The organism is Campylobacter sp. RM16189 (genome assembly GCF_012978815.1).
Lineage (GTDB): Bacteria > Campylobacterota > Campylobacteria > Campylobacterales > Campylobacteraceae > Campylobacter_A.
Genome location: NZ_LIWR01000004.1, coordinates 115,343 through 172,209 on the forward strand (window position 1 = coordinate 115,343; position 56,867 = coordinate 172,209).

Consider the following 56,867-nt stretch of genomic DNA (forward strand, 5'->3'; position numbering starts at 1 on the left):
AAGGCTGCTAAAATGCTAAGCATAAACGTTGCTAGGAGCAAATACCTGCTTTTCATCAATATGGGCGTGATGAGCGCACTTGCAAGCATTATCTTGAGTCTTGAGTTTATCAACTGGTGGCCTACGCAAGGAGACGGATACATGCTGCTTGTATTTGCGGCGATCTTTATCGGCGGTACGGGCGTAAGCGGAGGAGGCGGAAGCGTATATGGAACGCTCATAGGCAGCATAATCATCGGCATAATGGAAAGCGGCATCGTAGCCATGGGCTTTGACGCATTTTACACGCGAGTGATTTACGGAGCTATCATAATCGTATCTGTCGTGATATACGCTAAATTTGATAAAAATTCCAAAGTGCGCAGCCTCTAATCAAACTTTGCGCGCCAAGGATAAATTCTAAGCAAACTCCCTATCTATAACGATAAAAATTTTATATCCGGGAAACTGCGCCGAAACGACACTTTCCATTTTGGCTCTAAGCTCGTCTAAATTTCGCTCTTTAAAGCTAACTACGACATCAAATCTAACCGTTTTTTTATCCGTATTTATAAAAAATGCGTGTAAATTCAGTATGCTTTTAAATTCGCTTAATAGGTTTTTTACGCACTCTTTAGTGTCGTTTTGTCCTAAATTTACGCTATAAATTCCAAACACAAGATATATGCGATATCTGCGGTAAATTTCTATCTGAAGCTCGTTTAAGCGCTGGGAAATTTCTGAAATTTTCATATGTTCGTCAACTTCTACGTTTATCGAGCCTACATATCGTTCAACGCCGTAGTTATGAAGTATCAGATCATACGCATCAAGCACTATCTCACACTCCTTAACCGCCTTATAAATTTCATCGCTTACTTCTTTTTCCACTCGCCCGCCGATAATCCTATCAAAGGTTTCTTTAATCAAAATCACGCCGTTATAAATGATAAAAAGCGAAGCCAAGGCTCCTGCATAGCCGTCAACTTGGATGTTTGCAAAGTATGAAAGACCTGCGCTAACAAGTATCACGCAAGAGATGATAGCATCTCCCAAAGCCTCCTGTCCGACTGCTTTTAAGGCTATGGATTTGGTTAAATTTCCCATCTTTTTATAGTAAAATGCTATGGCAAATTTTACAAATATAGCGATAAAAAGTATGGTTAAAAGAGCCGGAGTAAATGTCGTAGTAACAGGCTCTATGATGTTTTCTATCGAGGTTTTTAAAAACTCAAAACCAAGCATTAAAACTATGATAGAGACTATAAGCCCTCCGATATACTCAACCCTTCCGTATCCGTACGGGTGGCTCTCGTCAGGCAACTTTTGAGCAAGCTTTGATCCAAAAATCGTTATCAAGCTTGAAAATGCGTCGCTTAGGTTATTTACCGCATCAGAGATGATGGCTACGGAATTTGAAGCAAGGGCTATAAAAATTTTAATGCTTGCCAAAATCACATTCGTAACTATACCTATAAAAGCGGTTTTTATTATCTTTTTTTCACGTTCGCCGTCTTTAAAATCCATCATTTTGAACTCTCATTTTTAAATTTTAACGGCATTTTAGCACATTTAAAACAAATCAAAACTTGACAACAAAACTAAATTTATATAAAATACGAGCCAAATTAAAGCTTCTTTTGAAACTTAAATCAATCTACAAAAACACCCATACTTTATAAAGAGGATATATGGAAAATAACGCAAATCAAAATGGCGTAACCCAGCCAAATTCAGAGAATACAAAAACTTCCAGAAAACATCAAAACACACGAACTCACATCCCTGTTGACGGACATAAAATCGAAGAACTTCGCACACTAAGCCTAGAAGAACTTGTACAGATAGCAAACGGCGTAGGTGTCGAAAACCCACGCGAATTTCGCAGACAAGATTTGATATTTGAAATTTTAAAAACACAGACCAAGCAAGGCGGCTTCATTCTATTTACGGGAATTTTGGAGATCACAAACGAGGGTTATGGATTTTTACGCTCGGTCGATGCAAATTTAAGCGACAGCTCTAACGACGCTTACGTTTCAAACTCTCAAATTCGCAAATTTGCCCTTCGTGTGGGCGACATCGTAACCGGTCAAGTTAGAGAGCCAAAAGATCAAGAAAAGTACTACGCTCTGCTTAAAATCGAAGCCGTTAACTACATGCCTTTAGCAGAAGCTAAAGAAAGACCTCTGTTTGACAACTTAACTCCGCTGTTTCCTACGCAAAAACTTCATCTTGAGTATGATGCGATGAAACTTACAGGCCGCGTGCTTGATCTCTTTACTCCTATCGGAAAGGGACAGCGCGGACTTATCGTTGCGCCTCCAAGAAGCGGTAAAACAGAGCTTATGAAAGAGCTTGCTCACGGTATTGCAAGAAACCATCCTGAAGCGCACCTCATGGTGCTTTTGGTTGATGAGCGCCCTGAAGAGGTTACCGATATGCAGCGCTGCGTGAAAGGAGAGGTGTTTAGCTCGACTTTTGATCTTCCTGCACTTAATCACGTGCGAGTTGCCGAGCTTGTTATCGAAAAGGCAAAGCGTCTTGTTGAAATGGGCAAGGACGTCATCATCTTGCTTGATAGTATAACTCGTCTTGCGCGCGCTTACAACACCGTAACTCCGCCAAGCGGTAAGGTGCTAACGGGCGGCGTTGATGCAAATGCACTTCATAAGCCAAAACGCTTTTTCGGAGCAGCTAGAAATATCGAAGACGGTGGAAGCTTGACTATCGTCGCAACAGCGCTTATCGACACGGGCTCAAGGATGGACGAGGTTATATTTGAGGAGTTTAAAGGCACGGGAAATAGCGAAATCGTGCTTGATCGCAACATCTCAGACCGCAGAATTTATCCGGCTATCAACATCCTAAAATCAGGCACGAGAAAAGAAGAGCTTCTTCAAAAACCTGACGAGCTTCAAAAAATTTGGGCTATACGCTCTGCGATCGCTTCTATGGATGATGTGGAAGCGCTTAAATTCCTATATGCAAAGATGCTTAAAACAAAAGACAACAACGAGCTTTTATCGATACTAAATGATTAAAATTTGAGCCTTAAAAGCTCAAATTTTAGCTTTCTTTTTCACTAACCCAAACTTAAAATTTCAGGTTCGCCAAAAAGCCTATTTGCCTCTTTTAATATGGCTTGGTTTTTAGCATTTTGTAGCTCTTCGGGCGATTTTGACTCACTTTTTTCAGACTTGATAACAGCAGTTTCGCCTATCTTAACCTTTACTTCTGGGATTTCGCTTGGTTTAGCTACTTCCTTGCTTTGCTCCTCTATCTTTTCAAGTTCCATATCAAGCAAAGCCATATCATCAACCACTATGCCCGAATCGGTCTGAAATTTAAGCGAATAAGCGGTCGCAAAATCCTCGGTATTATCTCTTTTATCCCCAACATAAGGCTTGAAATTTGACTGAGCTTCTTGGCTAGGCTGGGCTAAGTTTGAGTTTTGCTCTATTTCAGGCTTGATCGTAGTTGTGTCACTATCATTTAAATTTGCTTCGTTTTTATCGTCAGATTGAGACTGAACTTCTTTTGGAGCTATCTTGATCTTTGCGTCCGAGCCAAAATTCGCACGCAAAATTTCCATTATGACCTTTGAGCTGGAGCGTAATTTTTCTTGATTTGCTCCACTTGCGTTTGAAGAAAGGCTAAGGCAGTTATCCTTAAACTCCAAAAATTCTATACACTCCTTAAAGCACTCCCCAAGCGTATAATCCCTATCGTAAATTTTATCCAAAAATAGCTCATACGGGCTTTTTACTACTACTTTAGCAGGTGTATTTACTTGGGCTTTTTGAGGCTGCTTAGCAGTAGGCGCGGTTAAATTTAAGCCCTGCTCTTTTATCTCAAAATTTCCTATCATGTCGTCAATCGGCTTTAAATTTATCGCTTCCATCATCATAAAAAGCATGATACTAAGCACGAAGCCATTATCGCTACTTACGCTTAGCATGCCTTTGGCTTCGGATAAAATTCTAAAAAATCTCTCGTATAAAAGTAGCGAATACTTACTGCTTCCTCCAAGGAAATTCTCCTTTAAATTTGCGATCAGCTCATCGATTATCATCTCGCCGTCATAGCTTTCAAGCTCGCCTACAAGCCTGCTCATCGCGGCTCTATCGCCACTCATCACAACTTGCATGATCTCTTCGATACGCGCAGGATCTAATAGTCCAAGCATATCGGCAACCACGCTTTGAGTGATCTTTGCATGCGAATACACAATGGCTTGATCAAGCAAAGTAAGCGTATCACGAAGCGAACCCGAGCCGCTGCGAGCGAGAATTTCGACGGCCTCACTCTCATACTCCACGCCCTCTTTGCTTAGGATGTATTCAAGGTGTTTGATGATGTTTTGTTTTGAAATTTGCTTAAATCTAAAATGCTGAGTGCGCGAAAGCACCGTAGCAGGAAGCTTTAGCGGATCGGTTGTTGCAAGGATAAATTTCACATAACTAGGAGGCTCTTCAAGCGTCTTTAAGAGCGCGTTAAACGCTTCTTTTGTAAGCATATGAACCTCATCGATGATAAAAATTTTAAATCTGGCAGAGGCAGGAGCATATTTGGTCTGCTCGATAAGCTCTCTGATGTCATCTATCTTTCTGTGGCTTGCCGCGTCCATCTCGATGATATCGATGTGGCGAGACTCGTTAGCCATGATGCAATGAGAGCACTTTTCACACGGCTTTGAAGTAGGTCCGTTCTCGCAAACTAGCGCCTTTGAAAAAATTCTAGCGCTTGAAGTCTTACCGCTTCCACGAAGACCCGAAAACAGATACGCATGAGTTAGGCGATTTTCGCTAAGTGCGTGAGTTAGGCTTTTACTTACCGATTCTTGTCCGATAAGTTCGTCGAAATTTCGGGGGCGATATCTAAGTGCGAGTGCTTGCAACACAAATTTTCCTTATTTTTAAATTTCTAGATTGTAGCCGTTTTTGCATAAATTTTTAATATAGTGAAATTTTTGGATATAATCGCGAAAATTCAAAAAACAAGGGAAATAAATGAAAAAAGTATTGCTTGTATCGATGATATTTTTAGCTGGATTTTTACTAAGCGGCTGTGAGAGAAACGACTACCAACATCCGCTTCACAGATCTACAAAAAATAAATAATTAGTTTAAATTTACACTATTTTAACTAGCAAATTTACTCTTCGGCAAAGCTGTTTTTAGCCTTGCCGAATCAAATTTCAACTTACAAATCCCCAAACAGAGCCTTAAGATCTTTCATGCTCTCTTCTTTTTCTTCACTTGTTTTTGCGCCGCCAAGCTCGACTAATTCGATCTCAAAGCCGCTGAGCATGCTTGCAAGACGTATGTTTATACCGCTTTTGCCTATAGCTTTGCTCTTTTGCTCACTTGCGATAGTTACGACAGCCTTTTTCTCATCAACGATCTTAACGGCACTTATGATGGCTGGCGACATCGCGCGGGTAATAAGGATAGTCGGCTCGCTTGAAAACTCTATCGCATCGATATTTTCTCCGTTTAGCTCTTTTGTTACGGCATTTATACGCACGCCTTTAGTGCCGACCGTTGCGCCCACAGGATCTACATTTGGAGTTGTTGAGATAAGTGCGACTTTAGCTCTTTCGCCAGGAATTCTGGCACTTGCGGCGATCAATACAAGTCCATCTTTGATCTCTGGAACTTCGGCTTTTAAAAGAGCCTCTAAAAATTTTGGAGATGTCCTGCTAAGCTCAACTCTAATGCCTTGAGATTTATCTATATACACGCTTTTAATAACCGCTTTTACGACGTTTCCGACTCTAAATTTCTCACCTTTTATACGGTTTTTACGTGGCATAACGGCACGAATTTCATCTATCTCTATGAATGTATTTTCTTCACTATCTACGCGAGTAACGGTTCCAAATACCATTTGCCCTATCATGTCTTGATATTTTTGGAAAATTTTCTCTTCCATTAGGCGCTGTATGTGGTATTCAAGCTCTTTATGAAGCGTTTGAGCGGCGGTTCTTCCGAGATTATCGGTGCTTAGCTCATAAGTAAGCTCATCTCCTACTTCAACCCCACTATCTATCTTTTTAGCCTCATCCAAGCTTAAAAAATGCTCGTTATCCTCTTGCAAACGCTCATCGTCATTAGCCACTATCGTGATTTTTTGATACAAACGAAGCGAGCGACTTGCGCTGTCTATAACGACATCGTATTCGTAATTTTCGCCATAAACGCGCTTAGCTGTATTTACAAGAGCCCTTATAACACGCTCTTTTACGTCCTCTATCTCTAAACCTTTTTCGTTTGCTATTGACTCTATGATATCTGCTATCTTTTCCACTATATCTCCAAATAATAAATTTCACGGGATTTTATCTGCGTAGATTCGTATTATATAAAATATATACTTTTAATAAGTTTAATAGCCATTTTATGATATTTTTGATATATTAATAGATTACGAAACAGAACTTTAAGGATAAAAGATGGAGCTAAAACTAGCCAGAAACGAGATTGACGCGAAACCAAAGACAATTTCGCTCGATAAGATCGAAGCCGCAGTTTCCAAAGATGGACAGAAAATTTTTTATTTCGATAAAGACAATAGCCACAAGCAGCTAATCGCCCTAATAGAGCATTTTGAAGAAAAAGGGCTAAGCGTATATCACAGAACGGTCAAATACGGACTTGACGAGAACGACTATATGTATGAGGTTCATATTCTTTGAGTAACGCAACGCAAAAAAAGCTCTTCATACAGACATTAGGTTGTGCTATGAATGTGCGCGACAGTGAGCATATCATCGCAGAGCTTAAGCAAAAAGAGGACTATGAGCTAACAGATAAGATGGAGGATGCCGATCTCATCCTTATCAACACCTGCTCGGTTCGCGAAAAGCCTGTTCATAAGCTATTTAGCGAAGTTGGGAGCTTTGAAAAAGCCAAAAAAAGCGGAGCTAAAATCGGAGTGTGCGGTTGCACGGCAAGTCATCTTGGGAGTGAAATTTTTAAACGCGCCCCTTATGTGGATTTCGTTTTAGGTGCAAGAAACGTAAGTAAAATTTCACAGGCCGTAAACACTCCGAAATTTATAAGCACCGACATAAATCACGACGAGAGCGAATACGCCTTTGGAGAATTTAGAAGCTCGCCATATAAATCACATATCAACATCTCCATAGGTTGCGATAAGAAATGCACCTATTGTATCGTGCCGCATACCAGAGGCGACGAGATCTCAATACCTGCAAATTTGATCTTAAACGAAGTTAAAAAAGCAGCAGACGGTGGTGCTAAAGAGATATTTTTACTAGGACAAAACGTAAATAACTACGGCAAGCGCTTTTCAGCCTCGCATGAGAAAATGGATTTTAGTGACCTGCTGGTTAAGATTAGCGAAGTAAATGGAGTTGATAGAATTCGCTTTACTAGCCCTCATCCGCTTCATATGGATGATAAATTTTTAGAAGTTTTTGTAAATAATCCCAAAATTTGCAAATCAATACACATGCCGCTTCAAAGCGGCAATACAAAAGTTCTTCGCGAAATGAAGCGAGGATATACCAAAGAGTGGTTTTTAGACCGCGCACTTAAACTTCGCTCGATGTGTCCTGATGTAAGCATAAGCACCGATATCATCGTGGCTTTCCCCGGTGAAACGGACGCTGAATTTGAAGATACGATGGATGTGCTTGAGCGTGTTAGATTTGAGCAAATTTTTAGCTTTAAGTATTCCCCTCGCCCTCTTACAAAAGCGGCAGAGTTTACAAATCAAATTCCAGATAATATCGCTTCGGCTCGTTTAACAAGGCTTCAAAGCAGGCACAATGAAATTTTAGACGCGATAACAGCCTCTCAAAAAGATAAAATTTTAGAGGTTTATTTTGAAGAACTAAGAGCAAACGGCGCAGTTGCCGGAAGAAGCTTTAATAATTTCTTAGTTCAAGTAGATGGCAGCGAAGAGCTACTTGGCAAAACACTAAAAGTAAAAATCACAAATCCAAAAAGAATGGTTCTTTATGGCGAGTTGGTGGGCTAAATTTAAAAGAGCGCTCTTTATAAATTTCACCACTTACGCCATATATTTTCTTATTTGGCTCATCTTTTTAACCTGCAAAAAGACCTACTCAAAGACAAATTTAGAAGCTCCCGCTCATGTCGTGCTCTTTTGGCATGGGCGCATAGCTATGATGAGCTTTGCTTACCTGCACTGGTGGGATAAATTTAAAAGATACGGCAAAGTGATAATAAGCGATCACAAAGACGGCGAGATCATCGCAAGAGTGATTAAATTTTTTGGTATCGGAACTATCAGAGGAAGCAGCTCAAAAGGCGGCGCAAAAGCTCTTATAAACGCCTTTAAAGAGATAAAAGCCGGCAATGATGTGATAATCACTCCTGACGGCCCAAGAGGTCCGCGCCATAGCGTAGCGGACGGAGCTGTCATAATCGCTCAAAAGCAAAATGTAAACATCCAAATTCTAAACTACGAAGCAAGTAAATTTTGGCAGTTTAAAAGCTGGGATAAGATGATATTGCCAAAGCCGTTTTCAGCTATAAATTTTACTCTTTCGCAGCCTTTTAGCGTAGCAAATTTAAGCCTTGATGAGGCTAAAAATTTGATAAAAAAGAAGATGGGTGCTAGCGATGAATAATAAATTTTTCATAGTCCTTTTAGCTACCGCTATCATCGTTGGATCTTGGGTGTTTTTTGCGACAAACAGCTCATACCAAGAGGCTTTGCAGTCTAAATTTTATTATGAAATCGGAAACTACAAAAAAGCGCATGAACTAGCTCAAAAAGCCTACGAAAAAGACATCTACAACAAGATGGCAAACACGGTGATGAAGCAGAGCCAAATCGCTCTAAAATACACAAAATACATAGAAGAAGCAAATGAATATCTGGAGCAAATTTTAAAGATAAGCAAGTCTAGCGAGGTTAGCAAAGTAGATACGAACCGCATACGCATAATGTGCGAGATAGTTATCGAAGGATACGATAAATTAAAGCCTTCAACGCTAACGCCAAAAGATATCCAAGAGGAAGCAAGAAATATGCGAGACAAATTTGTAAAGCTTAAAGAGGAGCTTTTTAAGGACGAAATATGAGATACTTGGTTTTAGTTGCTTTTTGCATTAGTATGCTTATTGGCGGAGATAAGATTGATTGCTCCAAGAAATACTACTGCTCGCACTTTAAGGATTGTGATGAAGCGATGAAGTATTTAAAAAAATGCAAAAGCGACAAGAATGGCGGCAACCAAAGGACGGACGGGGATAATGATGGTATTCCTTGCGAGAGTCAACATTGTAGCCACGTCATATTAAGATAACATCGATTTAATTGCAATTAATGCCAATTTTAGGTAAGATAAAACACCATAAATTTTAGGAGAATTATGTCGTTTTCTATTCGCCGTTTTTTTAGCATTTTATATCTTAGCGTTGTTGTAGAAGCTAAGCAGTGTCTATTTTACGGTATAGTGACAAGAAATGGCAAAACGATAAAGACTATAAAAACAGAATTTGATAATGAAGATCCAGATATCTTAAATGAAAAAATCATAGACTTTATAAAGCGTCAACAAAAAGAGTACAAATGGGTCTATATAGCCGTATTTTTCGACTATATGGGACAAGGCGCCATTGCTTGCAAAAACGAAGATGAATTTAAATTATTTAGCATAGATCCAAAAAATATAAGCTTTACTAAAATTTCTGATGAGTGGTTTGTGTATGCCGATCTAATGGATATTGCGCAGATGAAAGTAAAATTTAAGCCAATCGGTATTGATTTTTTATACTCTCCGATAGCTCTTATGCACAAAGCCATTATTGATAAAAAAGAAAATAAAAAAAATACCCTTTATATATACAGTCACAAAGACTCGTTTGCACTTTGTATAGCAAACAAAGGCAAATTTAAATTTGCATCCTTTACAAAAACCGGTGAAAATATCGGAGTCTCGTCAGATGATGATTTGGATTTTAACCAAGAAAAAATAGACGATATAGATGATTTTATCGCTGAAATTGATTCCGATGTAGAGAGTTTAGACGGAATTGATAATCTTGATAACATGCTAAAATCAGGCTCAACTACAGATGATTTTGCTGATCTTGATTACGATATAAATATGCCGGTATCAAAAGACGTGGCGACTTCCGTATCGATATTTGGACGCGATATGAGTATGTATCAATATATTGTAAACACTCTTAAAGATTTTTATCTAAATCCGATGTATGACGGCGATTTTATTGAGCAAATAGTAATTTTTGATAACATAAAAACAAGCGCTACCTTTCTACACTATTTAGAAACCGAACTAATGGTAGAAACAGCGGCCTATCCTGTCAACACGCTTAAAATGATGACTGAGCTTATGATGAGCGAGGCTAAAGATGACTTATAGATATAGCCTTATAAATCCTGCTAAAAAGCCGTTTTTAACTCTATTTAGTAAAATTTGGTTTATTTTCATAGGTAGTGTTTTTGTCCTTTTATTGGCTCTGAATCTATTTTTAGTCTTTAAAAATCACTCACTACAAAACAATATAGAGAACCTAAAAACAAATTACAATACAATCTCAAAAGATATCAAAAATATTGATGAAATCACGGCAAAACTACAAGAGCAACGCGAATGGACATATGAAATTTTTGCTTCAAATACGATATTAAAACAGAGTCTAAACAATCTTTTTGATCTGGTGCCAGACAGCATAACATTAAACGAAGTAATAATGCATAAAAACTCTCTTGTAATAAAGGGCGTAACGCCAAGCAAAGATACTTACAATATGCTGCTTTTAGCCCCTTTAAAATCGATATTTAATACCTCAAATACGACTTTTTATCAGCTTCAAAACGGATGGCTAAATTTTATCAGCACAAACAAGATTGACAATTCGGAAGGCTACAATGAGTAAAGATACAAGTTTAGAAGAGATTGATATAGTCAAACTTTTAATCTATGTTTTAATATTTATCGTTGTATGCCTTGTAATGATATTTGCGTTCATTGTGCCAAATATCAAAGACTACCGAGAGGTTCAATACCAAAACCGCATCCAAGCGGCCAGCGTAACAAAGATAAATCAAATTTACAATAGCAAAAATTCAACGCTAAATGATATCAAAGAGAAAGATAGGCTTATATTTAAGGCATTTGATACAAAATTTAGCGAAGATAACTTCACAAAATTTGCAAAAAATTATTTTAATGAGGTAAAACTCAGCCAAATAAACAATGATTCAAACAAAGACCTATTTTTCAGATATGAACTAAACGTAACTAGCAATATTTTAACTCCGACCAAGTTTTACAACTTTATTGACGCTCTTACAAAATACGATAATATTATAAAAATTGATTTTCCTATACAGATGCGTGAAAATAGCGGCAAGATACACACTACTTTTAATATCAAAGTTTACGGACTTAAGTAGTTTTTATACAAATTCTCTCAAATTTTCTATTTCAAAACCAATTTGATGTAGATAAGGACGATTTATTTTAGGCACCCTAAATACTCTGCAAGCCTCTTTAAATTTTTTATCCATAGCAGCTTTTACAAACGGAGTTATAAAAATAAATTTTGGAAAATATCCTACAGCAACTTTTGCACTAATAGCGCAATCCGTTTTATTTAATAAGCATCTTTGACACTCTCTTCGTTGAGCCTCGCTCATTACTACGCCTAAAAGCTTACATGCCCTATCAATTCCCCTAATGGCGTTTTTATCATTTTTAACCAGATATAATCTATCCTTTGGATTTAAAATTTCAGGCTTTAGGCTATCCATATCATTTTCTAAAAACTCAAAACTTTTAGCTACACCACTTTTAAATAGATCTAAAAAAGGTTCACTAAATTTAGCCCTTATCAAATTTCTTTTAAACCTCATCTCTTCGTTGCTATGATCTAAAAAATATTTTAATTTACGCTCATTTAAAAAGTTTAAAAGCTCTGTTTTTCTTATATTCAAAAGAGGTCTTACAATATTAAATTTCTCTCTTTTTTCAAATTCTCTCATTCCAAGAAGTTCGTTTAGACCGGCACCTTTGCCAAGTTGCATCAAAAACCATTCGAATTTATCATCAAGCTGATGAGCCAAAATTAAATTTGCATAGCCAAATTCAGAGCAAATTTTAGTAAAAAAATCATATCTTGCCTCTCTTGCCCTGCACTCAAAATTTGAGCTTTCAAGGCTCACGCTAAGTTCAAAAATTCTTTTATTAAACTTACTAGCTAGCCCTCTTGCGCTTGCGATCTCCTCTTTGCTCTGCCCTCTTGTATTATAATTAACTATTGCTATGTCAAAGTCTATTTCTCGCTCGTTTAAGATATAAAAAAGAGCCGTAGAATCTACTCCGTGCGAAAACGCAAGCAGATTTTTACCTTTCTTTAAAATATCTGTCAAAGCCTCGTTTATCATCACCCTATCACTCTTCCAAGCACCTTATCTTTGATTACTTGTGTTATCTCGCAATCGTAAATTTTACCGGTTTCAAGAGTTTCAAACTCACTCTCGTTTATCAAAATTTCTCCGTCAATATCCTTATCCCAAAGAAGTTTTTTAGCCCCGTAAAACATCTCTCCTTCGCTACTAACTCCTTCTATAACAACCTCGAATTTTTTTCCAAGCTCATTAGCAAAGCTATCGTTTACAATTTTTTTAGTTATCTTTTCCATTTTTGAAAGGCGTTTTTCTATAGTCTTTGTAGGAAGTTGATCCATCTCGTATGATAAGGTATCCTCCTCTCTTGAGTAAGCAAAAGCTGAAATACGGTCAAATTTAAACTCGCTTAAAAACTCGCAAAGCTCGTTAAATTCTTCCTCGCCTTCGCCCGGATGTCCTACAATGACACCTGTTCTAAGAAAGGAATCTTTGGCCTCTCGCATCATGGTTAAAAGCTCTTTAATACGCTTAGCTCCGCTTCCTCTACGCATTATTTTAAGCATTTTGTCGCTAATATGTTGTATAGGCATATCAAAGTAGTTTTGAAAAACTTTAGAATCTATTATGCGCCTAATTAGCTCATTTGAGGTCGTGCTAGGATATAGATATAAGATCCTTGCACTCCTTACGCCTTCAATCTTCTCAACCGCATCAACAAGCTCTATAAGTCCATCGCTTTTAGCATGATCTCTCATAAAGGAGCTTGAATCCTGAGATAAAAAGCTGAAATCAAAATATCCTTTTTTGACAAGCTTTTTAACCTCATCTACTATGTTTTCAATCGAGCGCGACTTTAGTTTGCCCTTAAATGTAGGAATTGCACAAAAGCTGCATTTTTGATTACAGCCTTCTGAAATTTTAATATAGGCATGATAGTTTGATCCGGTTATGACCCTCTCTTCATCTGCTTGCAGATAGGTACCCGGACTAAATAAATTTTGCTTTTTCAGTATGATTTCATCGATCTTATCATAGTCTCCAACGCCTGTAAACAGATCCACCTCCGGAAGCTCTTTCATAAGCTCATCTTTATACCTTTGCATCAAACAGCCCGTAACTACTAGCAAAGAGTCCTTCTTTCGTGCGTCATGAACCTCAAGGATAGAGCGTATGCTCTCTTGCTTAGCAGAGTCTATAAATCCACAGGTATTTATAATTATCACATCGGCAACAGTTGCGTCATCGGTGATTTCATAATTTTGAAGACGCCCAAGCATGATTTCAGAATCGACTAAATTTTTATTACAGCCAAGTGAAATTAGATGAAGTTTGCTCATTTTATACCCATAAATTATCAATTAAACGCGCTTTACCCACGTAGGCTGCAACTAAAATTATGCTATTTTTTGGTTCAATCTTTGAAATTTCATTGAAATTTCTATCCACAATGGCCACATAATCAACTTTTAAAGGCTTTAAAATCTCAAACATCTCATCTTTAATCTTGCTCGCGCTAAATTCATTTTGTTTTATCAAATTTGAAGCTTTCATGATAGCCTTAGAAAGTCTTAAGGCTTCAAGCTTTTCGGATTCATTTAAATAAGAATTTCTTGAAGATAGAGCCAGTCCATCCTTTTCTCTTACTATTTCGCAAGGAATTATCTCTAAATTTAAAAACATAGTTTTAACCATATTTTGCACAATAGTTAGTTGCTGGGCATCTTTTTTACCAAAATAAGCTCGTTTTGCCTTAGTTAGATTAAACAACTTCATTAAAACTCTAAGCACACCGTCAAAATGCCCCGGGCGAGTTTTGCCCTCTAAAATAGAAGCCAAATTTTTAGGTGCGGCTATACACGGTTCACTCTCAAAGTATATCTCATCCGTGCTTGGTATAAAAATGGCCGCCACGCCGCAGCTCTTACAAATTTCAATATCTCTAACTTCGTTTTTAGGATACTTGTCCAAATCCTCGTTTGGTAAAAATTGAGTAGGATTAACAAAGGTTGAGACTATAGCTATATCATTTTCGCTTGCGCATCTTTTTATCAAGCTTACATGCCCATCATGCAAAGCACCCATAGTAGGCACGAAGCCTATCTCTCGACTAACACTATCTATAAAATTTTTAAGCTCGCTAGCTGTTCTAATTATCTGCATTTTGATTTCTCTTTTTTTATATTAAAGTCGCAAATTATATCAATTTTATCTTTACTCAAACCTGACTTTGTTCAATTATGCTATAATCATAATAGAAATAATGAATTTGGAGATAAATTTGGATAACTACGAGTACACCGAACTTTTAAAGAGCCTTGATACAAAGGTAAATAATATCGCGCTTATAATAAAACCTGACGAGATAGAAAGAAGATTAAACGAAATAAGCGAACTTGAAAACGATCCTAGCTTCTGGCAAAACATAGCATTAGCCGGACAAATCGGAAAAGAAAAAACAAAAATAACAAATATTTTAAATAAATTTAAAGATGCCAGAAACGCACTGAATGATACAAAAGATCTTTACGATCTTGCAAATTCAGAAAACGACCTTGATACATTAAATTCACTATATGAAGATGCAAGTAGTCTAGAAGATAAGATAGTAAATTTAGAAATTTCAATGCTGCTTAGCGGCGAAGACGATAATAAAAACGCTATCGTTACCATCCATCCTGGCGCAGGAGGAACTGAGAGTAACGACTGGGCGAGCATGCTTTATAGGATGTATTTGAGATTTTGCGAGAGAGAGGGCTTTAAGGTTGAGACGCTTGACTTTCAAGAGGGCGATGAGGCAGGGCTTAAAGATGTAAGCTTCATCGTAAAAGGCGAAAACGCATACGGATATCTAAAGGCGGAAAACGGCATACACCGTCTAGTTCGTACAAGTCCATTTGATAGCGCAGGTCGTAGGCATACAAGCTTTTCAAGCGTAATGGTAAGCCCTGAGCTTGACGATGATATCGAGATAGAGATCGACGAAAAAGACATAAAGATAGATACATATAGAGCAAGCGGTGCGGGCGGTCAGCACGTAAATAAGACTGAAAGTGCTATAAGGATCACGCACTATCCTACAGGTATAGTCGTGCAGTGTCAAAACGATAGAAGCCAGCATAAAAACAGGGCAACGGCGATGAAGATGCTAAAATCAAGGCTTTACGAGCTTGAGCTTATGAAACAGCAAGAAGCAAGTGCAAACATCGAAAAAAGCGAGATAGGCTGGGGGCATCAGATACGCTCTTACGTGCTTTTTCCATACCAGCAAGTCAAAGATAACCGCTCAAATTTAGCTTATTCACAAACAGATGCGATACTAGACGGTGATATAAAAAAGCTAATTGAAGGCGTTTTAATAAGTCAAAAAAGTATAATATAATAAAATCAGAAAGGAATAAAATGGATTTAGTTGCACTTTTAAATCAGTTAAATTACGAGGCAAACGAGGTAACTCTGGCTCAAATAAAGAGGGTTTTAAATAACTCAAACGGAGTTGAGCCTGAAAGTATTATAACTTTAAACGATCACCTAAAACCGCATAGATGCTTTGTCGCCATGAGCGGAAGCGAAGACTATTTTAAGATAAAAAACATAGCGACCGCCGAAGGTATAAAGGCGGAAGTGGAACAAATAATACAAAACTGGGCCAATAAACATAAATTTTCTCTTAGAAAGGTCAACGATACGACCCACTACATCCTTGGTAAAGTACTTTAAATTTATAAGATAGAGTAGGAGTGAGTATGAGAAATTTATTATTTTTTTTAGTAGCTATACTAATAGCTGGTTGCGCGGCGAGTAATACATCTACAGCAAATAATATAAATGCAGATGCGGACTTTAATCACAAGGCTATACAGATATTAAAACCAAAATGCGAAGCGGGAAATTTATCTGCTTGCAACGATTTAGCAATAAGTTATCAAAATCTACAAAATCACCAAACTGCATTTAAGATTTATGAAAAAAATTGCAAAATGGGTCATCAAAAATCCTGCACAAATTTAGCAAATATATATATGTACGGCGATCAAATAGGGCTACAAAAAGATATGAAAAAAGGCATAGAAATTCATAGAAATTCTTGCATGAACAACGGTGCCGACTCTTGTTATTATTTGGGCGAATTTTATAGACTTGGCATAGACGCAAATGAGCCTGACTACCAAAGCGCCTTTGAGGCATATTCAAGAGGCTGCGCTATGGGAGATATAGCATCTTGCACAAATACAGGCGGACTTTACGAGCTAGGTCTTGGCGTCAAAAAGGATGAATACAAAGCCTTGCAAATTTACAAATCATCTTGCTACAGCGGAGATGCTTCTGCTTGCGATAACGTAAAAAGAATCAGGGGATATTAATTTACTATAAAGAGGCTGCTTTAAGCAACCTCTTTTAATTATTTAGAGCTTATTAAGATAGATTGATTTTGAAAATTCTGCTAGGTTTGCAATCTATAGTAGCTGTATACTCTGTATATTTGTCGCTTCTTTATGTGTGAAGTGTATTTATTATTGCTTATATAGCCAAGCTTTAACTTAGCGCATATATTTTAACTATCTCCAAGCAGAACATTGGCATTAACTGTTTTAAAAGCCACACTCTCCCACAAGGACTTCAAATCCACTTATACCGATCTGGGGCCCACTTGCACTTCAATAGCTTCTATCAAATAAGTATTAATAAATATATTAGCATTGTGATGAAAAGTGCTTTTTATTTTTACTTTTTGATCCATCCGTGGTTGCATTTAGACCTTTATCAAAAAGCATCAAATAGTAAAATTTTATATATTAAATACATATAAAAATATTTTTTGATTAATTAATTTTACAATAGCTATAGCATAGATCATGGCATCTAAACCGATATGTAAAATTATTGACAACAAGTATCGTAATTGATATAATCATAACAAAAAATTTAAAGGCAATAGATGGAATTTCTAAAGGAGAACGTTGACTATATCATAATTGGCATTCTAGGCTTTATGAGTTTTTTAGTCGTTTGGTTTACAATAGAAAGACTGATATTTTATGCAAATGTTAAATTTGAAATGTATAAGAATAAAGATGAACTAGAAGAGAGCCTTACAAACAACCTAACCCTACTTTATGTCATCTATTCAAACGCTCCTTATGTAGGGCTTTTAGGGACTGTTGCAGGTATTATGATCACATTTTATGATATGGGCATGAGTGGCGGAATAGACACTAAAAGCATTATGGTGGGTCTATCTTTAGCTTTAAAGGCTACAGCGCTAGGACTTCTTGTGGCCATACCTACACTTATGATATATAATGCGTTTATGAGAAAAGTTGATGTTCTTATAAATAGATATAAGGCAAAATATGAACATGCCTAAAAAAGAGGGGTTAAACGTAATTCCTCTAATCGATATTATGCTAGTACTCCTTGCCATAGTACTTAGCGTATCTACTTTTATTGCTCAAGGAAATATTCCAATAAATCTACCAAGTAGCGAAAGTGCCGAACAAAATGATGAAAATAGAAAAGTAACCATTATCATAAACAAAGATAATGAATTTTTCATAGACGATATAAAGACTTCGCAAGATGCATTAAAAGATCGTCTAAACCAAATAGATTCAAGAACTCTAGTCCAGTTAAAAAGCGATAAAGAGAGTAAATTTGAGATGTTTGTAAAAGTAGTAGATATACTAAAAGAGAAAAAACATGAGAATTTTGCCATTACAACTCTCACCGAGTAGCAAATCAAATTTGGGTGGATTTGTAGGCTCAGCACTATTTCATGCTATTATTATCACCGCTTTTATAAATTTTCCAAGCCAGACAGATTTATCCAGTAAAGAAAATATGACAAAAATAAATCTAAATACTTTTACTCCGCCGCCACCTCTTCCACCAGCACCAGAGCCTATTGCAGCACCTCCAACTCCTCTTCCGCCAGAGCCCGTTGTAGTTCCTGAACCCGTGGTAGAGCCTATTGTTGAGCCTGTAATTCTACCCGAGCCAAAGCCGGAACCAAAGATAGAGCCTAAGCCTATCGAAAAACCAAAACCAAAACCAAAACCAAAAAAACAAAAATCCGTAGTTAAAACCGAGCATGTTTTAGATCCAACTCCTGCTCCGCCGCAGCCAGTCATCCAGCCGACAATTCCAATCAAAGCTGAAAAGATAGGTTCCGTTACAGCTGCACCTATAAGCAGTTTTATTGCTCCTATCGTAGGAGAATTTAACTTCGCAAGCTCCGCAGGAGATGAGAGATTTTCAAAGATGCAAGCAGCCATAAATAAACATCAAAAATACCCCAAAAGAGCTGTTAAAATGAAGCATCAAGGAGTAGTCGAAATCAGTTTTTTATTTAAAACAAACGGAAGTGTGGATGATATAAAAATTATAAAAAGCTCAGGATATGATAGTTTGGATGAAGCGGCTATTGAGACTATAAGACGAGCCTTTAAGGACTTTCCTATGCTTGATAAAGACTATATAATCAAAATTCCAATGTCTTATAAACTAATTTAAAAATAGACCCGATTTTAGGGTCTAAAAACACTAAAGACTATTCAATTTTTCTTTTTTTATGGCAACTCTTACCTTCGCCACATCCGCAATCTCTTTGCTTAAATTCTTTGACATAGACAAAGTACCCTGCACCGATAGCTATGACGATAAGAAACACCATTTCAAGTCCGCTCATAAGTATCCTTTTTAAAATTTAGGCGAAGCAGTGCTTCGCCTAAAAAATTACTTCATATCTTTAGCTTGAACCCAAATAACAGCATCTTGGCTCAACTCTTTGCCTTTATACTCTTTATCAGGTCCGACTCCAAGAGCTGCAAATCCCCACCAACCTGACTTTGGAATACCGAATGTAAATTCGCCTCTCTCATTAGCTTTAATAGTAAGCGTTACAAAGCTATCTTGAGGAGCCTCCACTTTACCTTTTTTGCTTGTCATATTTTTCTTTACATCAACATCGTGGTTTAGATACTCCACCTCTATCTCGGCAAATGGAACAGGTTTGCCCTCTGATTTTACGATACCCGTAAATGTACTTCCCGCCCAGATCGAGTATGGTTTCATTAAAGGAACAATCTCAGCCTTAAGACCAAGCTCTGCATCCCAATCAGTAGGTGCGCCCGCTACGTTTAAAACCATCTTTGTAATTTGCTGGATGTATGACTCTTCGTTAGCTTCATAGTATGGAGCTGGAGTTAGCGCAAAAACATAATCTCCCATACTTCTTGCTTGATAGTCCATCTCATAGCCTATACCCTCATTATGGCTACCCTTAAATTTCATCTCTTTAAGCTTGCCTTTTAGCTCTGTCTTTTTCTCTTTGTGAAGCACGAAAAAGTCAACTATACCCTCTCTACTCTTATCAAATTGAAGACCCATATCCATAGTATGCTCATCCGCAAAAGGGTGTGTGAAAACAAGCTTCAAAGGAATTGTAGCCGGCTTTTCTAAAGCTGACTCAGGAGTATAAAGCATTTGAAAGTGAGCGAATGCTGAACTAGCTAAAAAACCTGCAACAACTGATGAAATAACAACTTTTTTAAACATTAAATCTCCTTAAAATAAAATTATTGAGCTATATCTTTTGAATTAACGACAACTTCGTGACCTTCACCGGCAAAGAATTTAGCCTTATACTCACCTTCTGGTTTTTTAAACGTATATGTACTCTCTTTATCAAATTTGCCTTCTATCACGACTTTACCATTTTGGATAACTGTAAATTGAACGCCGCTTGCACTTGAACCATCGCTAAAGCCACCTTCGCATGTAACAGTTCCGTCACCATTGTCAAAGCAGCTCATAAGCGCAGTATGAGCAAAAGCAGATGAGCTCATAAGAGCAACTAAAACAGATGAAAACAGAATTTTTTTCATTTTTTCTCCTTTATTTAGATTTATTAAATTTTACTACCCTTTATACCGCCACTCCAGTTTATTCTCTTTTCAGGAATAAACCACAATACTACAACTATAGCAAGCAATATAAAATAGTACCAACTCATCGCAGCCAATCCACTAATGCCTGCGGCAAGCGAGATGCTAAAGAATATCGATGAGACAATTAGTGCAAGCACAAACGGAAAGAACATTCCAAAGCACATCCATACCCAGCTATTAGTCTGCATCTTAACAACTATCATTGTAGCTATACAAGGTGGAGTAAGCAACATAAATATAATAATAGAGGCGGCATGAAGCGGTGTGTATCCGCTGTTTTTAGCCATTCTCTCTTCAGGTCTTAAATTTTCATCCGCATTTGCAGCCTCACCACTCTCTTTGCCTGACTCATAGATGCTACCAAGAGTAGCTACGGCAGACTCTCTGGCAGCAAAAGAGCTTAAGAATGCGACATTAATCTTCCAGTCAAATCCGGCAAATTGAGATATAGGCTCAAGAGCGCGTCCGGCCATACCAAGCAAGGAACTCTCTATCTTATCATTCTTTTGCTCTCTAAGGATTCTATTTCTATCTGTTGATAGCTTTCTAAGGGCTGAATTTATCTTTTTAGCCTCTGCATCAGCTTTTGGAACTAAAAATTTATACATATCAGGGTTTTTGGCTTGGTATTTTTCGTCCACATCCTTACTTCCACCCATCTTTTTAGCCCTATATCCATCATATAGATTTAAAAGTTCGGCAACTTCTTCTCTGGTATCTACTTTGTCATAGTAGGTTGATTTTTTTACGGCTCTATCAAATTTTGCAAGAGCTTTAGTCTCTTCTTGATTATAATGCTCTTGTTTTTCGGTTGATAGCCCCGGAAACTGAAGCAGCGCGAATAATATAACAGCAACTGCAATTACTATGGTACAAACTTTTTTGATATATATCCAAACTCTCTCAAAAGATCTTATGATAACGCCTTTAAATGTAGGCATATGATAAGGCGGAAGCTCCATAACAAAAGGTGCTGTTTCACGGCTTTTTAATACTGTTGAAGTTAAAAATTTAGCTATTATTAAAGCTGCTAGAACCGTTACCGTAGAGATATAAAAAAGCATTATGCTCATATCTTTTGGAAAAAAAGCTCCAAGTAAAAGAGTATAAAACGGCACTTTGGCAAGACAGTTCATAAGAGGAACGGTAAGTATAGTTGCCATTCTAGCTCTATCGTCTGAAATTCCTTTAGTTGACATTACCCCAGGAACTGCGCATCCGCCTACAAAGGCTCCCCCTAAAACAAGAGGCAGGGTGCTTTGCCCGTGAAGGCCGAATTTTCTAAAAACCTTATCAAGTATAAAGGCCATTCTAGGCATATATCCAACGTCTTCTAATATCGCGATCATAGCAAAGAGAATAAAGAATATAGGCAGGTAGTTTAAAAGCGCGATAGTCGAGTTAGTAAGCCACATAGCCATATCTGTTATCATAGGAATTTGAGATATATCTGCAGCTGGAGTTATATCTGATATAAAATTCTTTATCGCGGCAAAAATCGGCCATGTATAGTTAGTAAGCTTATATCCAAAAACGATACTGCTTTGGTAAATAATCACTATAACTGCCAATAAAATAGGGAAACTAAGCCATCTATTTAGGACAAATTTATCAATTTTATCAGTAAATGTCAGCTCGCCCTTTCTTGTCTCATTAACGCATTTATGAAATATAACATCGGCATTTTCATATCTAAAAGATGCCAAAAAGCTCTCTACATCCCTATCAAAGGTATCATGAAATTTATCTCTTTGAGCTGATATTATTTCATCAATATTGCCATTATCAGCTTTTAGCAAATTTACAATGGTCTGATCTTTTTCAAGCGCCTTTAAAGCAAGCCATCTTTTGCTAATAGCAAGCTCATCATTGACCTTTATTGCTTTTTCAATCTCTGAGATATAAATTTCAAGCTCATCATAGTTTATTTTAAACTCTTCATAGTTCTTTTTTATCTCATCGGTCTTTTTGAATATGTCTAAAATTTCGGCCTTACCCTCGTTTTTGGCAGCACTTGCACAAATTACCGGACATCTTAAAATTTCACTCATTTTTTCTGAGTCTATAGTAATGCCTCTACGTCTAGCAACGTCGCACATATTTAATATAATTACGACAGGTACGCCTATTTCAAGCAGTTGAAAAGTAAGGTATAAATTTCTTTTTAAATTTGAAGCGTCTACTATATTTAAAATAAGATCCGGATTTTCATTTATAATAGCCTCCTTTGCAACCTTCTCCTCAAGAGAGTATGAGCTAAAAGAGTAAGTTCCGGGTAGATCTATCATCTCGACATCTATATCGCCTACGCTAAAAAAGCCCGATTTCTTATCTACAGTAACACCCGGGTAATTTGCGATATGCTGGTGAATACCGCTTATCATATTAAAAATAGTGGATTTGCCACAGTTTGGCTGACCGGCCAAGGCTACTTTTATTTCCATGGCTCTACCTCTATAAGCTCAGCCTCACTCTTTCTAAGAGATACTAGATAGTTATGTATTCTTAACTCCAAAGGATCATAAAGTGGCGCCTCTCTGATAACTTCTATCTGAGCTCCTACTACAAAACCCATATCTAAAAGCTTCTGCAAAAGCTTATCTTTAGCATGGAGAGCCTTTATCTTACACGAATTTCCAGACTCTATAAGACCAAGATGCATTTTAATTCCTTTATCAATAACCAATTTCGATATTATATTCTAAAATACTTTAATTAAATTAAAAACGATAATACATATTGAAACTTGTAATACAAATTTTTATTGAATAATAAATGACTAAAATAGCGTCTTAGCGATAGTTTTAAATTTTAATAGTGCTTGTATTGTTTAAAATGCTCTTTGATATGGTTTTTCTATTAGATCCTCTCGTCCTAATTCACTCATAGCAAGCTGAGCAAAATTTGGATTTCTAATAAGCTCTCTCCCATAAGCGACTGCATCGCAAACATTACCCATAAGTAGCGCTTCACCTTGGCTTGCCGTAGTTATCTTACCAACTGCAATAACAGGGATTTTTACCGATTCTTTTATGGCTTTTGCGTAATCTGCCTGATAAAGAGGCAAAAATTTAGGCACATTATCAAGCTCTTTTGTGTCAAAAAATCCTCCAGAGGATACATGAATATATGCTGCACCTAAATTTTCAAGCTCGCAAGATAGCTTTACACTATCGTCCAGCTTCCAATCTTTATTTAGCCAACTATCGGCACTTATCCTAACTCCTACCGGGATATTTACGGCATTTTTAACATCTGTTAAAATTTCACGTAACAATCTCGTACGATTTTCAAAGCCTCCTCCATATTGATCACTTCTATTATTTATAGATGGAGATAAAAATTCACTTATCAAATACCCATGCGCGGCATGAATTTCTATGATCTCGTATCCTGCCTTTTGAGCTCTAATGGCAGAATTTTTAAAATTTTGTTTAAGATCATTTATATCATCTATACTCATCTCTTTTGGAATTTTATAATCATCACTGAATTTAATAGCGCTTGGTGCTATACTTTGGCTATCGCATGTGCTTTTGCGTCCGGCATGAGCTAGTTGTATAGCCATTTTGGCTCCATATTTTGCACAATCTTTTACAAGATTTGCATGCTCTTCTATTTGCTCGTCACTCCAAAGACCAAGATCGCTGTGAGTTATCCTACCTCGTGGCTCAACCGCAGTAGCCTCTACTATGATAAGCCCAACTCCTCCAAGCGAACGAGCAGCATAATGAAGCTTATGAAAGCACCTTGGCAAGCCATTATCGCCTTTAACCTTATACATGCACATAGGTGGCATAACTATACGATTTTTTATCTCTATATCGCCTATTTTAAATGGAGTAAAAAGTTTTGACATATCATATCCTTAAATATCAAGAGATGAGACCCTAAATTTATTATTTAGGACTCATTAAATTTAGTTATTTAGCATCCCATGCCAAGATGGTATTTCCATCTTCGTCTTTAGCGATATCGCCCATTCCCATTATATTATATCCGCAATCCACATAGTGAATTTCACCTGTTACACCGCTTGCAAGATCGCTTAAAAGATACATAGCGCTCTTACCTACATCTTCTGTAGTCACATTGCGTTTTAGAGGACTATTTACTTCGTTATATCTCAAAATCATTCTAAAATCGCCTATTCCGCTTGCAGCTAGAGTTTTGATAGGACCTGCAGAGATAGCATTTACTCTGATATTTTTTGGACCTAAATCATGAGCAAGGTATCGCACAGAACTTTCAAGAGCTGCTTTTGCAACACCCATTACATTATAATGAGGTATAAATTGAGGTCCGCCAAGATATGTAAGAGTTAGGATAGAACCTCCCTCTTTAAGCACAGGCATTACGGCTCTTGTAAGGCTTAAAAGCGAATATACGCTGGTTCCCATAGCGATATCAAAAGCCTCTCTTGTAGTCTCTATAAACTCTCCCTCAAGAGCCTCTTTAGGCGCATAAGCTACGGCATGGACAACGAAATCTATTTCGCCCAAATCCGCCTTTAATTTATCAGCTATGCCGTCTAAATGGGCAGGATTATTTACATCAAGCTCATATACAAATTTGCTTCCAAACTCCTCAGCTATAGGCTCTACGCGTTTTTTTAAAGCATCATTTAAAAACGTAAAAGCAAGCTGTGCGCCTTGCTGATGACAAGCTTCCGCAATACCGTAAGCTATTGATTTAGCGTTTGCAACACCGACTATTAAACCTTTTTTGCCATTCATTATCATTTTGCTTCCTTTATTAAATTTAAAAAATTATACGCATCCCAACTTGCAGTACCCACAAGAACTCCATTGCAGTTAGAAATTTTAGCGATCTGCCCAATATTTTTCGCATTTACGCTTCCTCCGTAAAGAAGCGGTACTTTGGTCAAATTTGCTATGAAATTTAAAATTTCCTCTATCTGCTCACTGCTCGCACTCCTACCAGTCCCTATGGCCCAGATCGGCTCATAGGCGATATATAGATTTTCATAACTTAGATCTATATTGTTAAGCTGATTTTTTAAAAACTCTTTAGTTTTGTTAGCCTCATTGGTGGCTAAATTTTCGCCTATGCAGTAGATTATATCCCAGCTATTTTTAGCGGCAAATTCAAATTTGGCTCTTAAAAACTCCTCGCTTTCGTTTAAAATTTCACGCCTTTCAGAGTGTCCAATGAGAACAGTTCTTATACCAAACTCATCAAGCATAGCTTTACCGATCTCGCCGGTAAAGGCTCCGCTCTCACAAGGGTAGAAATTTTGCGCTCCAAGCCTAAATTTATAATTAGCCTTTTTATAAGCGCTAAAAGGTGGAAATACTAATACATCATCACTTTGATCTAAATTTGAGTTTAAAATTTCAGCATACTCTCTAAAGCTCTCTCTTGTATGATTACACTTTAAATTTGCTGCAAATATCACGACTCACGCGCCTTTCTAAGAGGTTTTATACCAGGTAGTTCCTTGCCCTCTATTAGCTCCAAGCTCGCTCCACCACCTGTTGAGATAAAGGTCATCTCATCGGCATCTCCCGCACGCTCAACCACATCAGCGGTATCTCCGCCCCCAACAACTGTAGTAGCGTGAGTCTCGACGATAGCGTGGCTCATCTTGATACTTCCCTTGCTAAATTTATCCATCTCAAAAACACCCATAGGACCGTTCCACCAGATGGTTTGAGCATCTGCTAAAACCTCTTTAAACAGTCTTACTGAGGCAGGCCCTATATCAAGCCCCATCCAGCCGTTTGGTATCTCTTTAGAAGAGACATATTTAACCGCACTATCTGCAGAAAAGGTCTGGGCCGCCACTACATCAACAGGCAGGTAAATTTTAACCCCAAGCTCTTTGCCCTTTTTTAAGATTTCATTCGCATCCTCTATCAAATCCTCTTCAAGAAGCGAATTTCCAATATTTTCACCAAGCGCCTTTAAGAATGTAAAGGCCATGCCTCCGCCGATTATTAGCTTATCCACACGAGGAAGTAGATTGTGAAGAGCCTGAAGCTTACCACTAACCTTTGAGCCGCCTACAACAGCCACAAAAGGCCTTGAAGGGTGCTTTATCAAATTTTGAGCGAAGTTTATCTCTTTTTGAAGTAAAAATCCGGCAGCCTTATGATTTTCATCATAAAATTTAGTAATAGCCTCGACCGAAGCGTGAGCTCTATGGCATACTCCAAAGGCGTCATTTATATAAATTTCGCCAAATTTTGCAAGCTCACGAGCCAAATTCTCATCATTTTTTGTCTCGCCCTTTTCAAAGCGAAGATTTTCTATCATCAAAATTTCACCAGCCTTTAGCTCTGCTGATTTTTTGATGGCGTCATCACCCACAACATCGTTTGCAAATATAACATCACGATCAAGCAATCTAGAAAGTCTTTTAGCAACATTTTTCAAAGAGAATTTCTCTTCAAATCCGTTTTTAGGTCGGCCAAGATGGCTTGCCAAAACAATGCTGCATCCATGATCAAGACAGTATTTTATAGTAGGTATAGCAGAGCGAATTCTGCGATCATCAGTAATATTTAAAAACTCATCCATAGGCACGTTAAAATCGCACCTAATAAAGATCTGTTTTTTGGCTAAGTCAAGGTCGTTTATAGATAAAATTTCACTCATATCAACCCTTTTTTACGGCTAAAACCGCTAAATCTACAAGGCGCTGAGAATATCCCCACTCGTTGTCATACCATGCCATAACCTTTACCATATCATCGCAAATTACCTGAGTAATGTCGCTTGCTACGATAGAGCTATAGCTTGAGGTCATGAAGTCGCTTGATACTCTTTGATCGTCATCTACAAGTAAAATTCCTTTCATAGGGCCGTTTGCGGCATCTCTAAAGGCGTTATTAACATCTTCTACACTTACTTTTTTATTTAAAACTACTGTCAAATCAACCATAGAAACATTTGCCACAGGTACACGCACGCTTTGACCGTGCATCTTGCCGGCAAGTTGCGGAAGTACCTTGCTAATAGCTTTTGCAGCTCCAGTGGTAGTAGGTCCGATATTTAATGCCGCTGCACGACTTCGTCTAAAATCTTTAGCTTTAACATCAACCAAACTTTGTCCATGTGTATACGCATGAACAGTTGTCATAAGACCCTTTGCTATACCAAATTTCTGATCCAAAACCTTTGCGACCGGGCCAAGGCAGTTTGTGGTACAACTTGCGTTTGATATTATAGCCTCACCTTTGTAAAGCTCCTCGTTTACGCCTATTACGTATGTAGGTGTGTCATCTTTTGCAGGAGCGCTCATCACAACTTTTTTAATCCCATTCTTGATATAAGGTTGGCATTTTTCAGTAGTCAGATAAGCCCCTGTACACTCAAGTACAACATCGGCACCAAAGGCTGCAAAATCAAGCTCATTTGCATCTCTTGTAGAATAAACTCTTATTTTTTTACCGTTAACCTCGATATAGTCGTCATTTATGACCTTTACATCTTGCTTAAACTCCCCATGAACGGTATCATATTTTAAAAGATACATTGTCATCTCTCTCTTTGCCGTATCGTTTATGGCGACTAGCTCTACGTCGTCACGCTCTAATATAATACGCGCCGCACATCTTCCAATCCTACCAAAGCCGTTTATAGCGATTTTAACCATTCGTACTTCCTTTGATAATGAAATTTGCTAAATTTTACATATAAAGAACTTTAACCCTGCTTTATCAATTAAAATTTTTAATTTATATATTTTTCAACTCAGTTTTACTCTAATTTTGATAAGCTTTATATCTAAATTTTAGCAGACACAAATAGGATATGTTGGGAATGAAGTTGGGATTTTTTGGTGGGAGTTTTGATCCTCCTCATCTTGGGCATGATAGTATCGTAAAGATGGCGATTGATAGCCTTGATATAGATAAACTCATAATAATGCCTACATACATTAGCCCTTTTAAGGCTGATTTTTCAGCGCCTCCAGAGCTTAGACTAAGATGGACAAAGGAGATTTGGGGAGATCTGCCAAATGTTGAAATAAGCAGATTCGAGATAGATCAAAATCGCCCTGTGCCTACGATAGAGAGTGTTTTACATCTTTATGATATTTACGATATAAAGAAATTCTATCTTTTAATAGGAGCCGATCATCTGGCGACTCTTGATAAGTGGCATAATTTTGAGCTTCTTAGCTCTTTAGTTCATTTTATAGTGGCCAAAAGAGATCATATCAAGATACCAAAAAAGCTTCAAAAGCTTGATATCCACATAGATATCTCATCTTCTAAAATAAGAAGCGATCTGGTACAAGATCAAATTCCTGCTAAAATAAAAGAGGAAGTTATAAAATTTTACCAAGGATTAAAATGCAAGAAAGAATCGACAGAATCATCAAAATTCTAGATGAAAAGAAGGCTGAGTCAATAGAAGCTTTTGATATGAGAGAAAAGGATTATTTCGTAAAATACGTAGTAATTGCAACTACAATGGGGGAGAGGCACGCATACTCTTTAACAGATGATCTAAAGCTAGCGCTAAAACCGCTTGGAGAGGAATTTTTAGGCATAGAAAGCTCGCCTGATTGGGTTGTACTAGATCTTGGCGATATCTTAATCCATCTTCTAAGCCCACAATACCGCGCTAAATACAATATCGAAGAGTTTTTATCAAAACTAAAAGAGCAAAGAAGCTAAGCCTATCTGGCGGTAAATTTTAACAAAACCCTTGCCGCCAAGATTCCAAATAATACCCCTATAAAATCGGCTAAAATATCAAGCAGACTAAAATACCTATTTGGCAAAAACACTTGAACAACTTCTATTTGAACCGCATAGATCATTAGTATAACTATTTTTTGGATTAAATTTAGACTTTTTAACCCAAAATTCATAGTGATATAAAGCACAACAAAAGCTAAAAAATGATTTATCTTATCCCAACTGCTTTTTACAAGCTCAAATTCCGCACTTGTAGTAGACATATACTCTATAACCACCAATAAAAATATAAAAACAAATGTAAAAAATCTCGATAAGTAGATCGCTTTTAAGCTCATACTAGAAATTTAACTAGACAAAAAGCCGATAAAAATAGCCAAACAAACAGAATAAAAGCCAAAACAAAAGGCTTTTTGCCGGCGTTTTTTAAAACATCTTTTCTTATCGTTACTCCAAGCGCGCTCATTGCAATAGTTAGTAATAAAATATCTATAAAATATATAATCTCTAACAAAAAGTCACTTAAGATTCCAATTGAATTAAAAGATACGGCGAATAAAAACCATAGTGCAAAATATGGGAAAGAGGCTCTTATATTTAATGATTTTTTGCTATTTGATGCTTCTAAATTTAATGAGCTAAGAACTATCAAAAACGGAGCGAGCATCAAGACTCTTAGCATTTTAATTATAACTGCATTTGCCTGAGCCACTTCGCCTATAGCAGATCCTGCTCCTACTACATGAGCCACCTCATGCAAGCTAGCTCCGGTAAAAAATCCCATCTTTAACTCGCTAAAGGCTAAAATTTGAGAGCTAAATATAAGAGGATAGGCAAACATACCTATCGTGCCAAATACAACCACGGTAGATACGGCTATGGCTATCTGATCGCTTTTTGCTTTTATGACGCTTCCTGCGGCAAGCACTGCAGCAGCACCGCATATAGAGCTACCACTACTAATCAGCGCCGCGCTTTTTCTATCAAGACCTATCTTTTGCCCTAAATAATATCCAATGAAAAATGTTGAGAATACGATGAAAAAAGATAAGAATATACCTACAATACCGACCTGTGAAATATCTGCAATACTAAGCTTAAATCCAAAAAGAATAATCCCAAGTCTTAAAATTTGCTTTGTACTCACGGCTAAAACATGGCTTCTTCTTAGCATTAAGACATTTTTATGAGAAATATTGCCAAGTATCGCTCCAACAATCACGGCGATTATAAGAGGGCTGATATAAAATGTAGAAAATGGAGGAATTTTAGATAGCACAATAGAAAAAATAACCAGCAAGAGTATAATAGTCCAGGATTTAATCTTTCGTTTTCTAGCTAACTTCATTTTAACTTAGCATAAATTTACATCTTATCTTTTGCAGTTATTCCCATAAGAGAAAGCGCTGTTTTTATAGAGAGTGCAACAACTGCAAATAACTTTAACAACTCATCTTCGTTTTCGCTCCCGACAACTCGATTTTCATTATAAAATTTATGAAAATTAGCAGCCAAAGACTTTAAGTAGTCACAAATTTTTTGCATAGAGCGAACGTTAAACGCATCTACTAAAACCTCGTTTAAAGCAAGTGCTTCAAAAAGCAGATTTTTAGCATCTTCATTCAAATTTACAAAGTTCGCATTTTTGACATCATCTACAACTTTACCAGCCTTTGCAAAAATTTGATTAACTCTTGCATGAGCGTAATTTATGTAAAAAATCGGGTTTGAACTATCCTCTTTTTTAAGCTCGTCTACATCAAATTCAAGGTGAGTATCGCTCTTTTTGCTAAGGAATATGAATCTAAGAGCTTCATAGCCAATCTCTTCCACAACATCACTCATCAAGACTACATTACCGCTTCTCTTACTCATCTTAAACTGTTCGCCGTTTTTAAGTAGGCTAACCATCTGTGAGAGTAAAACCTCTAGTCTATTTTCATCATAGCCAAGAAAATGTACGGCCGCTTTCATTCTTGCTATATATCCGTGGTGATCGGCCCCCCAGATATTTATATATCTATCGTATCCGCGCTTAAATTTATCGTTGTGATATACGATATCGCCCGCCAGATAGGTTTCGCGACCATCTTCACGTACTATAACCCTATCCTTTTCATCTCCAACCGAACTGGAATTTAGCCAAATTTTACCCTCTTGCTCATATATTCCGTTACAAGATCTAAGCCTATCAAGAGTCTCGTCAAGCTGATCATAATAGCTTCTCTCGCTTGACCAGTTTTCTATAAAAATTTGCGCATCTGCTAAATTTTGCTTAATAAGATTTAATACAATGTCTTTACCAAAATCGGCTAGTTCTAAATTTCTACTCTGATCGTAAAAAATTTCCTTGCCAAATTTTTGTTCCGCAGCCTTAGCTATGTCTAGGATATAATCGCCTCTATAATAAGCCTCCGGATAGACTACATTTTCACTAAAAAGTTCTTCGCGGGCTCTAAGACTTATGGAAATTCCAAGCAGATCTATTTGATTACCCGCATCATTGATATAGTATTCAGTCTTAATATCTTTGCCTATATATCTGCCGACTCTAGCAAGAGTATCTCCAAATACAGCACCTCTTACGTGACCTATATGAAGAGGACCTGTAGGATTTGCACTTACGTATTCAAGTAAAATTTTTTCACTTTCGGCTCCGCCTCTTGCAAAATTTTGAGGGTTTTCTATAGCGGCTTTAGCAAGATTGCCTAAGAAATTTTGTTTTAACTTAAAATTTATATAGCCATTTAATGCGCTTACTTCAAAGATCTCGCTGTCTTGAAATTTGCTAGCAATATCTTGTGCTATGATTACCGGAGATTTTTTAAGCTCTTTTGCCAAAGAAAACGCAAGAGGAGTCGCATAGTGGGCGAGATTTTTATCCTTTGGTTTTTCAAGGACAAAATCAACCTCTATAACTTTTTTTATCTCGTCTATGACTAAATTTTTCAACCCTAAACCTTACGCACTCTTAGTGGTTTCATCTACTTTTGTAGCGGTTATAGCTTCCTCTTTTTTCTCTTCAACTTTCTCTACATTCTCAGCTTTTTTATCATCGGTTTCCATCTCTGATTTAAAGCTTTTTATACCCTTACCAAGTCCTTTTGCAAGCTCCGGAATCTTCTTTGCTCCAAAAAGCAAAACTATTATAAGTAAAACTATAAGCAATTGTTGGACACTTGGACCCATTTTTTCTCCTTTTAAAATTTTCGTTATATTATCATATTTTTCAAAATTCACGCCAATTATTGATAGTTTCGCGTAAATTTATACTATTACTTTTTAGCCTAATAACTCTTAAAATTGACTGCAAGTTTTTATAACTCTCTTCAAGATCATCGTTTATGAAAAAATAATCGTATTCTAAGATGTGCTCCATCTCATCAAGAGCGTTTGCTAGGCGATGTTCAATAGTTTGTGCGCTATCGGTTCTCCGACCCTCGAGCCTACGTTTAAGTTCATTTTGGCTGTGAGTTGTAATAAAAACAGAGGTTATAAGCTCGCCAAATTTTTTTCTAGCTATATGAAAGCCTTGCACATCTATATCAAATACGGCGATTTTTCCTTCATTAAGAGCTTTTAATACAGGTTTTAATGATGTTCCGTAGTAGTTTTTATGCACATACGCCCACTCCAAGAAACTATCCTCTTCGATACCCTTTTTAAACTCCTCTTCGCTGATATAGTGATAGTTTACACCATCTTTTTCACCATCTCTTATAGCTCTTGTTGTACTTGAAATCGAAAAATAAAGATCGGTTTCCTCTTTTAAAAGCCTATTTAAAAGGGTACTTTTACCACTTCCGCTAGGTCCTGAAATAAGTAAAATTTGCCCCTTCAAACTACTTTTCCTCAAATGTTATATTTATTTTTATATTTAGACCCTTTAAGGCCTCTTTGATAGAATCGGCACTAAGAGCGCCTGTGATCTGCTCTCCTATCTTATGCGCCAGCTCTTTTTTTATAGCCTCAGAGCTACCTACTAAATCGCTTTTTGTGGGTTCTACTATACTGGCAAAATCCTCGTTCAAAGCCTTTGCCAGATCCTCTTCTTTTATCTGATCAATATCGTCATATTCGCTAGTGCTGGATACATTTAACCGCTCGCCCTTAAATTCACTCTCTTGATCGATAAACGTAAAATCGCCCATCTCATCACTTTCTTTTATAAAATCTTCATTTCCTAATTGATCTTGTGTATCTAAATTTTTCTCTTTTTTTACCATTTCAGAGCGATCATTTGCAAATTCGCTCTCGGATTTATCTTCAAATTCATCTAAATTTAGTTCACTATCTAGGCTATCTATCTCATCTATAGTTTTTCTGATATCGGCAAATGTATCGTCTTCTGTTTCAAAATCAACCTTATCGCCATCATCTTTAAGCTCTATTTCGTCACTTAAATCTTCATTTTTGCTATACTCATTTTCTTCAGCCAGCTCATCTTTAGGTTGCGATGACTCTTCAATTTCAAGGTCACTTAGATCTGCATTCTCTTTGATATCTTCTTTTTTGTCATCATCAAAGCCAAAATCAGACAAAAGATCCTCCTCTCTTGAAGTCATCTCAGCAGGTTCTTCATCTTTAAAATCATCAAATTCTTCTAAAATATCTTCTTTGTTTATATCATCATCTTCACTAGTGCTATCTAAATCTCTAGCCTCTTCATCTTTATCCGCCAAGTCCATATCAAAATCATCCAAGCTAAATCTGTCATCTTCAATATTGTCGTCTTTTATACCAAACTCATCTTTAAATAGCTCATCGCTAAGTTTATCTACAAATTCGCTATCTTCGATAGAAACTAAAGAATCTTGTTCGTCTTTTAGTTCGCTAAAATTTTCTTTATCTTCATCAAAACCAGATAAATTTTGATCTTGAGTATGCCCTAAGGATTCTACAATAGATATAAATTCCGTAGGTAAAAAAGGCTTTGGTAAAATCTTGTCCGCACGATCAAATTCCGGAGAGCTTTTAGAAGATAGGTATAAAATTTTACTTGTTATCTCTTCTAAATTTACATCTTGAACAGTAATTTCGCTATCTAAAATTAATATATCAAAAAACTTGCCCTTAATATCATCAAGGTTATCAACTTCAATATATTCATATCCTATTTTACTAAGGCTAAGCGTTGCCAAGCGCGATACTGCAGGATTACTATTGACAAGTGCGACTTTCATCAAGACTCCTTTCATAAAACCTAAAATAGGTATTTTAAGATATTTTTTATTACTCCTAGCTTAGTTAAAAAAGAGCGACGGCATATCGTTTATCACTCTAAACATAAGCTCGCTAAATAGTTCCATCATTCCTGTTAAAATAGCAATCAGCACTAAAAACCCTATCACAATCTTAATAGGATAACCCACAACCAGCAGGTTAAACTGCGGCATAGTCTTCATAAGCATGCCAAAAATAAGATCGGACAAAAGAGAAAGTGCAAGGATAGGAAACGACATGATAAAGCCGAACATAAAGAGATTTATCATCGATTTTGAAGTGTAATGAACTATATTTGCGCTTGGATAAAATTCGCCAAGCGGGATATGGGTGAGTGAATTTGCAAAAAATAGCAACAAAAGATGATGTCCGTCAAATGCCAAGAACGTCATCAAAGCAAGAAAATTTATGATATTTGACATCACGGGCGAGTTTATACCCGTCTGAGGATCAAGCACACTAGCCATAGAAAATCCCATAACCATAGAAATTTGCTCGCCGGCAAGCTGAAGTATGCCAAATACGATGGTTACAAGCAATCCTGCACAAAGTCCAAGCATAAGTTCGCTTAAAATTTCAACTGCAATATAGTAAATTTCTCCACTTTTAACGCTAGCCATAGGAAATAAGAAGATAGTTAAAAAAAACGTAAGAGCGGTTTTTGCAGAAATTGGAATTTGAGAGTGTCCAAAAAACGGGAAAAACACGATAAGCCCGCTTAATCTGGCGAATAAAAGCATAAAAGTTATCACTCTATCAGCGCCAAAAAAGCTTACTATCTCCATTTTTGCAGTTGTTTATCCTCTAGCTTATATACGTTTGTGCATCTGCTTGCAAGCTCGTTATCATGCGTTACAAGCACGAGTGCGGCATCGTTTGCTTTGATATACTCAAAAAGCGTGTTCATGACGTCATTTGCGGTTTGTTTATCTAAATTTCCGGTGGGTTCGTCGGCAAATATTATTTTTGGCTTTTTACATAGCACTCTAGCGATACTCACGCGCTGCTGCTGCCCTCCGCTCAATTCGCCTACTTTTTGATTTAAAACTTCTTTGATTTTTAAATTTTTAAGGATATTTTCATCTATATTTTCACTCGATAAAATTCCTGCAAGTTCGATATTTTCCCTTGCGTTAAAGCCTTTAAACAGATAGTGCGCTTGAAAAATAATTCCGAAATCAAGTCTACGAATTTGCAAAAGCTCGTTTGAAGAGAGATCATAAAGCGACCTGCCTTTATAAATAACCTCGCCCGTTTTAGGCTTAAGCAGTGTTGAAAGTATATGAAGTATAGTTGATTTCCCGCATCCGCTTACGCCTAAAATTGCCGAGCTTTCGCGGGAATTTAAAGATATATTGACATTTTCAAAGAGCGTATAATCATACGCAAAGCTAAGATCTACGCCCTTTAAAATTTCCATTTTTAAGCCATTTGCGCCGCAACTTCCGCCGCAAAATCTTCGTTTTTCTTCTCCAAGCCTTCGCCAAGCTCAAATCTAACGTATTTTACAATCTCGATTTTGCCGCCAAGCTCTTTGCTCTTTTCAGTTATTACCTGCTCAACAGTTTTCTTGTCGTCCATTACGTAAAATTGGCCTAAAAGAGTAAGTCTTTGATCTAGTACGGTATTGTCCGCAAAAAATCTTTCGATCTTGCCAGGTATGATTTTATCCCAAATTTTCTCAGGCTTACCTTCGGCTTTTAGCTCTTCTTTTATCGCGTCTTCGGCTTTTGCTACGACATCATCGGTAAGTTGCAATCTACTTGCGTAACTTGGGATATGGTGAAGCGGTTTGCCAAGGCGAACCAACTCTTCATTGTCTTTTTCAAGCTCGGCTTTAAGAGCGATAAATTCTTTTTCCACAAATTCTCTATCAAGATCTTTGTAGCTTATCACGCTTGGCTTCATAGCGGCTGCATGCATACATAAATTTCTTATGAAATCCTCTGCTTTTTGAGCTGTTTGAGCGCTATCGCAAGCTGCAGCGATGATAACGCCAACGCGTCCGTTTGAATGTACATATCCGTTTAATACGCCGTTTTCATCTACTTTAACTGTCTCAAAGCGTCTTACTACCAAATTTTCGCCGATTGTAGCGATTTGACCCTTGAAATAATCTTCAAATTTAACACCGTTTATAACGCTCTCATTAAGGCTTTCTACGCTAGAGATAGAGTTTGCTTGGATATGAGCGGTAGTGTCTTTTGTAAGGTTTTGAAATTGAACGTTTTTAGCAACAAAATCGGTTTCTGAATTTATCTCTGTAATAGTTGCTTTCTTGCAGTGTTCGCACACTTCAACCGTTACAAGACCCTCGCTTGCAAGCCTGTCGGCTTTTTTAGCGGCTTGCCCAAGACCCTTTTCGCGAAGTATATCTACGGCTTTTTCCATATCTCCGTTAGCTTCGGCTAAAGCCTTTTTACAATCCATCATTCCGGCTCCGGTTGCTTCACGGAGCTCTTTTACCATTTGTGCGGTTATTTCCATTATTCTTCATCCTCCGCTTCAAATTCTTCTTCGCTAAATGCCTCTTCTAGCACAGCATCTTTCTCATCTTGAGTAACCTCTTCTTTGCCTTCTTCGGCTACACCGCCGTCTTTTTCAAGTTGTGAGCGTCCTTCGATGATAGCCTCAGCCATCTCTTGGCAGAAAAGTTGCACCGAACGGATAGCATCGTCATTTCCAGGGATTGGATAGTCGATTACGTCAGGATCGCAGTTTGTATCTATCGGAGCAACTACAGGGATTTTTAATCTGTTTGCTTCTTGAACTGCTATTTTTTCTTTAACTGTATCGATAACAAAGATCATATCAGGTGGAGTTTTCATATTTCTAATTCCGCCAAGGTAGGCTACAAGCTTCTCTTTTTTTCTTCTTAGCATCAAAGCTTCTTTTTTGGTTAGAAGATTGATTGAGCCATCTTCTTCCATAGCTTCGATAACTTCAAGCTTGCGTATGCTTTGGCGGATTGTTCCGAAGTTTGTCATCATGCCGCCCAACCAGCGGTGATTTACGTATGGCATTCCGCATTTTTCAGCGTATTCGCCAACTGTTTGACCAGCTTGTTTTTTTGTTCCGACAAAAAGGATAGTTTTACCCTCTGCCGCTGCGTCACGAACGATGTTGTACGTGTAGCGGAAGTAGCGGATAGTTTTTTGTAGATCTATAATGTAGATACCTTTTCTCTCGCCAAAAATGAATTTTTTCATCTTTGGGTTCCATCTGCGTGTTTGGTGTCCGAAGTGAACGCCGCACTCTAGCAAATCTCTCATTGTTACCATATCGGTTCTCCTTGTGCGCTTTTGCGCGAAATTTAGGTTTCTCCTCCACACCCATTAACGACAAATTTGCACCTATCGCAACCAAATTTTAGGATTGGTGTGTGTGAATTGAAGCTTGGATTATACTGAAAGCAATATAAAATTAAGCTAAATTTTATGAATAGGTTTTGGTTAAAAGCAAAATTCTTAGTAAATTTTAATTATCAAAATTTACAGACCCCGGCACACTAAACTAGAGCCTGCAAATTTTAAATACAATCGCAAATTTACTATCACGGTCGCAATAAAATCACTCGAAAAATCCTTTTTTAACAAGCTCTTTATCTTTCACGCAAAACTCGCCTTTTGCTATTACGTCTTGAACTGCCATATCTTCATTAAAGCTCGTAAAGTCCGCGTCAAAACCGACTTTTATAGAGCCTTTATTTTCTAAATTTAAAAATTTAGCCACATTTTTTCCCATCAAAGCAAAAGCCTGAGTGTGAGTTAAAATTTTGTTTTTAACCACGTCTCTTAGCACGTCTAAATTTGCACTGCAACTTGCACATCCGTATCCGACCAAAGCACCACTTTCATCAAATTTAGGCACGCTTCCGTTGCCATCAGAACTCATCGTCATCATGTCTAGCTTTAAGCCCTTTTCGATGCCGTAAGCGATTACCTCATGAAGCGGAGCAAACTGGCTTCCGCCGCTTGTGATATCAAAAAATCCGCCCATCTTTTGCAGTTTCAAGCACTCATCAAAGAGATCTTTTGTCCTGGCACAATGTGTCGGCGAGAAGTACTGAACAGGAAATTCGCAGTCTTTTAGTATCCTAAACACCGCATCAAGCTTGCTAGATAGTCCGCCCATGTGCATATGCATCACGCCGCCTTTTTTGGATATCATGCCTCCAATTCTTATCTGAGTTAGGATCTTGATAAGCTCTTCATCGGTCGGATAACTGCTTCTGTTATCCGACATTGCGATTTTAACGCCTCTAACTTTATCGATTAACACTAAGTCTTTAGTAATACTTCCCGTAAAAGTAACAGTCGGCGTAGCGTATGAACCTGTATGGATAAATGTCGAAATTCCTTCAAATTCAAGTGCTTTTGCTTTGGAGTAAAGATTTTCAAGACTTCTGGTGCAGCCATCAGTGCCTAAAACTCCAACGACAGTCGTGATACCGTGCTTTACGATCTCGCTTAATTTAATTTCAGGAGTTCTTGAATGATATCCCGCTTCGCCTCCTCCACCAGTGATATGGACATGTTGATCGATTAGTCCGGGAGCTAAAATTTTGCCTTTAAGATCGTAAGTCTCAAGGTTTTCACAGCGGAAATCAAGTCCTTTTCCGATAGCTAAAATTTTACCTCCGCCCACAAGCACATCACTATCTCCGACATGCTCAGGGGTAAATAAATTTGCATTTTTAAGTAGTAGCATGCTAACTCCTTTAAATTTTAAATGTAGATTTTTTATTTTAGCAAATTTAAAGAAATTTTAGCCTTTATGCAAAATTAAATCAAAGCTTTCCAAGCTCCATAAACATTAAATTTTCACAGCTTTGCTCATCACCCAGATCGCAGCCTTGCTTAAAAAACTCCTTAGCCTTTTCTCTATCTTGCTTCATGTGAGCTTTGGCTTTCGGATTTGTATTTAGCGCACCCACGTTGTAACAACCTCTTGAGTGATGCATCTGGCAAGCTTTAGCGTGAAACTCTTCGGCTTTTTTGAAATTTAGCTCGATTCCATGACCCCTTACATAAGAGCGCGCTAGCTCGTAGCAACCTTCAGGAGTCCCGTATTCGCAAGCTTTTTTAAAGAATTCGTTGCCTGCCTTTTTATCCTCTTTTATGCCTTCGCCTTTGAAGTTAAACACGCCCAAGTTAAAGCACGCCATGCCGTCTTCGCCGTTGCAAGCTTTCGTTAGAAGCGTAACAGCTTTTGCGTAATCTTTCAAATCGCTATAAACCATAGCAAGGTTATAGCAGCCATAGACATTATCGCCGTTGCAAGCTTTTTCATAGAGGTTTACCGCCTTTTGCATGTCGTATTTAACGCCTCTTTCGTTTTCATACATGGCGCCAAGGTTATAGCATCCCTGCATATCGCCCTCATTGCAAGCCTTCTCATAAAGCTTTGCCGCCTCTTCGTATTTGCCATCTACATACGCATCATCAGCCTTGTTTAAAGTCGAGGCAAAAAGCGCTGCCGCGCAAACCATCATACAGATAATCTTTTTCAAATTTGTCCTTTTTGTGAAATTTTAAGGACGTGATATTAACAAATCATCTCTTTTTGGTGGATTAAATTTATCGTTTATTTTAGATTTTGAGCTTTATCACAGCTTGATTTAGCTCCAAGAGCGCATGCTCTTTCGTGATAAAGAAGCGATTTTTGTATGTCTTTTGGCGCACCCTCGCCTTTTTCATGCATCTTTGCCGCCATAACGCAACTTGAAGCCGTCTCAAGCTCACATGCCCGCTCGTAAAATTTAAGCGCCTGTGCATGATCTTTTATGACACCGTTTCCGTAGTAGTGCAAATTCGCTAAGATGATACAGCTGTAAGGAATATCGGCATCGCAAGCTTGCTTAGCAAATTTAGCAGCAAACGCGAAGTCTTGCTTAACCCCTCTGCCCTCATAATAAGCGCTCGCAAGTCTATCGCAACCAAGCAAATTTCCGCCATCGCATGCCTTTGCGTAGAGATTAACCGCCTTTTCATACTCAAATTTACGCTTGTCGTTTGAAAAGTAAAAATTTCCAAGCATAACACAAGAGTCCAAAACTCTTTCGTCGCAGCTTTTAGTTAGTATTTTAGCTGCGGCTTTTTCATCTCCTATGCGAAAGAGTCTTTGCGCTTCTTGCAACTGCGCACCAAAAAGAGCAGAAGACAATAAAACAATCAAAGCTATCTTTTTCATTATCTCACCCGCTTAGTTGCACTTCCTCTTCAATCTTCATCAAATTTATAAAAATTTGTCTTATGTTTTCGCGTTCGTCTTCACTTAATGAAATTTGCTCGCGATTTAAGAATTCCTTTACCAAAGCTTCGTTTTGAAGTCTTTCCACTCCAAATTTCTTGGCGTTTTGAATTATTTTTACCACTCTTAAATCCTTAGGCGCAAAGGCTTCATATCCCATTATGCAGTCCTTTAAGTATTTTAAAAAATAAAATTATAAAACAACAAAACTGAATTATCAAAGAAAAAGAGGCGATCGGAACTAGTCCGATCGGTAAGGAAGATTATTTATTTACTTTTATTACAAGACTAGCGTCAAGCTCTTCTTTGTCGCATTTTTTAGGATCTGCGTAAGCCGTCTCGTGCTTGGCTTGAAATAGCCAATTTCCCTCTTTGATAGCTATAACTTCGATCACGCCTTGAAGGTCAGTCGTGCCAAAAAATGTATATTTACCCTCAGGAAATCCTTCAATCACGCCCGTAACTTTAGCAACTTTCGCAGGCTTGCCGTTAGCGAAAAATTGCAATTTAAAAGGAGTATCAACCTTGATCTTCGTAATATCGCTTAGAGGAACGATTTCTACGATCTGACCTATCGGCTTATAGATGAAGTCCTCCACTTGATCGCCTTCTACGATTATGCTTTTAGCCGTTCTAGCGTGAAATCCGCAAGATTCAACGTTTTTTACATTTTCTTTATGTCCGTCTTGATGCCACTTGCCGTCCTTATCTTTTGACCAAAATGTAGGTTTATAGTCGCCTGCTAGAACATAAGAGCCTTTTTTGAGCTTTTCGCCCTCATAGTGATAGTTTTCGCCGGCTTGCTTTAAAACGGTTTTAGCACCGGTTTTATCCACGATATATAGCGGATCAAAAAGTCCTACACGCTTATCTTCGATCTTTTCAGGCATAGGAAAGCCGTGTCCATAGCCGATATCTGCGCTAAATTTGTCCGCATTTTTACCCGTTACCCAAAAATCATGTGCAAAAGCACCGCTTAACGCACCTGCTACGACTAAAGAAGTTAATATCTTCTTCATTACTATCTCCTTGTTAAATTTTAAGATTGGACAGGTTGAGTATAACATAACTGATAATTAAAATCAAGTTTTTTGGGCTAAAAAATTAAATAATAATTTTAAATGAGAAATACAACAAAATTTAAGAATAAAATAGAAAAATAGAATAAAAAGCTTAAAATTCCTTATATTTCAAAGTTTATTAATAATTCTACAAATTTGCGTATTTAAATTTAATAAGCAATATCTGATCAATAATCAAGCAGCCAAGCTTAATCGCTATCTCGCCATAATAAAACCCGAAAATCTTCCCGTAATTCGCTCTCTGCGATAGGAAAAATACCTCTCATCGCAATGCGTGCAAATTTCATCAAATTTTACGCTCTTTACGCCAAGTTCCTTAAATTCATCAGCCAAAGCGGCGTTTATATCAAATTTAACATCGTTTTTGTATCTATTAAACTCGCCAAGATCAAGCCCGCCTATATCATAGCAACCGCCTTTGATATTTGGTCCAATAAAAACGCTTAAATTTTGCTCGATGCACCCAAATTCGAGCTTCATTAAATTTACGGTATTGGTGCAAATCTTACCTACAGTTCCCGCTCTTCCCGCATGGATAGCAGCCACAACCTCACGCACCTCATCCACAATCAAAATAGGCGAGCAGTCAGCCACTAAAACGCAAAGCGCAACGCCTTTTAAATTTGTGATTATGCCGTCGCAAGGAGGTATTTCATCATCTAAATTTCTAATTATTTCCACGCGGTTTGAGTGAATTTGACGCATAAATTTTAGATTTCTTATCTCCACACCAAGCAAATTCGCTAAAATTTCGCGATTTTTAGCTACATTTTTAGGCTCGTCTCCTACATGATCGCCCAAATTTAAGCTCTTATAAGCTCCTCTGCTAACTCCTCCAAAACAAGTTGTAAAACCACCGTAAAAACGCTCGTTATCAAGTATAAAATTAATTTGTTTCATCCGCTTGTCCGCTCTCGTCTAAAATTTCATCAGACCCTTTTTTAACATAGCCAAAGCCAAACACCGATCCTTTGCCGACCTCGCTTGATATAAGCATTTCAAAGCCGTGAAGTCTTAAAATTTGTTTTGCGATATAAAGCCCTAAGCCAAAAGAGTTGGTTTTTATATTGCTTTTTGTTTTGAAATATTTTTTAGTAACCAGCTTTATATCTTTTTGTTCTATTCCTGCGCCGCTATCTCTTACAAAAACAGCCTCATTTGCAAAGTAAATTTCTATATCTTTTTGAGAGTATTTAAGCGCATTTTCAACGAAATTTACCAAAACTTGCTTTATGAGAGCCTCATCGGCACTTATATAAATCTCTTTTTTGAATACATTTATCACCCTATTTGGATATTTTTCCAAAAGCTCGCTTTTAACTTCATTTACAAGTTTTAGTAAGCTAAAACTTGTGATGTTTAGCTCTAGGCTTTCGGTTGATTTTAAATTTAATCTATCTATCAGATTTACGATTTTTTGCGAGTTTCTGGTGATCTTTTCTATAAATTTATCTCTCATATCGCTGTTTAAATTTTTATCGTTTAAAAGCGTTTGAGATGAGGCTTGAATGATTGCGATTGGATTTTTAAACTCGTGAGAAATCGAGCTTAAAATGCCTTGAAGTTGTGTGTTTCTAAGCTTTATTTTGGCTGATTTTTTAATGGATTTTTTGCTCTTTTTTCTAAGCTCTTCTCTAAGCTCTTTTATCGTATCTTGGAGATTTTTACTCTCGCCAAAAAACATCTTATATTCGTCTTGTTCAGAGTTTGAATTTTTTAAATTTTCAATATTTACATTAAGTTTGCTAGTGTCTTTTTTGATTATAAAAAACAAAAAAGCCACAAACAAAAAAGATATCAAAAGTGCGCTTATATAGATATTTTCAAGCAGTTTTAAAACAGTTACGCAAAGCACAAAAAGCAAGCAAAATAAAAATATAAAATTTCTATTTTTAACTAGCATATCTTATATCCCATAGCCCTAACCGAAACTATATAGTCGCTATTTCCAAGCTTTTGCCTAAGGCGTTTTATAGCGATATTTATCGTCTTTTCGCTTATCTCTTCGCCGTTCCAAATTTTATCCCAAAGATAATCTCTGCTTAAAACTATATTTTGATTTTTTATAAACTCTATAAGCAAATTCATCTCAAGCTTGCTTAAATTTATCTCGTTATCGGCTACAAAAACTTGCTTCGTTTCGCAATTTATAACTATATCTTTAAATTTGTATATCTTGCTTTCGCCCTTTGTTCTCTTTAAAACAGCCTTAACTCTAACTATAAGATCATCCACGTCAAAAGGCTTTGTGATATAGTCATCTCCGCCGGCTTTAAAACCCTCGAGCTTAGCCTCTTTACTGTCTTTTGCACTAAGAAAAATAACAGGCGTGTTAAAGCCTTTGTTTCTTAGCTCTTTTACAAAAACAGCTCCTTCGGCATGGATTAAATTTCTATCCACTATCAAAAGATCGACACTTTCTTCTTCTAAAAACTGCTCAATCTTGGATACGCTGCTAAAGCCTACAACTTCAAATCCAGCCTTTTGTAAATGATACTCTAAAATATCCAAAAGATCCTTTTCATCATCAATCAAAGCTATTAGCGCAGACATGTTTTTCCTTAAATTTTAAAAAGCTTATATTACAAAATTTCCAAAAACAAATCAATCGTAAAATGTTTCTTAAAAGTTTCCAAAAAATTTTACACTTACGCTATCAAAATCAAAAAGGAGAAAAGATGAAAATTTCAAAGGCTTTAATCTTAACTTCGCTAATTTGCACGGTAACCTTGGCAGATCAGATAAAGCTAGCCGGCAGCTCAACGGTATTTCCTTTTGCAAGTTATGTTGCGGAGGAATTTGCGGTTGTAAAAAATAAAAAGACCCCGATAGTAGAGAGTATCGGCACGGGCGGAGGCTTTAAGGTGTTTTGTTCGTCACAAGACAAAAACAGTATAGACATAGCAAACGCATCTCGTCCTATGAAGATGAGCGAGTTTGAAGAGTGCCTAAAAAACGGCATAGAAGATATAAGCGGATATATGATCGGATATGACGGGATCGTTTTTGCTATGGGTAAGCAAAACGGCGAACTAAATCTAAGCAAAGAGCAAATTTTCTTAGCGCTTGCAAAAGAGGTTCCAATTGATGGCAAATTAGTAGCAAATCCGTATAAAAAATGGAGCGATATAGATAGCTCTCTTAGCTCTAAACCTATCGTTATATACGGACCTCCGACAACTTCGGGAACTAGAGATAGCTTTGAAGAGCAACTCATGCAAAAAGCCTCAAAAAGCTTTAAAGAGTATGGTGATAAGTCAGGAAAATACAGCCAAATTAGAGACGATGGAGTCTATATCCCATCAGGCGAAAACGACAACCTAATCATCGCAAAACTAGCCCAAAATAAAAACGCATTTGGAATTTTCGGATACGGCTTTTTAGCAGAAAACAAAGACAAAGTCGCAGCCGTAAAGATAGACGGCGTAGCACCGAATGAAAATAGCGTTAGCGACGGTAGCTACAAGCTTGCAAGAAGTCTTTATTTCTACGTTAAAAACCAAAACAGAGCAAAAAACAAAGAGATAAATGATTTTATAGATATGTTTATAAGCGAAGAGATGATAGGAGATGAAGGAGTGCTAAAAACAATCGGATTAATCCCTGCGGATAGCCAAACTTTTACAAAAATGAAACGAAACGCAAAAGAGCCTATTAGACTTACTAAAGAGATGATAAAAAGCGGTAAAGTTATAAAATAAGGAGTTAAATTTGCTCTATATAGTTTTATTTTGCCTATCATTTGGCGTTTATTTTTTCTATAAACACCAAAATACGGCACTAAATTTACAAAACCTAAGCCTAACAAACAAAAAAGTCGAGAGATTAGTTATCGCATTTTTATTTGTATCATCGCTCATTACGATACTAGCGACACTTATGATACTTGGCTCAATTATCTTTGAAGCGCTTAATTTTTTTAAAAAAGAGAGCGCTTTTGGCTTCTTTTTTAGCTCTATTTGGGCACCGCACGATGCCTTTTTAGACAAAAAGGCTCACTTTGGATCCATAGGGCTATTTTTCGGAACATTTTATATAAGTCTAATTGCAATTTTAACGGCTGTTCCCTTTGGGCTATTTAGCGCTCTTTATCTAAGCGAATATGCAAGCAGACGAGCCAGAAGCTTTTTAAAGCCGATTTTGGAAATTTTAGCAGGGGTTCCGAGTGTGGTTTATGGATTTTTCGCGGCTATTTTTGTGGCTCCTTTAGTCGTAAAAATAGCTTCAAATTTCGGCATAAACGCATCTTACAATAACGCTTTAAGCGCGGGGCTTATCATGGGAGTAATGATAACACCGATGATCTCAAGCCTTTGTGACGACGCGATATCGCTTGTGCCAAAGCGACTCAAAGAAGGGGCTTTAAGTCTTGGGCTAACAAAAGAAGAGAGCATTTGCTTCGTCGTGCTTCCTTCTGCGATGCCCGGCATCATAGGAGCATGTCTTTTAGGGCTTTCAAGAGCTTTAGGCGAAACGATGATAGTAGTAATGGCGGCGAGTTTAAGAGTAAATTTAAGCCTAAATCCGCTTGAAGATATGACTACGGTTACGGTTAAAATAGTAGAGGTTTTAAGCGGAGATCAGGAGTTTGACAACTCGCTTACATTAAGCGCATTTGCTCTTGGCATTACGCTCTTTGTGCTAACTTTTATCATAAATTTAATAGCCGTTTTAATCTCAAGAAATTTCCAAAGAAAATATAAAATTTCAAATCTGTAAAGGCTAAAAAATGAAAAATTATTTTATGGCAAAAGATGCGAAATCAAGGAAGTTGCAAAGCAAAATTTTTAAAGGCTTATCAAAATTTTCATTTATGTTTTGTATAGGCTTTTTGCTACTTTTTTTATCGGTTCTTGTTAAAACCGCAATGCCTGAATTTACTAGACACTACGTAAAAATAGATATAACCGTCACCGAAAAACTGCTTCAAAATCCATACTCTTTGCCAAACATAGAGAAAAAATACATATCTCGCGCTTGGCTTAGAAATTTACCGAATTTAATAAAACAAGACGGTCTTAAAATAGGCGAAACCAAAAGCTACGAAGCAATCGCAAACGCCGATACGGACAGCTTTTTAAAGCATAATTTCACAAAATTCGGCGATGACGATAGAAAGGCTATATTTAAGCTAGTTGAAAAAGACGTGATAGTAAGCAAATTTAATAGCGACTTTTTCACAAAAGGAGACTCCAAAATACCGGAAAACGCAGGCTTTGCGTCGGCGATAATAGGAAGCGTGCTAGCTATGACGGTGGCTATGGGACTTGCTTTCCCTATAGGAGTTGCGAGTGCAATTTATCTTGAAAAATTTGCAAAAGACAGCAAATTTACAAAATTTATAGAGATAAATATAAACAACCTAAACGCCGTTCCTTCTATTATATTTGGACTTTTGGGACTTGCCGTTTTTATAAATTTCTTCGGCATGCCAAGAAGCTCAACTCTAGTAGGAGGTCTTGTGCTAGCTGTAATGAGCCTACCGGTAGTCATAGTAAGTACAAGAAGTGCTCTTAAAATGGTGCCTGAGAGCATATCTCAAGCCGGATACGCACTCGGACTTACAAAGCTTCAAGTGCTAAAAGATCACGTCTTGCCAAACGCATTTAGCGGAATTTTAACCGGACTTATCATGGCTTTAGCAGGCGCTATCGGCGAAACCGCACCGCTTATAATAGTAGGAATGATAGCCTTTGTGCCTGAAATCGCTACGAATGTGCTACATCCGTCAACCGTAATGCCGGCTCAAATTTACATGTGGTCTTCAAGCCCGGAGCGAATTTATGTAGAAAAAACAAGTGCCGCTATTTTAGTGCTTTTATTTACGACATTTACACTAAATTTAGCCGCCATCATTATAAGAAGCCGAATGCAAAACAATAAAAACTAAAAGGAAAAATATGAAAATAAAAGCAAAAAGCAAAAATTTAAACCTCTTTTACGGAGAAAAACAAGCACTTAGAAATATAAATATGGATATTTATAATAAAAAAATCACCGCACTTATCGGACCTTCGGGATGCGGTAAATCAACTTTTTTAAGGTGCTTTAATAGAATGAATGATCTGATAGAAAATGTCAAAATTGCCGGTGAAGTTATAGTAGATGATCATAATATATATTCAAAAAACACCGATGAGATAGAGGTCAGAAAACGCATAGGAATGGTGTTTCAGCAGCCAAATCCGTTTTTAAAAAGCATATATGAAAATATCTCATACGCTCCGCTCGTGCATAAGATGGTAAAAAAGGGCAGCGAGTGCGATGAGCTGGTAGTCGATAGCCTGAAAAAGGCGGGGCTGTTTGAAGAGGTCAAGGACAAGCTAAAAAGTCCTGCAACTTCGCTTAGCGGCGGTCAGCAACAGCGCCTTTGTATAGCGAGAACTATAGCCATTAAGCCAGAGCTTATCTTGATGGATGAGCCTACAAGCGCACTTGATCCGATATCGACAAAAACAATAGAAAAGCTTATGGTTGATCTGAGTGAAGAATTTAGCATAGTTGTCGTTACTCACAACATGCAACAAGCCATGAGAATAGCTGATTTTACGGGCTTTTTCCATCTTGGAGATTTGGTTGAATTCGGTGAAACGAAGCAAATTTTTCATGACCCAAAAGAGAAAAAGACCAAGCAATACATCCACGGCAAATTCGGTTGAAATTTCGCTTTAACAGCTCTAATAAAGACTTGCGATATGATCTATCTCTTCCCAACTCATCTGGTTTTTAAGTCCAAGCTGGTGAGCCACGTAGCGCGCCAAAAGATCGCTTTCGATATTTACTCTTCGACCCGTTTTAAACTCGCTAAAAAGGCTCTCGCGAAATGTTATGGGAATGATCGTTAGGCGCACTCCGTTTGGCGTAACCTCATTTATCGTAAGGCTTACTCCATCCACGCAGATACTGCCCTTATTTGCCATTAAGTGCATGATATCTCGCGGCAAATTTATATAAAAATCCACTCCGTTTTCATGCCTAACTATCTTTGAAATTTCGCCTAGCGCATCGATATGACCTTGCACCAAATGCCCATCCACTCTATCGCTAAGCCTCATAGCAGGCTCCATATGAACCCGCCCTTTTAAATTTTCAGTCGCTACAACAGCTCTGGTTTCCGCACTTAGCTCAACGCTAAAGCCGCCCGCAAAAAGCTCTATCACGCTTAAGCAAGCGCCGTTTACAGCGATACTGTCACCTAAATTTGGTCTATGTTTCGCCTTTAGTCTAAGCTTGTTTTGTGAGTAGCTAACAACCTCGGCTATCTCGCGAATAAGTCCGTTAAACATAATTTAGCCTTTAAATTTTTAAAAATTTTACTAAATTTCTACTCACAAACAAGTTAAATCAAATTTCAAAACGGCTTTTCTATTTCGTATAATAAATTCTTTCCGTTTTCAAAACCAAGCACATATAGTTTATCTTTACTTACTGCAAGTGAATGAGGCTCTTTCATAAGCGGCATCTCATACACATCTTTAACCTCAAAGCTGTTTTTATCGATACTTAAAAGCGTGCTATACTCTCTACTATAAGCTAGAATTCTATCGCCATCAACAGCAGCACCCACAACGTAATAGTCTTTTAAATTTCTTTTTTCCTTAAGCTTTAAATCCTTAGAAGGTTTGATATAAGCTTCAGAACTCATCTTTCTTTCGATTATAAGAAATTTGCTGACAACGACATTTTTAACAACTCTATTTGCAGCACTTACTGTATACATAAATTTTTCATCGGCAGCAAAAGCCAAAGCGTAAGCTTGTTTAGCTCTTATCGTGGTTAAAAAAGGTCTTCCATCTTTGGTATATCTATCTACATTCTTTTCAAAAAAGCTTCCGTAGTTCCCGCTTGTCTCTAAAAACGTTCTATACTGGATGACTTCATCCATAGGCTTTTCAAGCTTTCTTAAACCGTAAGCCGTCTTGTTTTGCCCGATTACTAGCAAATTTTCGCCGGTAAATGCAGTTGCTGTAGTGTGTCCTAAATTCCAACTATTTTGATAATCAACTACTGCAAATTTACTAGCCGTATTTAGATCTTTTGTAAAATAACTTCCGCCGTAGTGCGAAGTAAAGGCAAATTCTTCATTTTTATTATCGTAAGATACGGCGGCTATCATCTTGCCTTTATTCATCTTAATACCAATCTCTTTAGTTGATAAAATTTGAAGCTTTTTAGCTTCTTCAAAAGCTCCGCTTGCAAAGTTTTCGTTAAATTTCTTAGTATTAAAAATTCCATGTATATAAGGCTTTTCAGGATAATCCTTTTTTATACTAAAACTCTTTAATCTATCCCAAATATAAGTCTCCCAAGTCTTGCTTATCATAGGCAAATTTAGACTCATTCTATCGTTTGGCGCTTTGCCTCCGTATGGAGGAATTCCGTTGGTAAAAAACACTTGAATGCCGTTTGAAATAACAAGAGCAAAAGAGACGTAAAATACAATTTTGCCAAATTTGCTAAAAGGCTTAACAATGCTTCTTTGTACTGTAAAATCAGCATTTAACTCTTCGCTTCTTTTTATAAACATTAAAAAAAGCGACATAACTATAACTACGGCCCAATAAACTATAGCAGCCCAAGTATAGGTTCCAATACCCATAATCTCGGCTCCAAGACCCATATCTACATCAAGCTGAACGAAATTTCCAAGATGTCTTAAGCCCATATGAATACCAAAAGCCGCAAGTAAAATACCGATATAACGTATTTTAGCCTTGGTCCGTATCTAAGCATAAAAAAGCCTAGAAGTCCCACCAAAATCATACCCATACGCTCCCACCAACAAAGCGCGTAAGGACTCTCTCTTACGACATATCCGAGCCAAACATTAGCTATTCCAACAGGAATAACCAAAATAAGCATGATAGCAGTAGCCATTACTAGATTGAAATTCTTTTCATTTAGACAATTCATCATATCCTCCTAGTAATTTCCATTACCAAAGATGGAGCCAAAAGTGGTGACAAACCACATTCCTACAAGGATAAAAGTAGCCGCCCCAAACATTCCAAAAGCAAGCTTTTCTCGCTCAGGCTTAAACATCAGCAGATACATACAAATAGTAATAATAACAAGTGTTAAAAACTCCACTACGTCCTCCTTGAAATCAAATTTTAAAAATTATAATTAGAACTAGGGAGAAAATAGGGAGATTTAAGAGGTTTTAGACAAAATTATCTCAAATATTGCACCGCCGTCTAAATTTATCGCAGTTAAAGCGCCGCCAAATCGCTCTTCTATAATTGTTTTACTCATATAAAGCCCTATTCCGGTGCCTATTTTATTGTCTTTGGTGCTAAAATATGGCTCATAAATTTTATCTATTGGCGCAACCTTAATGCCTCCGGCATTATCTTTTACGCTCACTTTTACGAATTTTTCATCTTCATCAATGCTAATAGTTATAATGCCTTCTGTTACACTATTTTGCAATATAGCGTCCTTAGCATTAGTGATAAGATTTAAGACCACTTGAGAAAGCTCTCCGGCATAACCTAAAATTTCAAAATTTGACCTATACTCTCTTTTGATATCAATTGACTTTGAGCTTAAAAGCGCGCTTACAAGATTTATCGTCTTATCACACTCTTCTTCGATACTGAAAACTCTTTTTTCACTCTCTTTTGCAAAAAATAGTTTAAAATCAGTGATTGTTTTTGACATAAAATCAATTATCTGCGAAGATTTACTCAAATTTTCTCTTAAATCCTCTCTTTTAATCTCACTCACGTCATTCATAAGATCAAGCTTTGTGATGATTGCAGAAAGTGCGCTTAGAGGCTGCTTCCACTGATGAGAGATATTTGAGAGCATCTCACCCATGCTTGCTAAGCGGTTTTGATGTATCATAACCCGCTCTTTTTGTATGATCTGCTCGGTTTGAGTTTTTACCTCATTTTTTAAATTTTCATTTGCAAAAGCTAAACTGCGCTCGCTTATTTCAAGCCTTTTAATCAAAACGTTAAAAGCATAATTTAGTATCAAAAAAGCACTCACAAACATAATAAATCCGACACCGACAGTTACATAAAAAGCCTTTTTTATATCTTTATTTAGTGCCGACATATCCTCAAAAACTACGATATATCCGCTTTTGCCACCTAAAAAATCTATATTAAATTTATGCATTAAAGTAAGTTTATCTTCAAAGATGTATAAATTTTCAAAGGACAAAAACGGATTTGATACCCTATCAAGTATGCCTATTTTAGCCTTCTTAAAATTATTAAGCTCAAAATCAAGCACAAATTTAGCCTTAGCATAACCCTCCTTTTCTACAAGATCCAAAAAATGCTTCGCATCAAAAATAAAAACAAGATATCCGTCTTCGTTTTTCGTAGAACTTATAAACAACACCTCATCTTTATGTAGATAAAATCCGTCATTCCATGCCGCTATCATAGGCAAATTTATACTATCATTCATCTTTGTTATGAGTTTAAAATTATTATCAAAAAACGCCATCTGTTTTAGAAAAATATTCTCTTTGGACAAAATTTTATACCTACCCAAACTAAGCGCGTAAAGCTCATTTGAAAGAGAATTTCTTAAAGCATGTCTAACTCCCGTAGAGTTAAAATTTGCTTCGGCTCTATTATGTAAAAACTCATTAAGGCTAGATATGTTGCTTGATTAGATTTTGAAGTCTAAAATTTGTAGTTTGCATGTTGTTTTGACTTATACTCTTCATATTTTCATAGCGAAAATATGAAAATACCGATAAAAACAGGATAAAAATTACCAAAACAACGCTTAGTGTTTTAATTTTTATAGACAGCTTCACTTAAGTATATACCCTAGTCCAAAAGAGTTTTCAAGAGATAAAAATTCGCATTTTTTCCTAAGTTCTTTAATTATAGCTTTTAAGCTATCTTTGCTACCTTTATCATACTCGTAAACCGCATTTAAAATTTCATCAAATTGACAAATTCTGCCTCTATTTTCAAGCATAAACTTAAGTAGTAAAAACTCCTTTTTGGTAAGCTTTATCTCTAAATTTTGCTCGCTTTGTATAGACATATTTTCAAGCGATAGAGTGCGAATTTCATCTATTTTTATATCTTTTGGACTGAATTTTTTAGCGCAAGCTTCAAGCATAGATATAAAATTTTGCTTATTAAAAGGCTTTACTAAAAATTTTGTTATATTTAGCTCTACAGCCCTTAAAAGCGTGCTCTTATCATCAAAAGCCGTAAGCATAACTACAACTATATCTTTATCAATTTTTCTTATGGTTTTAAGCGCTTCAAGCCCGTCTAAAATAGGCATAGACACATCAAGTAAAAGCATGTCTGGAGTTGTTTCTTCATAAATTTCTAAAACCTCTTTTCCATTTTTTGCATAAAAAACTTCTTTAAAAAACATATTCAAAAGGGCTATAACCTCGTTTGCGACACTTGGTTCATCTTCTGCATATAAAACGCTTTTTGATTTTAAAATTTCTAATCCCAAATTTAACTCCAAAAATTTGACAGATATTAAAAAACTAATAAATTTGTATAAAATTATAACTAAAATTTTATACAATCTTAATCAGCTAACCTTTATAACTTTTTGGCTAAAATCCCCCTTATTTTTAAAAGGCAAATTTAGTGGATAATTATGATGTAGTCGTGATCGGCGGCGGTCATGCGGGTATTGAAGCTTGCACGGCGGCTGCAAAAATGGGTAAAAAAACACTTCTTATAACAATTCTAGCAGAGCAAATCGGTGCAGCAAGCTGTAATCCCGCAATCGGAGGACTAGCAAAAGGTCATCTCGTAAAAGAGATAGACGCACTTGGCGGAGCTATGGGGCTTGCAACGGACGCTACGGGAATTCAGTTTCGCGTGCTAAATGAGAGCAAAGGTCCTGCGGTTCGCGGTTCAAGAGCGCAAATTGATATGGACAGATATAGAGTCTATATGCGAAATTTGCTTTTAAACACTCCAAATTTGGAAATTTCTCAAGAGATAGCAACTGAAATTTTAACTCAAAACGGCGAAATAACAGGCGTAAAAACACATCTTGAAAATACGTATGGCGCCAAAAAGCTTATCATTACCACTGGAACTTTTTTAAACGGTCTTATTCACGTTGGATTTAACAAGCTTGAAGCAGGTCGCGTGGGCGAGCTAAGCTCTACAAATTTAAGCTCAAGTCTTGCAAGTTTAGGGCTTAAAATGGGCAGGCTAAAAACCGGAACTTGTCCAAGGATAGATGCCAAGACGATTGATTTTAGCGTGCTTGAAAAGCAAGGCGGAGATGAAAATCCAAAGCCGTTTAGTTTTAGAACCGAGAATTTTAGCCCTACCCAACTGCCTTGCTACATCGCTTATACAAACGACATCACGCACGAAACTATCCGCTCAAATTTCGATAAAGCGCCTCTTTTTACGGGGCAAATCGAGGGTGTCGGACCAAGATACTGCCCAAGCATAGAAGATAAAATAAATCGCTTTGCAGATAAAGAGCGCCACCATCTTTTTATCGAGCCTCAAACCCTTGAAGCGACTGAATACTACATCAACGGCTTTTCAACGAGCCTTCCTTACGAGGTGCAAGTTAAGATGCTGCGCTCGGTAAAAGGCTTTGAAAAGGCTCGCATAGTTCGCCACGGATATGCTATCGAGTACGATTATGTCGAGCCTACCGAGCTAAAACACAGTTTAGAAACCAAAAAGATAAAAGGGCTTTACTTAGCAGGCCAGATAAACGGCACGACAGGATACGAAGAAGCAGGCGCACAAGGGCTAATGGCAGGCATAAATGCGGTTTTAAGTCTGGAAGAAAAAGAGCCTTTAGTCTTGCGCCGAGATGAAGCGTATATCGGCGTGATGATAGATGATCTGGTCACAAAAGGCACAAAAGAGCCTTATAGAATGTTTACCAGCAGAGCAGAATACCGTTTGCTTTTGCGCGAAGATAACGCGATCTTAAGACTTGGCTCATACGGACGCGAACTTGGGCTGATAGATGCAAAAACTTATGAAAAAATAGAAAGTATAAGAGCAAATTTAGCTAAAGGGCTTGAAATTTTAGAAAGTCGTGAGCTAACTCCGTCAAAAGAGAATTTAGCCATGCTTGCAAGCTTAAATGAAGATATCATCAGCGAAAAAATAACGCTTCAAAAGATAGTTGCCAGAAAGAGCTTTAACGAGCAAAAACTGCGCAAACTGGATGAATTCTTTGAAAATTTAGACGAAGCTAGCTTGGAGCAAATTTTAATCGAATGCAAATACAAGCACTACATAAACGAACAAAAAAACCAAATCGATAAAATGAAAGATATGATGAGCATCAAAATTCCTGAAGGCTTTAGCTTCCGCGGTATCAGCGGGCTTAGTAACGAAGTAGTAGAAAAACTTGAAAAATTTGCGCCGCCTACGCTATTTGCAGCAAGTGAAATTTCGGGCATTACACCTGCTGCGATTGATATTTTACACATTTATATTAAGCAATTTTGTCAAAGTCAAAATAAAATGAGAATAGGAAATAAAAATTGATAATATATACAATAAAAAATGAGAATGGAAATGAGGAGAAACAAAACCACTAGGAATATAATCCCAGAATTTATGGCAAAAAATCCTAAAGATATTTTTGAAATTCTACTCCCAATAAGACTAATGCTTAATAGTGATGATTATGCAAATAATAAATTCAAGGTTATAATAAAAAACCATGAAAAAAATTATACTTTTAGCTACAATCTTTCTCCGGAGCTACTTTTTACTCATTTTCCTGTCAGGAAGTATTTCTTGAATAGGTGTAAAACAACAGAAATAATTAATAATGAGATACAAAGATTTAACTTTAATATCAATACTTATATGATAAATAAAGATAACACATTTAAATTAGAAGAACTGATAGAAGAAAGTGAAATTTTTTATCTTTTTTAATAGGCATAGTTAAAGGAACTAAGATACCATTGGATATATTTTTCTTCTATACTCTACTGCTTCTTGTTTTAAGCGTGGTATTTTTATCATTTGGATTTTTAATTTCAAGCATAGTAAAAAATCAGGAGATGGGTCAAGGCGTTGCTTTCTTGCTCTGGCTTGTTTTAATAGCCTTTTTAGACATTGCTCTTATAGGCTTAATGCTTAAAAGCGCTATTAGAGAAACTACGATCTATACTATCGCTCTATTAAACCCTATTGAGCTTTTTAGGATAGCAGCTATTAGTCTTTTTGATCCTAATTTGGCCGTTATAGTTCCTGCTGCCTATTTTATACTCGATAAATTTACACCTGCAATGTTTATAATATATAAATTTGGATATTCAATCATAATTAGCATTCTTTGCTTTCTTATTGGATATTATGTGTTTTCAAAAAAAGATTTAGTGTAAGGAACAAAATGAAAAAATTTTCTATTATCCTGATTTTGTTTTTAAATTTTGCCTATGGGCTTGATAAAAATGATCCATATTTTTCCGATACAAACTCAACCTGCCCTATTAAATTTATAGATGTTTTTAAAAGTCCAAATTTTGTAGCCGTTATAGAATATAAAGACAATAAAAAAATCCTTTTTAGCTCATCAAAACAGATGTTTCACTATTTTTACAAGCTAAACCACCACTTTGTGCCTATAAACAGGCTTTTAGTTACCGATTTTAAAACTGGAGAGCTAATTGAAGCCTCTGAAGCGTTTTATGTTTTTGGCTCTAGGATAGTTAGTGCAAGCGGTGATGATCTGATACCATTTGCACTAGAGGCTGATGCAAAAGAATTTGCGAGCAAAAACTCAGGTCATGCCATATTACCATTTTCAAAGATTACGGCTAAACTAATTGATTATTTAAATTAGCCGACTCTTACCTTTAAAAGCCTTAGCCACATTCTTTATATACAACATATCAATATGATATTACAATGTAAATTATTTCTAAATTTTAGTATCAATTCAATTGATTTAAATCAATTGAATATTATTATCATTTCTGATAGAATAGCCGTTTTATTACTATTTAAAAAGGATTTCTATGCAAAGAAAAGTTATGCTAAGCTTTGCTCTTGTCGGTGTTTTAATGGCTAATGACAATATTGATCTTAAAGCCTTAGATAGCGTTACTGTAACCGCTCAAAGATCTTCTCAAAACATGGATCAAATCAGCAAAAGCATATCGGCAATAAACAAAGAAACTATTGAAAGAAAAATCGGCACTAGTGTCCCTTCTTTAATCAGCGAGGCACCGGGGGTATCGATGGTAAATGAAGGAATGGACTCAGGAACTATAAACGTTCGAGGATTTAGCTCGTCTGATTATAGAGTTCCTATGTTTATTGACGGACTTAGATTTAGAGGTAGGCCAGCATTTGAATATTCTATTTTCAGCCCTG

General features: G+C 37.0%; 67 protein-coding genes (2 of these 67 running past the window's edge). 27 read left to right on the forward strand and 40 right to left on the reverse strand.

Annotation, left to right across the window (positions count from 1 at the left end; genetic code table 11):
* Positions 1–372: the end of an ABC transporter permease gene (locus CDOM16189_RS03915; RefSeq protein WP_169972905.1), read on the forward strand. Its footprint begins 570 nt before the window's first position; 372 of the gene's 942 nt are visible here — the last part of the coding sequence; its start codon lies off the left edge, out of view; its stop codon occupies positions 370–372.
* A gap of 27 nt (positions 373–399) precedes the next feature.
* Here the strand turns inward: CDOM16189_RS03915 and CDOM16189_RS03920 are convergent, their stop codons facing one another.
* Positions 400–1,509 (reverse strand): cation diffusion facilitator family transporter, encoded by a 1,110-nt coding sequence (locus tag CDOM16189_RS03920; protein ID WP_169972903.1) that lies wholly within the window; start codon positions 1,507–1,509, stop codon positions 400–402.
* 161 nt (positions 1,510–1,670) lie between these two features.
* Between CDOM16189_RS03920 and rho the strand changes: the two genes are divergently transcribed.
* The gene (gene rho / locus CDOM16189_RS03925) at positions 1,671–3,023 is read left to right on the forward strand and encodes a transcription termination factor Rho (protein ID WP_211436577.1); all 1,353 of its coding nucleotides are present in this window, start codon (positions 1,671–1,673) and stop codon (positions 3,021–3,023) included.
* 41 nt (positions 3,024–3,064) lie between these two features.
* Here rho and CDOM16189_RS03930 read toward each other — a convergent pair whose 3' ends face one another.
* Both CDOM16189_RS03930 and nusA read right to left on the reverse strand, forming a co-directional pair.
* A complete protein-coding gene (locus tag CDOM16189_RS03930; protein WP_502707251.1) occupies positions 3,065–4,882 on the reverse strand; it encodes a DNA polymerase III subunit gamma/tau in 1,818 nt (605 codons plus the stop codon).
* A gap of 302 nt (positions 4,883–5,184) precedes the next feature.
* Positions 5,185–6,291 carry a transcription termination factor NusA gene (nusA, locus tag CDOM16189_RS03935; RefSeq protein ID WP_169972901.1) on the reverse strand — a complete coding sequence of 369 codons (1,107 nt, stop codon included), beginning with the start codon at positions 6,289–6,291 and terminating at the stop codon, positions 5,185–5,187.
* Positions 6,292–6,436: 145 nt separating this feature from the next.
* On the opposite strand from nusA, the gene CDOM16189_RS03940 reads away from it, so the two are divergent.
* From CDOM16189_RS03940 to CDOM16189_RS03975, 8 genes are all read left to right on the forward strand, one after another.
* On the forward strand, positions 6,437–6,679 hold the full coding sequence (locus CDOM16189_RS03940; protein ID WP_169940004.1) for an HP0268 family nuclease: 243 nt from the start codon (positions 6,437–6,439) through the stop codon (positions 6,677–6,679).
* A complete protein-coding gene (gene miaB, locus CDOM16189_RS03945; protein WP_283240831.1) occupies positions 6,676–7,989 on the forward strand; it encodes a tRNA (N6-isopentenyl adenosine(37)-C2)-methylthiotransferase MiaB in 1,314 nt (437 codons plus the stop codon). Before CDOM16189_RS03940 ends, miaB begins: the two co-directional genes overlap by 4 nt.
* Positions 7,970–8,605, forward strand: coding sequence for a lysophospholipid acyltransferase family protein (locus tag CDOM16189_RS03950; RefSeq protein ID WP_169972897.1), 636 nt, complete (start codon positions 7,970–7,972; stop codon positions 8,603–8,605). The genes miaB and CDOM16189_RS03950 overlap by 20 nt, the downstream gene beginning before the upstream one ends.
* Entirely contained in the window at positions 8,589–9,062 is a 474-nt protein-coding gene (locus CDOM16189_RS03955; RefSeq protein WP_169972895.1) for a hypothetical protein, read from the forward strand. Before CDOM16189_RS03950 ends, CDOM16189_RS03955 begins: the two co-directional genes overlap by 17 nt.
* Positions 9,059–9,286 (forward strand): excalibur calcium-binding domain-containing protein, encoded by a 228-nt coding sequence (locus CDOM16189_RS03960; protein WP_169972893.1) that lies wholly within the window; start codon positions 9,059–9,061, stop codon positions 9,284–9,286. The genes CDOM16189_RS03955 and CDOM16189_RS03960 overlap by 4 nt, the downstream gene beginning before the upstream one ends.
* Before the next feature lie 66 nt (positions 9,287–9,352).
* Positions 9,353–10,369 carry a DUF8341 domain-containing protein gene (locus CDOM16189_RS03965; protein WP_169972891.1) on the forward strand — a complete coding sequence of 339 codons (1,017 nt, stop codon included), beginning with the start codon at positions 9,353–9,355 and terminating at the stop codon, positions 10,367–10,369.
* Positions 10,359–10,886 carry a PilN family protein gene (locus CDOM16189_RS03970; protein WP_169972890.1) on the forward strand — a complete coding sequence of 176 codons (528 nt, stop codon included), beginning with the start codon at positions 10,359–10,361 and terminating at the stop codon, positions 10,884–10,886. Before CDOM16189_RS03965 ends, CDOM16189_RS03970 begins: the two co-directional genes overlap by 11 nt.
* Entirely contained in the window at positions 10,879–11,406 is a 528-nt protein-coding gene (locus CDOM16189_RS03975) for a hypothetical protein (RefSeq protein ID WP_169972887.1), read from the forward strand. The genes CDOM16189_RS03970 and CDOM16189_RS03975 overlap by 8 nt, the downstream gene beginning before the upstream one ends.
* Positions 11,407–11,409: 3 nt before the next feature.
* Here CDOM16189_RS03975 and tilS read toward each other — a convergent pair whose 3' ends face one another.
* Genes tilS through panC form a run of 3 tightly spaced genes read right to left on the reverse strand, consistent with a single transcriptional unit; the run spans position 11,410 to position 14,520 of the window.
* Positions 11,410–12,396: a tRNA lysidine(34) synthetase TilS gene (gene tilS, locus CDOM16189_RS03980; RefSeq protein WP_169973248.1), complete on the reverse strand. Its 987-nt coding sequence runs from the start codon at positions 12,394–12,396 to the stop codon at positions 11,410–11,412.
* Complete coding sequence (gene rimO / locus CDOM16189_RS03985) at positions 12,396–13,697, reverse strand: 30S ribosomal protein S12 methylthiotransferase RimO (RefSeq protein ID WP_170000731.1); 1,302 nt, start codon at positions 13,695–13,697, stop codon at positions 12,396–12,398. The genes tilS and rimO overlap by 1 nt, the downstream gene beginning before the upstream one ends.
* Before the next feature lies 1 nt (position 13,698).
* On the reverse strand, positions 13,699–14,520 hold the full coding sequence (gene panC, locus CDOM16189_RS03990; protein ID WP_169972883.1) for a pantoate--beta-alanine ligase: 822 nt from the start codon (positions 14,518–14,520) through the stop codon (positions 13,699–13,701).
* A 118-nt stretch (positions 14,521–14,638) separates the two neighbouring features.
* Here panC and prfB point away from each other — a divergent pair, with 118 nt between their 5' ends.
* From prfB to CDOM16189_RS04020, 6 genes are all read left to right on the forward strand, one after another.
* The gene (gene prfB / locus CDOM16189_RS03995) at positions 14,639–15,739 is read left to right on the forward strand and encodes a peptide chain release factor 2 (protein WP_170000732.1); all 1,101 of its coding nucleotides are present in this window, start codon (positions 14,639–14,641) and stop codon (positions 15,737–15,739) included.
* A 20-nt stretch (positions 15,740–15,759) separates the two neighbouring features.
* Complete coding sequence (locus tag CDOM16189_RS04000; RefSeq protein WP_170000733.1) at positions 15,760–16,077, forward strand: type II secretion system protein; 318 nt, start codon at positions 15,760–15,762, stop codon at positions 16,075–16,077.
* Positions 16,078–16,103: 26 nt separating this feature from the next.
* Positions 16,104–16,721, forward strand: coding sequence for a tetratricopeptide repeat protein (locus CDOM16189_RS04005; RefSeq protein ID WP_170000734.1), 618 nt, complete (start codon positions 16,104–16,106; stop codon positions 16,719–16,721).
* A gap of 575 nt (positions 16,722–17,296) precedes the next feature.
* Positions 17,297–17,725: a TonB-system energizer ExbB gene (gene exbB / locus CDOM16189_RS04010; protein WP_170000735.1), complete on the forward strand. Its 429-nt coding sequence runs from the start codon at positions 17,297–17,299 to the stop codon at positions 17,723–17,725.
* Positions 17,712–18,092 (forward strand): TonB system transport protein ExbD, encoded by a 381-nt coding sequence (gene exbD / locus CDOM16189_RS04015; RefSeq protein ID WP_170000736.1) that lies wholly within the window; start codon positions 17,712–17,714, stop codon positions 18,090–18,092. The genes exbB and exbD overlap by 14 nt, the downstream gene beginning before the upstream one ends.
* Positions 18,058–18,870 (forward strand): energy transducer TonB, encoded by an 813-nt coding sequence (locus tag CDOM16189_RS04020; RefSeq protein WP_170000737.1) that lies wholly within the window; start codon positions 18,058–18,060, stop codon positions 18,868–18,870. The genes exbD and CDOM16189_RS04020 overlap by 35 nt, the downstream gene beginning before the upstream one ends.
* A 37-nt stretch (positions 18,871–18,907) precedes the next feature.
* Here the strand turns inward: CDOM16189_RS04020 and CDOM16189_RS04025 are convergent, their stop codons facing one another.
* The 10 genes from CDOM16189_RS04025 to gap form a co-directional block, all read right to left on the reverse strand.
* Positions 18,908–19,045 carry a FeoB-associated Cys-rich membrane protein gene (locus CDOM16189_RS04025; protein WP_169972870.1) on the reverse strand — a complete coding sequence of 46 codons (138 nt, stop codon included), beginning with the start codon at positions 19,043–19,045 and terminating at the stop codon, positions 18,908–18,910.
* Positions 19,046–19,092: 47 nt separating this feature from the next.
* Positions 19,093–19,914, reverse strand: a complete 822-nt coding sequence (locus tag CDOM16189_RS04030; RefSeq protein ID WP_169972868.1) for a DUF4198 domain-containing protein — start codon at positions 19,912–19,914, stop codon at positions 19,093–19,095.
* Positions 19,915–19,934: 20 nt separating this feature from the next.
* Positions 19,935–20,243 (reverse strand): hypothetical protein, encoded by a 309-nt coding sequence (locus tag CDOM16189_RS04035; RefSeq protein ID WP_169972866.1) that lies wholly within the window; start codon positions 20,241–20,243, stop codon positions 19,935–19,937.
* 23 nt (positions 20,244–20,266) lie between these two features.
* Positions 20,267–22,750 (reverse strand): ferrous iron transport protein B, encoded by a 2,484-nt coding sequence (gene feoB, locus CDOM16189_RS04040; protein ID WP_169972864.1) that lies wholly within the window; start codon positions 22,748–22,750, stop codon positions 20,267–20,269.
* Positions 22,741–22,968 (reverse strand): FeoA family protein, encoded by a 228-nt coding sequence (locus CDOM16189_RS04045; protein ID WP_169972862.1) that lies wholly within the window; start codon positions 22,966–22,968, stop codon positions 22,741–22,743. Before CDOM16189_RS04045 ends, feoB begins: the two co-directional genes overlap by 10 nt.
* A 168-nt stretch (positions 22,969–23,136) precedes the next feature.
* Positions 23,137–24,165 (reverse strand): NADH:flavin oxidoreductase/NADH oxidase, encoded by a 1,029-nt coding sequence (locus CDOM16189_RS04050; RefSeq protein ID WP_169972860.1) that lies wholly within the window; start codon positions 24,163–24,165, stop codon positions 23,137–23,139.
* 64 nt (positions 24,166–24,229) lie between these two features.
* Positions 24,230–25,048, reverse strand: coding sequence for an enoyl-ACP reductase FabI (fabI, locus tag CDOM16189_RS04055; protein WP_169972858.1), 819 nt, complete (start codon positions 25,046–25,048; stop codon positions 24,230–24,232).
* Complete coding sequence (locus CDOM16189_RS04060; RefSeq protein ID WP_169972856.1) at positions 25,045–25,725, reverse strand: triose-phosphate isomerase; 681 nt, start codon at positions 25,723–25,725, stop codon at positions 25,045–25,047. The genes fabI and CDOM16189_RS04060 overlap by 4 nt, the downstream gene beginning before the upstream one ends.
* On the reverse strand, positions 25,722–26,927 hold the full coding sequence (locus tag CDOM16189_RS04065) for a phosphoglycerate kinase (RefSeq protein ID WP_169972854.1): 1,206 nt from the start codon (positions 26,925–26,927) through the stop codon (positions 25,722–25,724). Before CDOM16189_RS04065 ends, CDOM16189_RS04060 begins: the two co-directional genes overlap by 4 nt.
* Before the next feature lies 1 nt (position 26,928).
* Entirely contained in the window at positions 26,929–27,927 is a 999-nt protein-coding gene (gap, locus tag CDOM16189_RS04070) for a type I glyceraldehyde-3-phosphate dehydrogenase (protein ID WP_169972852.1), read from the reverse strand.
* A gap of 158 nt (positions 27,928–28,085) precedes the next feature.
* Between gap and nadD the strand changes: the two genes are divergently transcribed.
* Both nadD and rsfS read left to right on the forward strand, forming a co-directional pair.
* The gene (nadD, locus tag CDOM16189_RS04075) at positions 28,086–28,667 is read left to right on the forward strand and encodes a nicotinate (nicotinamide) nucleotide adenylyltransferase (RefSeq protein ID WP_349304325.1); all 582 of its coding nucleotides are present in this window, start codon (positions 28,086–28,088) and stop codon (positions 28,665–28,667) included.
* Positions 28,631–28,957, forward strand: coding sequence for a ribosome silencing factor (rsfS, locus tag CDOM16189_RS04080; protein WP_169972848.1), 327 nt, complete (start codon positions 28,631–28,633; stop codon positions 28,955–28,957). The genes nadD and rsfS overlap by 37 nt, the downstream gene beginning before the upstream one ends.
* Positions 28,958–28,959: 2 nt before the next feature.
* Here the strand turns inward: rsfS and CDOM16189_RS04085 are convergent, their stop codons facing one another.
* From CDOM16189_RS04085 to CDOM16189_RS04170, 18 genes are all read right to left on the reverse strand, one after another.
* Complete coding sequence (locus tag CDOM16189_RS04085; RefSeq protein ID WP_169972846.1) at positions 28,960–29,319, reverse strand: VanZ family protein; 360 nt, start codon at positions 29,317–29,319, stop codon at positions 28,960–28,962.
* A complete protein-coding gene (locus CDOM16189_RS04090; protein ID WP_169972844.1) occupies positions 29,316–30,329 on the reverse strand; it encodes a YeiH family protein in 1,014 nt (337 codons plus the stop codon). Before CDOM16189_RS04090 ends, CDOM16189_RS04085 begins: the two co-directional genes overlap by 4 nt.
* Positions 30,330–30,346: 17 nt before the next feature.
* The gene (gene argS / locus CDOM16189_RS04095) at positions 30,347–31,933 is read right to left on the reverse strand and encodes an arginine--tRNA ligase (RefSeq protein ID WP_169972842.1); all 1,587 of its coding nucleotides are present in this window, start codon (positions 31,931–31,933) and stop codon (positions 30,347–30,349) included.
* Positions 31,934–31,942: 9 nt separating this feature from the next.
* Positions 31,943–32,170: a twin-arginine translocase TatA/TatE family subunit gene (gene tatA, locus CDOM16189_RS04100; protein ID WP_169972840.1), complete on the reverse strand. Its 228-nt coding sequence runs from the start codon at positions 32,168–32,170 to the stop codon at positions 31,943–31,945.
* A gap of 40 nt (positions 32,171–32,210) precedes the next feature.
* On the reverse strand, positions 32,211–32,822 hold the full coding sequence (gene gmk / locus CDOM16189_RS04105) for a guanylate kinase (RefSeq protein WP_169972838.1): 612 nt from the start codon (positions 32,820–32,822) through the stop codon (positions 32,211–32,213).
* A gap of 1 nt (position 32,823) precedes the next feature.
* Positions 32,824–34,164, reverse strand: coding sequence for a hypothetical protein (locus CDOM16189_RS04110; RefSeq protein WP_169972836.1), 1,341 nt, complete (start codon positions 34,162–34,164; stop codon positions 32,824–32,826).
* Between the two features lie 60 nt (positions 34,165–34,224).
* A complete protein-coding gene (fliR, locus tag CDOM16189_RS04115) occupies positions 34,225–34,989 on the reverse strand; it encodes a flagellar biosynthetic protein FliR (RefSeq protein ID WP_169972834.1) in 765 nt (254 codons plus the stop codon).
* Complete coding sequence (locus tag CDOM16189_RS04120; RefSeq protein WP_169972832.1) at positions 34,980–35,624, reverse strand: ABC transporter ATP-binding protein; 645 nt, start codon at positions 35,622–35,624, stop codon at positions 34,980–34,982. Before CDOM16189_RS04120 ends, fliR begins: the two co-directional genes overlap by 10 nt.
* Positions 35,625–35,626: 2 nt before the next feature.
* Entirely contained in the window at positions 35,627–36,691 is a 1,065-nt protein-coding gene (gene tsf / locus CDOM16189_RS04125; RefSeq protein ID WP_169972830.1) for a translation elongation factor Ts, read from the reverse strand.
* A complete protein-coding gene (gene rpsB, locus CDOM16189_RS04130; protein WP_169939912.1) occupies positions 36,691–37,485 on the reverse strand; it encodes a 30S ribosomal protein S2 in 795 nt (264 codons plus the stop codon). The genes tsf and rpsB overlap by 1 nt, the downstream gene beginning before the upstream one ends.
* A 289-nt stretch (positions 37,486–37,774) precedes the next feature.
* On the reverse strand, positions 37,775–38,914 hold the full coding sequence (gene iadA, locus CDOM16189_RS04135; RefSeq protein ID WP_169972828.1) for a beta-aspartyl-peptidase: 1,140 nt from the start codon (positions 38,912–38,914) through the stop codon (positions 37,775–37,777).
* 79 nt (positions 38,915–38,993) lie between these two features.
* On the reverse strand, positions 38,994–39,716 hold the full coding sequence (locus tag CDOM16189_RS04140) for a tetratricopeptide repeat protein (RefSeq protein WP_169972826.1): 723 nt from the start codon (positions 39,714–39,716) through the stop codon (positions 38,994–38,996).
* Between the two features lie 74 nt (positions 39,717–39,790).
* On the reverse strand, positions 39,791–40,396 hold the full coding sequence (locus CDOM16189_RS04145) for a tetratricopeptide repeat protein (RefSeq protein ID WP_170000738.1): 606 nt from the start codon (positions 40,394–40,396) through the stop codon (positions 39,791–39,793).
* Between the two features lie 4 nt (positions 40,397–40,400).
* On the reverse strand, positions 40,401–40,616 hold the full coding sequence (locus tag CDOM16189_RS04150; protein WP_169939904.1) for an acetyltransferase: 216 nt from the start codon (positions 40,614–40,616) through the stop codon (positions 40,401–40,403).
* A gap of 103 nt (positions 40,617–40,719) precedes the next feature.
* On the reverse strand, positions 40,720–41,475 hold the full coding sequence (locus CDOM16189_RS04155; RefSeq protein ID WP_170000739.1) for a DUF4198 domain-containing protein: 756 nt from the start codon (positions 41,473–41,475) through the stop codon (positions 40,720–40,722).
* 258 nt (positions 41,476–41,733) lie between these two features.
* Positions 41,734–42,438 carry a peptidoglycan editing factor PgeF gene (gene pgeF / locus CDOM16189_RS04160; RefSeq protein WP_170000740.1) on the reverse strand — a complete coding sequence of 235 codons (705 nt, stop codon included), beginning with the start codon at positions 42,436–42,438 and terminating at the stop codon, positions 41,734–41,736.
* Positions 42,425–43,441 (reverse strand): sensor histidine kinase, encoded by a 1,017-nt coding sequence (locus tag CDOM16189_RS04165; protein ID WP_169972819.1) that lies wholly within the window; start codon positions 43,439–43,441, stop codon positions 42,425–42,427. The genes pgeF and CDOM16189_RS04165 overlap by 14 nt, the downstream gene beginning before the upstream one ends.
* Positions 43,435–44,091, reverse strand: coding sequence for a response regulator transcription factor (locus tag CDOM16189_RS04170; RefSeq protein WP_169972818.1), 657 nt, complete (start codon positions 44,089–44,091; stop codon positions 43,435–43,437). The genes CDOM16189_RS04165 and CDOM16189_RS04170 overlap by 7 nt, the downstream gene beginning before the upstream one ends.
* A 125-nt stretch (positions 44,092–44,216) precedes the next feature.
* On the opposite strand from CDOM16189_RS04170, the gene CDOM16189_RS04175 reads away from it, so the two are divergent.
* From CDOM16189_RS04175 to pstB, 4 genes are all read left to right on the forward strand, one after another.
* On the forward strand, positions 44,217–45,239 hold the full coding sequence (locus CDOM16189_RS04175; RefSeq protein WP_169972816.1) for a substrate-binding domain-containing protein: 1,023 nt from the start codon (positions 44,217–44,219) through the stop codon (positions 45,237–45,239).
* Positions 45,240–45,369: 130 nt separating this feature from the next.
* Positions 45,370–46,257: a phosphate ABC transporter permease subunit PstC gene (gene pstC / locus CDOM16189_RS04180; protein ID WP_349304327.1), complete on the forward strand. Its 888-nt coding sequence runs from the start codon at positions 45,370–45,372 to the stop codon at positions 46,255–46,257.
* 10 nt (positions 46,258–46,267) lie between these two features.
* Positions 46,268–47,428, forward strand: coding sequence for a phosphate ABC transporter permease PstA (pstA, locus tag CDOM16189_RS04185; RefSeq protein ID WP_169972812.1), 1,161 nt, complete (start codon positions 46,268–46,270; stop codon positions 47,426–47,428).
* Between the two features lie 16 nt (positions 47,429–47,444).
* Positions 47,445–48,197: a phosphate ABC transporter ATP-binding protein PstB gene (gene pstB / locus CDOM16189_RS04190; protein ID WP_349304328.1), complete on the forward strand. Its 753-nt coding sequence runs from the start codon at positions 47,445–47,447 to the stop codon at positions 48,195–48,197.
* Between the two features lie 18 nt (positions 48,198–48,215).
* On the opposite strand, the gene ribE is transcribed toward pstB, so the two are convergent.
* From ribE to CDOM16189_RS04220, 6 genes are all read right to left on the reverse strand, one after another.
* Positions 48,216–48,824 (reverse strand): riboflavin synthase, encoded by a 609-nt coding sequence (gene ribE, locus CDOM16189_RS04195; RefSeq protein WP_169972808.1) that lies wholly within the window; start codon positions 48,822–48,824, stop codon positions 48,216–48,218.
* Between the two features lie 65 nt (positions 48,825–48,889).
* On the reverse strand, positions 48,890–50,203 hold the full coding sequence (locus CDOM16189_RS04200; RefSeq protein WP_169972806.1) for a hypothetical protein: 1,314 nt from the start codon (positions 50,201–50,203) through the stop codon (positions 48,890–48,892).
* Positions 50,194–50,451, reverse strand: coding sequence for a disulfide bond formation protein B (locus CDOM16189_RS04205; RefSeq protein WP_169972804.1), 258 nt, complete (start codon positions 50,449–50,451; stop codon positions 50,194–50,196). Before CDOM16189_RS04205 ends, CDOM16189_RS04200 begins: the two co-directional genes overlap by 10 nt.
* A gap of 9 nt (positions 50,452–50,460) precedes the next feature.
* Positions 50,461–50,628, reverse strand: a complete 168-nt coding sequence (locus tag CDOM16189_RS04210) for a dihydroneopterin aldolase (protein ID WP_169972802.1) — start codon at positions 50,626–50,628, stop codon at positions 50,461–50,463.
* Between the two features lie 63 nt (positions 50,629–50,691).
* Positions 50,692–52,032, reverse strand: a complete 1,341-nt coding sequence (locus CDOM16189_RS04215; protein ID WP_169972800.1) for a sensor histidine kinase — start codon at positions 52,030–52,032, stop codon at positions 50,692–50,694.
* 285 nt (positions 52,033–52,317) lie between these two features.
* The gene (locus CDOM16189_RS04220; protein ID WP_169972798.1) at positions 52,318–52,989 is read right to left on the reverse strand and encodes a response regulator transcription factor; all 672 of its coding nucleotides are present in this window, start codon (positions 52,987–52,989) and stop codon (positions 52,318–52,320) included.
* Between the two features lie 140 nt (positions 52,990–53,129).
* Between CDOM16189_RS04220 and mnmG the strand changes: the two genes are divergently transcribed.
* The 5 genes from mnmG to CDOM16189_RS04245 all read left to right on the forward strand — a co-directional run.
* Positions 53,130–55,022: a tRNA uridine-5-carboxymethylaminomethyl(34) synthesis enzyme MnmG gene (gene mnmG / locus CDOM16189_RS04225; RefSeq protein WP_170000741.1), complete on the forward strand. Its 1,893-nt coding sequence runs from the start codon at positions 53,130–53,132 to the stop codon at positions 55,020–55,022.
* Between the two features lie 30 nt (positions 55,023–55,052).
* Complete coding sequence (locus tag CDOM16189_RS04230) at positions 55,053–55,421, forward strand: hypothetical protein (RefSeq protein ID WP_170000742.1); 369 nt, start codon at positions 55,053–55,055, stop codon at positions 55,419–55,421.
* A gap of 29 nt (positions 55,422–55,450) precedes the next feature.
* Entirely contained in the window at positions 55,451–55,873 is a 423-nt protein-coding gene (locus tag CDOM16189_RS04235) for an ABC transporter permease subunit (RefSeq protein WP_211436578.1), read from the forward strand.
* 8 nt (positions 55,874–55,881) lie between these two features.
* On the forward strand, positions 55,882–56,334 hold the full coding sequence (locus CDOM16189_RS04240; protein WP_170000743.1) for a nitrous oxide reductase accessory protein NosL: 453 nt from the start codon (positions 55,882–55,884) through the stop codon (positions 56,332–56,334).
* 175 nt (positions 56,335–56,509) lie between these two features.
* Positions 56,510–56,867: the 5' end (the start) of a TonB-dependent receptor gene (locus CDOM16189_RS04245; protein ID WP_170000744.1), read on the forward strand. It continues 1,721 nt past the right edge of the window; the window shows 358 of its 2,079 coding nt (coding positions 1–358); its start codon is at positions 56,510–56,512; the stop codon falls past the right edge of the window.

Bases quoted from the DNA above. Each gene is read 5' to 3' on its own strand.
- CDOM16189_RS03920 (WP_169972903.1), bottom strand. From the start codon at position 1,509: ATGATGGATTTTAAAGACGGCGAACGTGAAAAAAAGATAATAAAAACC.
- rho (WP_211436577.1), top strand. From the start codon at position 1,671: ATGGAAAATAACGCAAATCAAAATGGCGTAACCCAGCCAAATTCAGAG.
- CDOM16189_RS03940 (WP_169940004.1), top strand. From the start codon at position 6,437: ATGGAGCTAAAACTAGCCAGAAACGAGATTGACGCGAAACCAAAGACA.
- CDOM16189_RS03950 (WP_169972897.1), top strand. From the start codon at position 7,970: ATGGCGAGTTGGTGGGCTAAATTTAAAAGAGCGCTCTTTATAAATTTC.
- CDOM16189_RS03960 (WP_169972893.1), top strand. From the start codon at position 9,059: ATGAGATACTTGGTTTTAGTTGCTTTTTGCATTAGTATGCTTATTGGC.
- CDOM16189_RS03965 (WP_169972891.1), top strand. From the start codon at position 9,353: ATGTCGTTTTCTATTCGCCGTTTTTTTAGCATTTTATATCTTAGCGTT.
- CDOM16189_RS03970 (WP_169972890.1), top strand. From the start codon at position 10,359: ATGACTTATAGATATAGCCTTATAAATCCTGCTAAAAAGCCGTTTTTA.
- CDOM16189_RS03975 (WP_169972887.1), top strand. From the start codon at position 10,879: ATGAGTAAAGATACAAGTTTAGAAGAGATTGATATAGTCAAACTTTTA.
- tilS (WP_169973248.1), bottom strand. From the start codon at position 12,396: ATGATAAACGAGGCTTTGACAGATATTTTAAAGAAAGGTAAAAATCTG.
- rimO (WP_170000731.1), bottom strand. From the start codon at position 13,697: ATGAGCAAACTTCATCTAATTTCACTTGGCTGTAATAAAAATTTAGTC.
- panC (WP_169972883.1), bottom strand. From the start codon at position 14,520: ATGCAGATAATTAGAACAGCTAGCGAGCTTAAAAATTTTATAGATAGT.
- CDOM16189_RS04000 (WP_170000733.1), top strand. From the start codon at position 15,760: ATGGATTTAGTTGCACTTTTAAATCAGTTAAATTACGAGGCAAACGAG.
- CDOM16189_RS04005 (WP_170000734.1), top strand. From the start codon at position 16,104: ATGAGAAATTTATTATTTTTTTTAGTAGCTATACTAATAGCTGGTTGC.
- exbB (WP_170000735.1), top strand. From the start codon at position 17,297: ATGGAATTTCTAAAGGAGAACGTTGACTATATCATAATTGGCATTCTA.
- exbD (WP_170000736.1), top strand. From the start codon at position 17,712: ATGAACATGCCTAAAAAAGAGGGGTTAAACGTAATTCCTCTAATCGAT.
- CDOM16189_RS04020 (WP_170000737.1), top strand. From the start codon at position 18,058: ATGAGAATTTTGCCATTACAACTCTCACCGAGTAGCAAATCAAATTTG.
- CDOM16189_RS04025 (WP_169972870.1), bottom strand. From the start codon at position 19,045: ATGAGCGGACTTGAAATGGTGTTTCTTATCGTCATAGCTATCGGTGCA.
- CDOM16189_RS04030 (WP_169972868.1), bottom strand. From the start codon at position 19,914: ATGTTTAAAAAAGTTGTTATTTCATCAGTTGTTGCAGGTTTTTTAGCT.
- CDOM16189_RS04035 (WP_169972866.1), bottom strand. From the start codon at position 20,243: ATGAAAAAAATTCTGTTTTCATCTGTTTTAGTTGCTCTTATGAGCTCA.
- feoB (WP_169972864.1), bottom strand. From the start codon at position 22,750: ATGGAAATAAAAGTAGCCTTGGCCGGTCAGCCAAACTGTGGCAAATCC.
- CDOM16189_RS04045 (WP_169972862.1), bottom strand. From the start codon at position 22,968: ATGCATCTTGGTCTTATAGAGTCTGGAAATTCGTGTAAGATAAAGGCT.
- CDOM16189_RS04050 (WP_169972860.1), bottom strand. From the start codon at position 24,165: ATGTCAAAACTTTTTACTCCATTTAAAATAGGCGATATAGAGATAAAA.
- fabI (WP_169972858.1), bottom strand. From the start codon at position 25,048: ATGATAATGAATGGCAAAAAAGGTTTAATAGTCGGTGTTGCAAACGCT.
- CDOM16189_RS04065 (WP_169972854.1), bottom strand. From the start codon at position 26,927: ATGAGTGAAATTTTATCTATAAACGACCTTGACTTAGCCAAAAAACAG.
- gap (WP_169972852.1), bottom strand. From the start codon at position 27,927: ATGGTTAAAATCGCTATAAACGGCTTTGGTAGGATTGGAAGATGTGCG.
- nadD (WP_349304325.1), top strand. From the start codon at position 28,086: ATGTTGGGAATGAAGTTGGGATTTTTTGGTGGGAGTTTTGATCCTCCT.
- rsfS (WP_169972848.1), top strand. From the start codon at position 28,631: ATGCAAGAAAGAATCGACAGAATCATCAAAATTCTAGATGAAAAGAAG.
- CDOM16189_RS04085 (WP_169972846.1), bottom strand. From the start codon at position 29,319: ATGAGCTTAAAAGCGATCTACTTATCGAGATTTTTTACATTTGTTTTT.
- CDOM16189_RS04090 (WP_169972844.1), bottom strand. From the start codon at position 30,329: ATGAAGTTAGCTAGAAAACGAAAGATTAAATCCTGGACTATTATACTC.
- tatA (WP_169972840.1), bottom strand. From the start codon at position 32,170: ATGGGTCCAAGTGTCCAACAATTGCTTATAGTTTTACTTATAATAGTT.
- CDOM16189_RS04110 (WP_169972836.1), bottom strand. From the start codon at position 34,164: ATGAAAGTCGCACTTGTCAATAGTAATCCTGCAGTATCGCGCTTGGCA.
- fliR (WP_169972834.1), bottom strand. From the start codon at position 34,989: ATGGAGATAGTAAGCTTTTTTGGCGCTGATAGAGTGATAACTTTTATG.
- CDOM16189_RS04120 (WP_169972832.1), bottom strand. From the start codon at position 35,624: ATGGAAATTTTAAAGGGCGTAGATCTTAGCTTTGCGTATGATTATACG.
- tsf (WP_169972830.1), bottom strand. From the start codon at position 36,691: ATGGAAATAACCGCACAAATGGTAAAAGAGCTCCGTGAAGCAACCGGA.
- rpsB (WP_169939912.1), bottom strand. From the start codon at position 37,485: ATGGTAACAATGAGAGATTTGCTAGAGTGCGGCGTTCACTTCGGACAC.
- iadA (WP_169972828.1), bottom strand. From the start codon at position 38,914: ATGCTACTACTTAAAAATGCAAATTTATTTACCCCTGAGCATGTCGGA.
- CDOM16189_RS04145 (WP_170000738.1), bottom strand. From the start codon at position 40,396: ATGAAAAAGATAGCTTTGATTGTTTTATTGTCTTCTGCTCTTTTTGGT.
- CDOM16189_RS04150 (WP_169939904.1), bottom strand. From the start codon at position 40,616: ATGGGATATGAAGCCTTTGCGCCTAAGGATTTAAGAGTGGTAAAAATA.
- CDOM16189_RS04155 (WP_170000739.1), bottom strand. From the start codon at position 41,475: ATGAAGAAGATATTAACTTCTTTAGTCGTAGCAGGTGCGTTAAGCGGT.
- pgeF (WP_170000740.1), bottom strand. From the start codon at position 42,438: ATGAAACAAATTAATTTTATACTTGATAACGAGCGTTTTTACGGTGGT.
- CDOM16189_RS04165 (WP_169972819.1), bottom strand. From the start codon at position 43,441: ATGCTAGTTAAAAATAGAAATTTTATATTTTTATTTTGCTTGCTTTTT.
- CDOM16189_RS04170 (WP_169972818.1), bottom strand. From the start codon at position 44,091: ATGTCTGCGCTAATAGCTTTGATTGATGATGAAAAGGATCTTTTGGAT.
- CDOM16189_RS04175 (WP_169972816.1), top strand. From the start codon at position 44,217: ATGAAAATTTCAAAGGCTTTAATCTTAACTTCGCTAATTTGCACGGTA.
- pstA (WP_169972812.1), top strand. From the start codon at position 46,268: ATGAAAAATTATTTTATGGCAAAAGATGCGAAATCAAGGAAGTTGCAA.
- ribE (WP_169972808.1), bottom strand. From the start codon at position 48,824: ATGTTTAACGGACTTATTCGCGAGATAGCCGAGGTTGTTAGCTACTCA.
- CDOM16189_RS04200 (WP_169972806.1), bottom strand. From the start codon at position 50,203: ATGGGCTTAAGACATCTTGGAAATTTCGTTCAGCTTGATGTAGATATG.
- CDOM16189_RS04205 (WP_169972804.1), bottom strand. From the start codon at position 50,451: ATGAATTGTCTAAATGAAAAGAATTTCAATCTAGTAATGGCTACTGCT.
- CDOM16189_RS04230 (WP_170000742.1), top strand. From the start codon at position 55,053: ATGAGGAGAAACAAAACCACTAGGAATATAATCCCAGAATTTATGGCA.
- CDOM16189_RS04240 (WP_170000743.1), top strand. From the start codon at position 55,882: ATGAAAAAATTTTCTATTATCCTGATTTTGTTTTTAAATTTTGCCTAT.